Annotated in this window: 56 protein-coding genes and 1 tRNA gene (1 of these 57 cut by a window edge); 22 read left to right on the top strand and 35 right to left on the bottom strand. The window is 61.8% G+C overall.

From position 1 onward, the window contains the following. From NKG95_RS09790 to NKG95_RS09770, 5 genes are all read left to right on the top strand, one after another. Positions 1–176: the 3' portion of a quinone oxidoreductase family protein gene (locus tag NKG95_RS09790; protein ID WP_353040550.1), read on the top strand. The gene continues 802 nt to the left of window position 1, outside the view; only the last 176 of its 978 coding nucleotides appear in the window; its start codon lies off the left edge, out of view; its stop codon occupies positions 174–176. 179 nt (positions 177–355) lie between these two features. Continuing rightward, positions 356–1,921 carry an ABC transporter ATP-binding protein gene (locus NKG95_RS09785; protein ID WP_353040549.1) on the top strand — a complete coding sequence of 522 codons (1,566 nt, stop codon included), beginning with the start codon at positions 356–358 and terminating at the stop codon, positions 1,919–1,921. Beyond that, on the top strand, positions 1,918–3,030 hold the full coding sequence (locus NKG95_RS09780) for an ABC transporter permease (RefSeq protein ID WP_031193567.1): 1,113 nt from the start codon (positions 1,918–1,920) through the stop codon (positions 3,028–3,030). Before NKG95_RS09785 ends, NKG95_RS09780 begins: the two co-directional genes overlap by 4 nt. After that, entirely contained in the window at positions 3,030–3,950 is a 921-nt protein-coding gene (locus tag NKG95_RS09775) for an ABC transporter permease (protein WP_031193566.1), read from the top strand. The genes NKG95_RS09780 and NKG95_RS09775 overlap by 1 nt, the downstream gene beginning before the upstream one ends. 47 nt (positions 3,951–3,997) lie before the next feature. Continuing rightward, entirely contained in the window at positions 3,998–5,065 is a 1,068-nt protein-coding gene (locus NKG95_RS09770) for a BMP family ABC transporter substrate-binding protein (protein WP_023717597.1), read from the top strand. A 66-nt stretch (positions 5,066–5,131) separates the two neighbouring features. On the opposite strand, the gene rimO is transcribed toward NKG95_RS09770, so the two are convergent. From rimO to NKG95_RS09750, 4 genes are all read right to left on the bottom strand, one after another. Beyond that, positions 5,132–6,445 carry a 30S ribosomal protein S12 methylthiotransferase RimO gene (gene rimO / locus NKG95_RS09765; RefSeq protein WP_352482563.1) on the bottom strand — a complete coding sequence of 438 codons (1,314 nt, stop codon included), beginning with the start codon at positions 6,443–6,445 and terminating at the stop codon, positions 5,132–5,134. A 146-nt stretch (positions 6,446–6,591) separates the two neighbouring features. Then, positions 6,592–7,251, bottom strand: a complete 660-nt coding sequence (locus NKG95_RS09760; RefSeq protein WP_353040548.1) for a TerC family protein — start codon at positions 7,249–7,251, stop codon at positions 6,592–6,594. A gap of 193 nt (positions 7,252–7,444) precedes the next feature. Further along, positions 7,445–7,852 carry a DUF930 domain-containing protein gene (locus NKG95_RS09755; RefSeq protein WP_352482561.1) on the bottom strand — a complete coding sequence of 136 codons (408 nt, stop codon included), beginning with the start codon at positions 7,850–7,852 and terminating at the stop codon, positions 7,445–7,447. A 90-nt stretch (positions 7,853–7,942) separates the two neighbouring features. Further along, positions 7,943–8,032 (bottom strand) — tRNA-Ser (locus tag NKG95_RS09750). Between the two features lie 446 nt (positions 8,033–8,478). Between NKG95_RS09750 and NKG95_RS09745 the strand changes: the two genes are divergently transcribed. The 9 genes from NKG95_RS09745 (at position 8,479) to NKG95_RS09705 (ending at position 17,887) form a co-directional block, all read left to right on the top strand. Beyond that, positions 8,479–9,225 (top strand): hypothetical protein, encoded by a 747-nt coding sequence (locus NKG95_RS09745; RefSeq protein ID WP_245278523.1) that lies wholly within the window; start codon positions 8,479–8,481, stop codon positions 9,223–9,225. A gap of 275 nt (positions 9,226–9,500) precedes the next feature. After that, on the top strand, positions 9,501–10,718 hold the full coding sequence (locus NKG95_RS09740; protein ID WP_353040547.1) for a septal ring lytic transglycosylase RlpA family protein: 1,218 nt from the start codon (positions 9,501–9,503) through the stop codon (positions 10,716–10,718). 132 nt (positions 10,719–10,850) lie between these two features. Then, complete coding sequence (locus NKG95_RS09735) at positions 10,851–11,981, top strand: D-alanyl-D-alanine carboxypeptidase family protein (RefSeq protein WP_353040614.1); 1,131 nt, start codon at positions 10,851–10,853, stop codon at positions 11,979–11,981. Between the two features lie 64 nt (positions 11,982–12,045). Then, positions 12,046–12,720 carry a dTMP kinase gene (gene tmk, locus NKG95_RS09730; protein WP_352482558.1) on the top strand — a complete coding sequence of 225 codons (675 nt, stop codon included), beginning with the start codon at positions 12,046–12,048 and terminating at the stop codon, positions 12,718–12,720. Beyond that, positions 12,717–13,772, top strand: a complete 1,056-nt coding sequence (locus NKG95_RS09725; protein WP_353040546.1) for a DNA polymerase III subunit delta' — start codon at positions 12,717–12,719, stop codon at positions 13,770–13,772. Before tmk ends, NKG95_RS09725 begins: the two co-directional genes overlap by 4 nt. 120 nt (positions 13,773–13,892) lie before the next feature. Then, on the top strand, positions 13,893–15,479 hold the full coding sequence (gene metG / locus NKG95_RS09720; protein ID WP_353040613.1) for a methionine--tRNA ligase: 1,587 nt from the start codon (positions 13,893–13,895) through the stop codon (positions 15,477–15,479). Further along, a complete protein-coding gene (locus NKG95_RS09715; RefSeq protein WP_352494666.1) occupies positions 15,479–16,273 on the top strand; it encodes a TatD family hydrolase in 795 nt (264 codons plus the stop codon). Before metG ends, NKG95_RS09715 begins: the two co-directional genes overlap by 1 nt. 3 nt (positions 16,274–16,276) lie before the next feature. After that, a complete protein-coding gene (locus NKG95_RS09710; protein ID WP_023717587.1) occupies positions 16,277–17,095 on the top strand; it encodes an MBL fold metallo-hydrolase in 819 nt (272 codons plus the stop codon). Positions 17,096–17,302: 207 nt separating this feature from the next. Beyond that, complete coding sequence (locus NKG95_RS09705; protein WP_353040545.1) at positions 17,303–17,887, top strand: hypothetical protein; 585 nt, start codon at positions 17,303–17,305, stop codon at positions 17,885–17,887. Between the two features lie 90 nt (positions 17,888–17,977). Here the strand turns inward: NKG95_RS09705 and NKG95_RS09700 are convergent, their stop codons facing one another. Genes NKG95_RS09700 through NKG95_RS09685 form a run of 4 tightly spaced genes read right to left on the bottom strand, consistent with a single transcriptional unit; the run spans position 17,978 to position 20,602 of the window. Then, the gene (locus NKG95_RS09700) at positions 17,978–18,532 is read right to left on the bottom strand and encodes a DUF2076 domain-containing protein (RefSeq protein ID WP_352789979.1); all 555 of its coding nucleotides are present in this window, start codon (positions 18,530–18,532) and stop codon (positions 17,978–17,980) included. 31 nt (positions 18,533–18,563) lie between these two features. Next, on the bottom strand, positions 18,564–19,271 hold the full coding sequence (locus tag NKG95_RS09695; RefSeq protein ID WP_023717585.1) for a Bax inhibitor-1/YccA family protein: 708 nt from the start codon (positions 19,269–19,271) through the stop codon (positions 18,564–18,566). A 27-nt stretch (positions 19,272–19,298) separates the two neighbouring features. Next, entirely contained in the window at positions 19,299–20,072 is a 774-nt protein-coding gene (locus NKG95_RS09690; protein ID WP_023717584.1) for an anti-sigma factor family protein, read from the bottom strand. Beyond that, positions 20,069–20,602, bottom strand: coding sequence for a sigma-70 family RNA polymerase sigma factor (locus NKG95_RS09685; RefSeq protein WP_023717583.1), 534 nt, complete (start codon positions 20,600–20,602; stop codon positions 20,069–20,071). Before NKG95_RS09685 ends, NKG95_RS09690 begins: the two co-directional genes overlap by 4 nt. A 215-nt stretch (positions 20,603–20,817) precedes the next feature. Here NKG95_RS09685 and NKG95_RS09680 point away from each other — a divergent pair, with 215 nt between their 5' ends. Together NKG95_RS09680 and mazG are read left to right on the top strand one after the other, a co-directional pair. Continuing rightward, on the top strand, positions 20,818–22,002 hold the full coding sequence (locus NKG95_RS09680) for an amino acid aminotransferase (protein ID WP_352587530.1): 1,185 nt from the start codon (positions 20,818–20,820) through the stop codon (positions 22,000–22,002). 135 nt (positions 22,003–22,137) lie between these two features. Next, positions 22,138–22,962, top strand: coding sequence for a nucleoside triphosphate pyrophosphohydrolase (gene mazG / locus NKG95_RS09675; protein ID WP_352496547.1), 825 nt, complete (start codon positions 22,138–22,140; stop codon positions 22,960–22,962). A 5-nt stretch (positions 22,963–22,967) separates the two neighbouring features. On the opposite strand, the gene hflX is transcribed toward mazG, so the two are convergent. The 8 genes from hflX to dusB form a co-directional block, all read right to left on the bottom strand. After that, positions 22,968–24,359, bottom strand: a complete 1,392-nt coding sequence (gene hflX / locus NKG95_RS09670; protein WP_353006125.1) for a GTPase HflX — start codon at positions 24,357–24,359, stop codon at positions 22,968–22,970. Then, entirely contained in the window at positions 24,360–24,605 is a 246-nt protein-coding gene (gene hfq / locus NKG95_RS09665; RefSeq protein ID WP_006202172.1) for an RNA chaperone Hfq, read from the bottom strand. A gap of 145 nt (positions 24,606–24,750) precedes the next feature. Continuing rightward, positions 24,751–25,614 (bottom strand): D-amino-acid transaminase, encoded by an 864-nt coding sequence (locus NKG95_RS09660; protein ID WP_023717579.1) that lies wholly within the window; start codon positions 25,612–25,614, stop codon positions 24,751–24,753. Between the two features lie 188 nt (positions 25,615–25,802). Beyond that, positions 25,803–27,164: a nitrogen assimilation response regulator NtrX gene (ntrX, locus tag NKG95_RS09655; RefSeq protein ID WP_352482545.1), complete on the bottom strand. Its 1,362-nt coding sequence runs from the start codon at positions 27,162–27,164 to the stop codon at positions 25,803–25,805. Continuing rightward, a complete protein-coding gene (locus tag NKG95_RS09650) occupies positions 27,154–29,439 on the bottom strand; it encodes a sensor histidine kinase NtrY-like (protein WP_023717577.1) in 2,286 nt (761 codons plus the stop codon). The genes ntrX and NKG95_RS09650 overlap by 11 nt, the downstream gene beginning before the upstream one ends. Before the next feature lie 127 nt (positions 29,440–29,566). Further along, positions 29,567–31,027: a nitrogen regulation protein NR(I) gene (gene ntrC, locus NKG95_RS09645; RefSeq protein ID WP_023717576.1), complete on the bottom strand. Its 1,461-nt coding sequence runs from the start codon at positions 31,025–31,027 to the stop codon at positions 29,567–29,569. Next, positions 31,024–32,163, bottom strand: coding sequence for a two-component system sensor histidine kinase NtrB (locus NKG95_RS09640; RefSeq protein WP_352496544.1), 1,140 nt, complete (start codon positions 32,161–32,163; stop codon positions 31,024–31,026). Before NKG95_RS09640 ends, ntrC begins: the two co-directional genes overlap by 4 nt. Then, positions 32,160–33,185, bottom strand: a complete 1,026-nt coding sequence (dusB, locus tag NKG95_RS09635) for a tRNA dihydrouridine synthase DusB (protein ID WP_352894852.1) — start codon at positions 33,183–33,185, stop codon at positions 32,160–32,162. The genes NKG95_RS09640 and dusB overlap by 4 nt, the downstream gene beginning before the upstream one ends. A gap of 181 nt (positions 33,186–33,366) precedes the next feature. Between dusB and NKG95_RS09630 the strand changes: the two genes are divergently transcribed. Continuing rightward, complete coding sequence (locus NKG95_RS09630) at positions 33,367–34,587, top strand: bifunctional 2-C-methyl-D-erythritol 4-phosphate cytidylyltransferase/2-C-methyl-D-erythritol 2,4-cyclodiphosphate synthase (RefSeq protein WP_023717573.1); 1,221 nt, start codon at positions 33,367–33,369, stop codon at positions 34,585–34,587. Continuing rightward, positions 34,584–35,093, top strand: coding sequence for a CinA family protein (locus tag NKG95_RS09625; protein WP_023717572.1), 510 nt, complete (start codon positions 34,584–34,586; stop codon positions 35,091–35,093). Before NKG95_RS09630 ends, NKG95_RS09625 begins: the two co-directional genes overlap by 4 nt. Here the strand turns inward: NKG95_RS09625 and NKG95_RS09620 are convergent. From NKG95_RS09620 to eno, 11 genes are all read right to left on the bottom strand, one after another. Next, entirely contained in the window at positions 35,069–35,530 is a 462-nt protein-coding gene (locus NKG95_RS09620) for a type II toxin-antitoxin system RatA family toxin (protein WP_023717571.1), read from the bottom strand. The genes NKG95_RS09625 and NKG95_RS09620 overlap by 25 nt on opposite strands. Before the next feature lie 12 nt (positions 35,531–35,542). After that, a complete protein-coding gene (gene lipA, locus NKG95_RS09615; RefSeq protein WP_023717570.1) occupies positions 35,543–36,508 on the bottom strand; it encodes a lipoyl synthase in 966 nt (321 codons plus the stop codon). Between the two features lie 134 nt (positions 36,509–36,642). Next, on the bottom strand, positions 36,643–36,900 hold the full coding sequence (locus tag NKG95_RS09610) for a GlsB/YeaQ/YmgE family stress response membrane protein (RefSeq protein ID WP_023717568.1): 258 nt from the start codon (positions 36,898–36,900) through the stop codon (positions 36,643–36,645). 95 nt (positions 36,901–36,995) lie between these two features. Beyond that, entirely contained in the window at positions 36,996–38,441 is a 1,446-nt protein-coding gene (gene lpdA, locus NKG95_RS09605) for a dihydrolipoyl dehydrogenase (RefSeq protein WP_353040544.1), read from the bottom strand. Positions 38,442–38,453: 12 nt separating this feature from the next. Further along, positions 38,454–39,092, bottom strand: coding sequence for an SGNH/GDSL hydrolase family protein (locus tag NKG95_RS09600; RefSeq protein ID WP_352858553.1), 639 nt, complete (start codon positions 39,090–39,092; stop codon positions 38,454–38,456). Next, positions 39,089–39,508 carry a hypothetical protein gene (locus tag NKG95_RS09595; RefSeq protein ID WP_353040543.1) on the bottom strand — a complete coding sequence of 140 codons (420 nt, stop codon included), beginning with the start codon at positions 39,506–39,508 and terminating at the stop codon, positions 39,089–39,091. Before NKG95_RS09595 ends, NKG95_RS09600 begins: the two co-directional genes overlap by 4 nt. A gap of 17 nt (positions 39,509–39,525) precedes the next feature. Further along, entirely contained in the window at positions 39,526–40,902 is a 1,377-nt protein-coding gene (locus tag NKG95_RS09590) for a pyruvate dehydrogenase complex dihydrolipoamide acetyltransferase (RefSeq protein ID WP_353040542.1), read from the bottom strand. Between the two features lie 18 nt (positions 40,903–40,920). Beyond that, on the bottom strand, positions 40,921–42,342 hold the full coding sequence (locus tag NKG95_RS09585; RefSeq protein WP_352482537.1) for a pyruvate dehydrogenase complex E1 component subunit beta: 1,422 nt from the start codon (positions 42,340–42,342) through the stop codon (positions 40,921–40,923). A 15-nt stretch (positions 42,343–42,357) separates the two neighbouring features. After that, on the bottom strand, positions 42,358–43,398 hold the full coding sequence (pdhA, locus tag NKG95_RS09580; RefSeq protein ID WP_502895946.1) for a pyruvate dehydrogenase (acetyl-transferring) E1 component subunit alpha: 1,041 nt from the start codon (positions 43,396–43,398) through the stop codon (positions 42,358–42,360). A 171-nt stretch (positions 43,399–43,569) separates the two neighbouring features. Next, the gene (locus NKG95_RS09575) at positions 43,570–43,890 is read right to left on the bottom strand and encodes an FtsB family cell division protein (protein WP_023717561.1); all 321 of its coding nucleotides are present in this window, start codon (positions 43,888–43,890) and stop codon (positions 43,570–43,572) included. A 134-nt stretch (positions 43,891–44,024) separates the two neighbouring features. Next, positions 44,025–45,299 carry a phosphopyruvate hydratase gene (gene eno, locus NKG95_RS09570; protein ID WP_352718285.1) on the bottom strand — a complete coding sequence of 425 codons (1,275 nt, stop codon included), beginning with the start codon at positions 45,297–45,299 and terminating at the stop codon, positions 44,025–44,027. A 214-nt stretch (positions 45,300–45,513) separates the two neighbouring features. On the opposite strand from eno, the gene NKG95_RS09565 reads away from it, so the two are divergent. Continuing rightward, positions 45,514–45,636: a hypothetical protein gene (locus tag NKG95_RS09565; RefSeq protein WP_084642452.1), complete on the top strand. Its 123-nt coding sequence runs from the start codon at positions 45,514–45,516 to the stop codon at positions 45,634–45,636. Positions 45,637–45,698: 62 nt separating this feature from the next. On the opposite strand, the gene NKG95_RS09560 is transcribed toward NKG95_RS09565, so the two are convergent. The 5 genes from NKG95_RS09560 to NKG95_RS09540 all read right to left on the bottom strand — a co-directional run bounded on the left by NKG95_RS09560 (position 45,699) and on the right by NKG95_RS09540 (position 48,747). After that, on the bottom strand, positions 45,699–46,064 hold the full coding sequence (locus tag NKG95_RS09560) for a PRC-barrel domain-containing protein (protein ID WP_023717559.1): 366 nt from the start codon (positions 46,062–46,064) through the stop codon (positions 45,699–45,701). Between the two features lie 122 nt (positions 46,065–46,186). Next, complete coding sequence (gene kdsA, locus NKG95_RS09555; protein ID WP_031193559.1) at positions 46,187–47,038, bottom strand: 3-deoxy-8-phosphooctulonate synthase; 852 nt, start codon at positions 47,036–47,038, stop codon at positions 46,187–46,189. After that, positions 47,035–47,919 (bottom strand): VOC family protein, encoded by an 885-nt coding sequence (locus tag NKG95_RS09550; protein WP_023717557.1) that lies wholly within the window; start codon positions 47,917–47,919, stop codon positions 47,035–47,037. The genes kdsA and NKG95_RS09550 overlap by 4 nt, the downstream gene beginning before the upstream one ends. A gap of 303 nt (positions 47,920–48,222) precedes the next feature. Beyond that, positions 48,223–48,510 carry a Dabb family protein gene (locus NKG95_RS09545; protein WP_023717556.1) on the bottom strand — a complete coding sequence of 96 codons (288 nt, stop codon included), beginning with the start codon at positions 48,508–48,510 and terminating at the stop codon, positions 48,223–48,225. 102 nt (positions 48,511–48,612) lie between these two features. After that, on the bottom strand, positions 48,613–48,747 hold the full coding sequence (locus NKG95_RS09540; RefSeq protein ID WP_023675095.1) for a hypothetical protein: 135 nt from the start codon (positions 48,745–48,747) through the stop codon (positions 48,613–48,615). 186 nt (positions 48,748–48,933) lie between these two features. On the opposite strand from NKG95_RS09540, the gene NKG95_RS09535 reads away from it, so the two are divergent. Further along, entirely contained in the window at positions 48,934–49,923 is a 990-nt protein-coding gene (locus tag NKG95_RS09535; protein WP_353040541.1) for a glycerophosphodiester phosphodiesterase family protein, read from the top strand. Positions 49,924–50,010: 87 nt separating this feature from the next. On the opposite strand, the gene NKG95_RS09530 is transcribed toward NKG95_RS09535, so the two are convergent. Together NKG95_RS09530 and NKG95_RS09525 are read right to left on the bottom strand one after the other, a co-directional pair. Next, positions 50,011–51,990: a bifunctional 2',3'-cyclic-nucleotide 2'-phosphodiesterase/3'-nucleotidase gene (locus NKG95_RS09530; RefSeq protein ID WP_353040540.1), complete on the bottom strand. Its 1,980-nt coding sequence runs from the start codon at positions 51,988–51,990 to the stop codon at positions 50,011–50,013. Positions 51,991–52,120: 130 nt separating this feature from the next. Further along, positions 52,121–53,386 carry an NAD(P)/FAD-dependent oxidoreductase gene (locus NKG95_RS09525; protein WP_353040539.1) on the bottom strand — a complete coding sequence of 422 codons (1,266 nt, stop codon included), beginning with the start codon at positions 53,384–53,386 and terminating at the stop codon, positions 52,121–52,123. 180 nt (positions 53,387–53,566) lie between these two features. Here NKG95_RS09525 and NKG95_RS09520 point away from each other — a divergent pair, with 180 nt between their 5' ends. Then, positions 53,567–54,223: a 5-formyltetrahydrofolate cyclo-ligase gene (locus NKG95_RS09520; protein ID WP_023717552.1), complete on the top strand. Its 657-nt coding sequence runs from the start codon at positions 53,567–53,569 to the stop codon at positions 54,221–54,223. Positions 54,224–54,253: 30 nt separating this feature from the next. Here the strand turns inward: NKG95_RS09520 and NKG95_RS09515 are convergent, their stop codons facing one another. Next, on the bottom strand, positions 54,254–54,727 hold the full coding sequence (locus NKG95_RS09515; protein ID WP_023675099.1) for an Lrp/AsnC family transcriptional regulator: 474 nt from the start codon (positions 54,725–54,727) through the stop codon (positions 54,254–54,256). Positions 54,728–54,885: 158 nt separating this feature from the next. On the opposite strand from NKG95_RS09515, the gene ald reads away from it, so the two are divergent. Further along, entirely contained in the window at positions 54,886–56,001 is a 1,116-nt protein-coding gene (gene ald / locus NKG95_RS09510; RefSeq protein ID WP_353040538.1) for an alanine dehydrogenase, read from the top strand. Positions 56,002–56,305: the final 304 nt, after the last annotated feature.

Genomic DNA, 56,305 nt, shown 5'->3' with positions numbered 1-56,305 from the left:
TCTATAATGCCAAGCGCGAGGACCTCGAGGCTTCCGCCGCCGCCTTGTTCGATGTCGTGCTCAGCGGTGCCGTCAAGATCAAGATCAATCAGCGTTACGCGCTCAGCAATGCCGGCAAGGCGCATTCCGATCTCGAAGGGCGCAGGACGACCGGGACAACGATACTTATCCCTTGAGCGCCCGCAGTTTCGGCCCGCCGACGCCGCGGTTCTTGCGAACTGCGCTTTACCGCTTGAGTTTCCGCTGAAATTCTTGAAGCTCTTTCAAGTCGTGAGGCGCTTACCGTCGAGAGCAGGGCGCGCATACGATGCTTGCGGGAACACAGAACATATCTGGCAAACCAGATGGAGGCACCGTGAGTGCAGATCAAGACGGCGCAAACCTGCTGGAGGTTCGCGGCCTCACCAAGATATTCGGCACGCTGACGGCGTGCGACCATGTCGATCTCAACATCGCCAAGGGCGAGATCCATGCGTTGCTTGGCGAGAACGGCGCCGGCAAGTCGACGCTGGTGAAAATGTTGTTCGGATCGCTGGAACCGAATTCCGGCGAGATTTTCTGGAATGGCCAGGCAGTCCGGATCACCAGCCCCGGCACCGCAAAAAAGCTCGGCATCGGCATGGTTTTCCAGCATTTTTCGCTGTTCGAGGCGCTGACGGCGGCGGAGAACATCGCGCTGTCGCTGGATGACGGCTCGCCGATCAGCACGATCGCGGCCAAGGCGAGGGCGCTCTCCTACAGTTATGGCCTGCCTCTCGATCCGCTATCGCTGGTCGGTGATCTGTCGGTCGGCGAGCGTCAGCGTATCGAAATCATCCGCTGCCTGCTGCAGACGCCGCAACTCATCATCCTGGACGAGCCGACTTCGGTGCTGACGCCGCAGGAAGCCGATAAGCTGTTCGAGACGCTCGAGCGGCTGCGTTCGGAAGGAAAATCCATCCTCTACATTTCGCACCGGCTGGAAGAGGTCAAACGCATTTGCGACCGCGCCACCGTGCTGCGTCACGGCAAGGTGGTCGGCCATTGCAATCCGCGCCAGGAAACCGCGTCTTCGTTGGCGCGGATGATGGTGGGCAACGAGGTTCAGGCTGTGGTGCGGGCGCCGGCCGAAGATATCGAGACCGCGCCGGTGCTGCTTCAAATCCGCGAACTCACCCGCAAGCCGGCGACCCCGTTCTCGATCCCGCTCAGGAACATCAATCTCGAGGTCCGCGCCGGCGAGGTGATCGGCATTGCCGGCGTGGCCGGCAACGGCCAGGGCGAATTCTTCGAATCCGTTTCCGGCGAGGTGCTGCAGCAGGATGCCGGCTCGGTCCGCATCCGCGGCAAGGATGCCGGAGGCCTCACCATCACCGGCAGGCGCCTGATGGGCGCTGCCTTCGTCCCGGAAGAGCGGCTCGGCCATGGCGCAGCACCCCGCATGAAGCTTTCGGAGAACCTGCTCCTGTCGCGCCACGCCACCGACGGCAAGATGCTTGTCGGCGCCGGTGGAATGGTCAAGAGCGATGCAATCTATACCGCTGCCCAGCGCATCATAAAGGTGATGGACGTGCGCAAGAGCGCGCCGGATCCGGAAGCTGCGGCTCTTTCGGGCGGCAATCTGCAGAAATTCATCGTCGGCCGCGAACTCGACCGCCGGCCAAGCGTCCTGGTGGTCAATCAGCCGACCTGGGGGGTCGACGCGGGTGCGGCGGCCCATATCCGCCAGGCGCTGATCGAGCTAGCGCGCAGCGGCTCGGCGGTGCTGGTGATCAGCCAGGACCTCGACGAGCTGTTCGAGATTTCCGATGCGATCACGGTCATGCACAATGGCGAACTGTCGAAGCCGCTGCCGATAGCTGAAGCGACATTCGAGAAGATCGGACTGCTGATGGGCGGCGCCGAACCCGGGCATGCCGAACATACGTTGGAGACGGCTTGATGCGCCTCGAACTTGTAAAACGCCCGCAGCGCTCGATGCTGTTTTCAGCACTGTCGCCTTTCATCGCTTTCGTTTTGACGATCATTGCTGGCGCCATCATGTTCGCGCTGCTCGGCGTCAACCCGTTGACCGCGTTCCGCATCTACTTCATCGAACCGATCAGCCAAGTCTGGCAGCTGCATGAACTGGCGATCAAGGCCGCCCCCCTGATCCTGATCGCGGTCGGACTGTCGGTCTGCTACAAGGCCAACATCTGGAACATCGGCGCCGAAGGCCAGTTCATCCTGGGCGGCATTGTCGGCTCGATCTTCCCCGTGCTGTTTCCGCAGTTCGAAGGCCCATTGGTGCTGCCGTTGATGCTTCTTTTTGGCATGATCGGTGGGGCCGCCTATGCCGCAATCCCGGCACTGCTGAAGACGCGCTTCAACACCAACGAGATCCTGACCAGCCTGATGCTGGTCTATGTCGCCCAGCTCTTCCTCGATTGGCTGGTGCGCGGGCCGTGGCGCGATCCGCAGGGTCATGGTTTCCCGCAGACCATCCAGTTCAACGACTCGGCTATCCTTCCGGAACTCCTCCCGGAATCCGGCAGGGCGAACTGGGGATTTGTCTTCGCGCTGATCGCGGCAGTGCTGATCTGGATTCTGATGAGCCGTATGCTGAAAGGCTTCGAGGTCCGCGTACTCGGCTCGAGCCCGAGGGCAGGGCGCTTCGCCGGTTTTGGCCTCAGCCGCATGGTTTTCTTTGCCTTTCTGCTATCGGGCGCACTGGCCGGGCTTGCCGGCATTTCGGAGGTCTCTGGCGCCATCGGGCAGTTGCAGCCTGTGATCTCGCCCGGCTACGGATTTACCGCCATCATCGTGGCATTCCTCGGCCGGCTCAATCCGCTGGGCATCGTTGCCGCCGGCCTTGTGCTGGCGCTGACCTATCTCGGCGGCGAGGCGGTGCAAAGCGCGCTCGGCATCTCCGACAAGGTGGCGCGCGTGTTCCAGGGGATGCTTTTGTTCTTCGTGCTCGGCTGCGACACGCTCATTCACTATCGCATCCGCCTGACCGGCCTTTCCGCGCCGAAACTCGAGGCAGCACCGAAGCTGGAGGAAGCCCGCTGATGGACATCACCGTCAACATCCTCTTGACCATCGCCACGGCGGCGACGCCGCTGCTGATAGCGGCGATCGGCGAACTGGTGGTCGAACGTTCCGGCGTGCTCAATCTCGGCGTCGAAGGCATGATGATCATGGGCGCGGTCGGCGGTTTCGGCGCCGGCTATCTGACCGGCTCGCCGTGGATAGGGCTGTTGGCGGCAATTGCCATGGGGGCAGTGTTCTCGCTTCTGTTCGCGGTCATGACCCTGTCGCTGGCCACCAATCAGGTGGCCACCGGCCTGTCGCTGACGCTGCTTGGCCTCGGCCTTTCCGGCATGATGGGGACGAATTTTGTCGGCCAGCCCGGCGAGAGGTTGCCTAACCTCGATATTCCCGGCCTGACCGCAATCCCCATCGTCGGCAGGCTGCTGTTCGGTCAGGATCCGATCTTCTACATCTCGATCGCGCTGACCGCCGCCGTCATGTGGTTCCTGTTCAAGACCCGCACCGGGCTCACTCTGCGTTCGATCGGCGACAGCCATGCATCCGCCCATGCGCTTGGCATCCACGTCATCCGCTACCGCTATCTTTCGGTGATTTTCGGCGGCGCTTGTGCAGGCCTTGCCGGCGGCCACCTGTCGCTGGTCTATACACCGCAATGGGTGGAGAACATGACCGCCGGCCGCGGGTGGATCGCGCTGGCTCTGGTCGTCTTCGCCTCCTGGCGGCCATGGCGGGTGTTAGCCGGCGCCTATATTTTCGGCGCGGTCTGGATCGGCCAGCTTCATGCACAGGCATTTGGCATTCCGGTCCCCTCGCAACTGCTTTCTTCGCTGCCCTATCTGGCAACCGTCGTGGTTCTCGTTCTAATCTCGCGTAACAAGCGTCTGACGATGATGAACACGCCGGCTTCCCTGGGCCAGCCCTTCGTTCCGGATCGTTGACAACAAAAAGACGGAAGCTCCAAGGCTTAACTCAGAGAGGTAACACAATGAAAAAACTGCTTATTGCCCTGATGGCGACGACGGCCGCATTGTCACTGGCGGCGTCAGCCGAGGCGGCGGACAAGTTGAAGGCCTGCTGGGTCTATACCGGCCCGATAGGCGATTTCGGTTACTCCTACCAGCACGACCAAGGCCGCCTCGAGGTGGAAAAGGCACTCGGCGACAAGGTCGAGACCGCCTATCTCGAGAACGTCTCCGAAGGCCCCGACGCCGATCGCGCCTTCGAACGCCTGGCACGCGAAGGTTGCAAGATCATTTTCGGCACGTCCTTCGGTTTCATGGACCCGGAAGTGAAGATCGCCAAGAAATTCCCCAAGGTGATGTTCGAGCACGCCACCGGCTACAAGACGGCCGAAAATCTCGGCATCTACAATGCGCGTTTCTATGAAGGCCGCTACGTGCTTGGCCAGATCGCCGCCAAGCAATCGAAGTCGGGCGTCGCCGGCTACATCGTTTCCTTCCCGATCCCGGAAGTGGTGATGGGCATAAATTCCTTCATGCTCGGCGCGCAGTCGATCAACCCGAACTTCAAGGCGAAGATCGTCTGGGTGAACTCCTGGTTCGATCCGGGCAAGGAAGCCGACGCAGCCAAGGCATTGTTCGACCAAGGCGCCGACATCATCGTCCAGCACACCGACTCGACCGCTGCTTTGCAGGTGGCGGAGGAGCGCAAGCTGCACGGCTTCGGCCAGTCCTCCGACATGATCAAGTTCGCGCCGCACGCGCAGCTGACCTCGCTGACCGACGAGTGGGGCCCGTACTACATCAGCCGGGTCCAGGCGGCGCTCGACGGCACCTGGAAGCCCGACAATGTCTGGCTCGGCATCAAGGACGGCGCCGTCAAGCTGGCGCCGTTCACCAATATGCCCGACGACGTCAAGGTGATGGCCGAGGCCACCACCAAGAAGATAGCCGACGGCTGGAATCCCTTCACCGGGCCGATCGTCAAGCAGGACGGCACACCATGGCTGAAGGACGGCGAGGTCGCTGACGACGGCACGCTGCTTGGGATGAATTTCTACGTGAAGGGCGTCGACGACAAGCTGCCACAGTAAGCAACCGGAAACACATCGAATGAAAGGGCGCCACGCGGCGCCCTTTTTGTTTTGGATTGAACGATATCAGACCGCCGAGCCGTAGAGGTCGTAAGCGTCGGCACGATCGATCTTGACCGTGACGATGTCGCCGGCGCGCAACGGCCGCCGCGACTGGATATGGACCGAACCGTCGATTTCGGGCGCATCGTATTTGGTCCGGCCCTTGGCCGAATTGCCATGTGCTTCGTCGATCAGGACCGGCAGGCGCTTGCCGATTTTCTTGGTGAGTTGCGTTGCCGAGATCTTCTGCTGGCGCTGCATGAAGCGGTGCCAGCGGGCTTCCTTGACCTCCTGAGGCACTTGCTCGAGGCCGAGCTCGTTGGCACGGGCGCCTCTGACCGGCTCGTATTTGAAGCAGCCGGCACGATCGATCCTGGCCTCGTCCAGCCAGTCGAGCAGCATCTCGAAATCGTCGTCCGTCTCGCCGGGGAAACCGACGATGAAGGTGGAGCGGATGGCGAGATCCGGACAAACCTCGCGCCAGCCGCGAATGCGCTCGAGCGTCTTTTCGCCATGGGCGGGCCGGCGCATGTTCTTCAGCACCTGCGGCGAGGCGTGCTGGAACGGGATGTCGAGATAGGGAAGGATAGTGCCTTCGGCCATCAGCGGGATGACGTCGGCGACATGCGGATAGGGATAGACATAGTGCATGCGCACCCAGACACCGAGCTTACCCAGCTCTTCCGACAGATCGAGGAATTTCGCCCGCACTTCGCGATCGCCGAACATGCTGGTCTGGTATTTGATGTCGATGCCGTAGGCGCTGGTGTCCTGCGAGATGACGAGGATCTCCTTGACCCCGGCCTTGGCCAGCTTCTCGGCTTCGCGCAACACGTCGGCGGCCGGCCGCGATACGAGATCGCCGCGCAGCGCCGGGATGATGCAGAAGGTGCAGCGGTTGTTGCAGCCTTCCGAAATCTTGAGATAGGCATAGTGGCGCGGCGTGAGCTTGACGCCCTGCGGCGGCAAAAGGTCGATATAGGGATCGTGGCTCGGGGGAGCGGCCTCATGCACTGCCGCCATCACGCTTTCATAAGCTTGCGGGCCGGTGATGGCGAGGACGTTGGGATGTCTTTCACGGATGACGTCCGGTTCGGCGCCGAGGCAGCCGGTGACGATGACCTTGCCATTCTCCGAAAGTGCCGAGCCGATGGCGTTGAGCGATTCGTCGCGGGCCGAATCGAGGAAGCCACAGGTGTTGACGACGACCAGGTCGGCGCCGTCGTGCTTGCGGGCGATCTCGTAGCCTTCGGCGCGCAGGCGCGTGATGATGCGTTCCGAATCCACAAGGGCTTTCGGGCATCCAAGACTGACGAAGCTGACACGAGGGGCGGACATCAAAGCTTTTCCGGATTTTCAGGATTGGCGGCGCAGTACCACAGTTGTTGCCGCATTGGTATGGGCAGCGGCTGCAGCGAAACGCAAGCGCCCCCGAAGGCTGGCCGAAGTCGAAGTGCCGGCCGATGCGAATTCGAGTCGATGCGTCAGCTCACCGCACTGCTGACATGCGGCAAGACTTCCACCGCGCCTCGATAGATCATATCGAGTGCGACATAGAAGATGATCAAAAGGCCGATATAGGCGATCCAGCGATGGCGGTGCAGCAGCTTGGCGATGAAGCTCGCGGCAAGGCCCATCAGCGCGATCGACAGGACCAGGCCGATCACCAGCACCTGGAAGTGATCGCGCGCTGCGCCGGCGACTGCCAGCACGTTGTCGAGCGACATAGAGACGTCGGCGATGACGATCTGCAATGCAGCCTGACCCAGCGTCTTCTTACGCGCCTTCCCGGCCACCATATTATCGCTGTTGATATCGGAATTGGACAACGCCTCGGTCGCCTCCACTTCGTCGGCATGGGAGGTGCGCAGTTCGCGATACATCTTCCAGCACACCCACAGCAGCAGGATGCCGCCGGCCAGCAGCAGGCCGACAATCTGGAGCAGAGTGACAGTGATAGCTGCAAAACCGATGCGCAGCACCGTCGCCGCCACCACGCCGATAAGGATCGCTCTCTTGCGCTGCTCGACCGGCAGGCCGGCAGCGGCAAGGCCGATGACAATGGCGTTATCGCCTGCAAGCACGAGATCGATGGCGATGACCTGGAGCAGGGCAGAGAAGCCCGCGGCGGTGAAAATTTGCATCGACTGGGAGTTCCCTTGCTGGTTGGCCGGCCGTTCGCGTCGAATGCCTGGAGGCCCTAACGTGTATGGTTCCCGCGCGTCAAGGGACTGGTTGGAACAAGGTCGGCAAACCGCCCGTCACGGCGGCAACATACAGAGTTTGCGACGATCGGCCCGAAACACCGGCGAAAATGCGGCCAGAGGTCGCGAATGCCTAGTTGTAGAGATTGTATTTGGGCCAGTCGCTTTCGGGAATTTCGTCGCCGATCCGGTAGCGGAGCTGCAGGACCTCCATATGGTCCGGCGCTGTCTCGCATTTGAATTTCAGCCGGTACCATTGTCCCTTGCTGCGAAACGCAGCGCCCGGGCTCCTGATCGCATCGGCGCCCATTTCGGGCGTCGCAAAGGCGTAAGCGACGACGCGATCGGCTCTGTATTTGTGGTCGTCGCGGGTGATCCGGTCGAGAATTTCGGCGTCGCATCGCTGCTCCAGCCGGGTTTGCGGGTCGAGTTTAAGCAGGCCGGCGCGCAATGCGCTGTCCATCGCGGTGGCCGGCCAAGCCACTATCGTCCATGCGAAAACCGCAGAAAATAGTTTATTCATAGGCGGGAGAAGCATCATATTCGGACGGAGAAATCAACCCGATCGGGGGTCACTTCCCGGTCATCTCGACGCAAGCCCAGGAGATTGCTTTCGGGACAAGGCTTCAAATGGCGGAGGGAGTGGGATTCGAACCCACGGTGGGCTTGCACCCACGCCGGTTTTCAAGACCGGTGCCTTAAACCGCTCGGCCATCCCTCCAAGGTGATTTTTCAATCACTTAGGATATCGCGAGAGGGCGGGTTCGAGCAGTCGGTACCGGATTGGCACCAGGACGTTCCCCGACCGGTTCGCGCTTCATTCCTGTAAAGCCGCATTCAACACCAAGTCAACCATGGCGACCGCACCTTTGGGCGCGATTCAGGACGGTGAGCAGCCCGGCATGGCGACCTGTGTTTTGTGCTGAGTGTGGAAAATCGTTTTTAAAACCCGCACAGACTATTAATCGTTGTGCGCCGATATGTTGGCGCATTAAACACATGTAAGTAAATCGTATTCCGGAGTTGATTTTGGCCGTACTTGGCGCTCTCCCGCCCGGTCTTCGCTGTAGACCAATTCGAGAAACCGACTGGGAGGGAGTGGTCGACTGTCTGTGCAGGGGCTTTCCGGCGCGTAACCGGAGTTACTGGATACAGGCTCTGACCCGTTTGTCGCAGCGGCCCGCAGTTGCCGAGTTCCCACAATATGGCTTTGTTTTGGAGCATGCCGGTCGGATCGTCGGCGTTGTGCTCACCCTTTATGCTCGCTACCAGGGGTCGGAGGGCGACGAAATCCGCTGCAATCTTTCAAGCTGGTCAGTCGACGCAGAATTCCGTCCCTACGGCGCCATGTTGGTTGCGGCGGTTCTCAAGCGAAGGGATGTGACCTACACGAACATTTCGCCGGCACAAGCGACATTGAAAGCCAACCGGGCGCTCGGCTTTCGGCTCTTCTCCAGCGGACAATTTACCTTCGTGCCGGCATTAAGTTCGGCGCAGCGGTCATGTCGCGTGCTCGAAGCGCGTCCCGATCTTCCGGAATTGGCGATGCTGTCCGAGAGTGAGAGATACATACTCTCTGAACACTCCACGCTGGGCTGCCTGTCGTTGATCTGCATTTGCGACGGAGCAGCGTTTCCCTTGGTGTTGATGCCGCGCCGAATGTTGCACGGTCTTATCCGATGCCATCAGATCATCTATTGCCGCTCGCTCGCGGATTTAAGCCGGTGCGCCGGTGCCGTGGGGCGCTTTCTCTTGCGAAGGGGAATCCTGGTTTGCTTTGTCGACGCCAAGGAGCCGATTCCAGGTTTGTTGGGGTGGTACCGCGCCAACAAGGGGCTGAAATACTTCAAGGGCCCCAGACCACCCGCACTTGGAGATCTGACGTTCACCGAGCTTGTGATATTCGGTCCCTGAATCTGCGCTCGGAGACATGCCAACGCCGGGCAGCAAAGCGTGCGGGCACGAATGGCGCTGGTGATCGATACGCGATGATTTTCATGCCGATCGGCGAGACGGTCGTGCCACAATCTCGCCCGGTTCCGACCACAATCGGTTAATACGGTGATAAACAATTCCTGCGCACAAAAGGATTGGGGTTGGGAGTCGCCGGCGTTTCTGGAGTGGGTGCTTTGGCACCGCCAACGTTAAAGCTGCGGTGCCTTCGTCGAGACTGTAGGGGACAATCGAAAATGCAGACTACGGCGCGCCCGCGTCTTCGTCGCGCTTCCGCTTTCGCGCTGTTTGCCTTGTCGGCAGCCTTTCTTGCGGCATGTGCCGGGCCGCAGCAAAAGGCGATGGTCAACAAGAAACCACGCTCCAAGGAATATTTTTCCGAAGCCGAATACGGTGTGAAAGCCAGCCCGCGCGTGATGTTCAAGACGTCTCGCGGACGCGATCAGCTCGGCAGACCCTATCAGGTGCGCGGCAAGTGGTACTATCCGAAGGAAGACAAGCGTTACGCCAAGGTTGGCCTCGCATCCTGGTATGGTGAGGCCTTCCACGGCCGGTTGACCGCCAACGGCGAAGTCTACGACATGGCAGATCTGACGGCGGCGCATCCGACCATGCCGCTGCCGAGCTATGCGCGGGTAACCAACATGAAGACCGGCAGTTCGGTGATCGTGCGCGTCAACGATCGCGGACCCTATCATGATGGACGCATCATCGATGTGTCTAAGCGCGCTGCTGAAATGCTCGATTATGCCAATATCGGTACGGCGGAGGTGAAGGTCGAATATGTCGGCCGTGCGCCGCTCGAAGGCAATGACGGTCAATATCTGATGGCCTCGTACCATCCCGGCAACAGGGCACCGGATCCATCGGACGGTCTGCCCAGCGGTGTCATGGTCGCCATGAATGGGCCGTCGCCGAGCCTGCCGGTAAGCGCCGCGGTGGTGCCGTTCCCCGGTCAGCTGACGAATTCCGGGCAGGCATCGGAAGCTGTCGTTGCGACGCAGGCACCGGCCTCCGGCGATGTGACGCTGCCCGAATTTGGACCGATCGTGCCGGAGCGTCCGGAAATCAACCTGCCGGCGCAATCGCCATTCACTGTGGCGTCGCTGTCCTATGCCAATGAGCGCGTGCAGCGCGCCTCCAACGCCTTCGCCGCGCTGGATGGCGTCGGCATGTCGCCCGCCGAGATTCTTCAATCCTGGAAACGGCAAGCTCCTCCAGCCGGGTCGCCCACGGACTATGTCGCGGCGGGTTCGTTCGAGGATGCCGCCGAAGCCGAGCGGGTGGCGGCCAAACTTTCCAGCTTCGGCAAGACCGAGATCCAGCGCTCCGAACTCGACGGCAAAGGCTGGTACTCGGTCAACTTCTATGCCGACGGCCATGGCAGCCTGGACGAGATGCTGCAGGCCGCGTGGTCGCATGGTGCGCCGGATGCGCTTGCCGTACGCAACTGATGGCGGGTCGCCTGGCTTTCTCGTGCGCGATTGATCCGCCGTGGAAAAGCCTGCTAGCTTCGGCCAACTTGCAAAAGAGCGCCGGCTGACTGGTCGAACCCGATGAAATTTTTCCGTCCTTCCACCGGGCTCATGACGCTCGGCCTGCTGCTGCTCTCGCTTGTGCCGGTCTCAGCACAGCTTTTCGAGACCAAGGCCGCGCAGGCCTTCATGATCGACGCCGAAACCGGCACCGTGCTGTTTTCCAAGGATGCGGACAGGTTGATCCCGCCGGCCTCGCTGGCCAAGCTGATGACGATGGAAGTGGTCTTCGACGCCATCAAATCAGGGCGCATGACGCTCGACGACACTTTCGTGGTCAGCGAGAACGCCTGGCGCAAGGGCGGCGCTCCTTCGGGGACATCGACCATGTTCGCGAAACTCAAGTCGACGATCCGGCTGGAGGACCTGATCCAGGGCGTGACCGTGCAGGCGGCCAATGACGGCTGTATCGTCATCGCTGAAGGAATGGCCGGGTCCGAAGCGAATTTCGCGGCGCAGATGACCGAGCGCGCCCGCCAGATCGGCTTGCAGAAATCGACCTTCGTCAATTCCACCGGTCTGCCGGCCGACGGGCAGCAAACGAGCGTTCGCGAGCTTGCGCTTCTGGCCCTGCATATCTGGCGCAACTACCCGGATCTCTACCGCTTTTATGGCCAGAAGGATTTTAGCTGGAACAAGATTTCCCAGAGGAACCGCAACCCGTTGCTGGCCATGGATATAGGCGCCGACGGCCTTGCAGTCGGCGCCAGCGAGCAATCCGGATTCGGCATAGTCGGCTCGGTCAGCCACAATGGAACAAGGATGATTGCGGCAATGAGCGGACTGGCAAACGACCGCGAGCGCGCCGAGGAAGCGCGAAAGCTGCTCGACTGGGGCGTTCGCTCGTTCGAGAAGACGGAGATATTCGCCAAGGACGAAGTGGTTGGCGAAGCCCAGGTCTTTGGCGGCTCCAAATCCGGCGTCGCGTTAAAGGCTAATGGACCCGTGGAGATCTTCCTACCGATCGCCAACCGCGACAAGCTCACCGCCAGAATTGTCTATGACGGACCGGTGGCAGCGCCGGTGGAGGAGGGGCAGCCGGTGGGTACGCTGCGCGTCTGGATCGGCGATACGCTGAGCCAGGAGACGCCGCTTTTTGCCGCCGAGTCGATCGGTGTCGGTTCGTTGCCGCAACGCGCGCTCGATGCCGCCAAGGAACTGGCCGTCGGCTGGCTGCGTTAGCACCGTCGCGGTGGACCTTTTTTCCCGCCGGGACTATACGGTCCCCGAAGTATGGACAAAGGCTTTGGCGCGCGGATTTTTCATCACTTTTGAAGGCGGCGAAGGAGCAGGCAAGTCGACGCAGATCGGGCGGCTGGCAAAGAAGATGCGCGCCAAGAAATACGATGTACTGGTGACGCGTGAGCCGGGTGGCTCGCCCGGCGCGGAGGCGGTTAGGCATGTCCTGCTTTCAGGCGCAGCCGAGCCGTTCGGCCCCAAGATGGAAGCGCTGCTTTTCGCCGCCGCGCGTTCCGACCATGTCGAACAGGTCATCCGGCCGGCAGTCGAGCGCGGCTCGGTCGTGCTTTGCGACCGCTTCATGGATTCCTCTCGCGTCTACCAGGGCGTCACCGGAGGCCTCGACCCGGCATTCATGGACGCGTTGGAGAAGGTCGCCATCAACGGCATGGTGCCGGACATGACGCTGATCTTCGACATCGACCCCGCCGAGGGACTGAGGCGCGCTACCGCCCGACGGGGCAGCAGTGACGGCCCGGACCGCTTCGAGAAGGAAACATTGGCCATCCACCAGCGCCGCCGCGAGGCGTTTCTGACGATCGCCGCGGCTGAACCCGAACGCTGCGTCGTCGTCGATGCATCAGCCGACCCGGACACGGTGGAGGATGTCGTTACCGCCACCGTCTTCGCGGCTCTCGAGAAGATGATGCCGGCGCAAAGCAGACAGGCGGCGCCGGCATGATTTTCGAACGCATCGCACCCGAACAGCACGATACGCTGGACGGGGTGCCGGAGCCATCCGAGACGCCGCGTCTCGTCGGACATCTTCAGGCCGCCGATATGCTTGCCGCCGCCTATCGCTCGGGAAAGCTGCCGCACGCGCTGATCTTTGCCGGGCCGGTCGGCATCGGCAAGGCGACGCTGGCCTTTCACCTGGCGCATCACCTGTTGAAGCACCCGGCCTTCGGGCAGGCGCCGGAAGGCCTTGCCGTTCCCGATCCGGCATCGTCGCTGTTTCGTCAGATCGCCACCGGCGCGCATCCTTCGGTGCTGCATCTTACGCGCCCCGCAAACGACAAGACCAAGAGCTTCAAGACCGTGGTCACAGTCGACGAGATCCGCAAGGTCAGCCGCTTTCTGTCGCTGACCTCGCATGACGGCAGCTACCGGGTGGTTATCGTCGATCCCGCCGACGACATGAACACCAATGCTGCCAATGCCTTGCTGAAGAATCTTGAAGAACCACCGGCGCGCACCTTGTTCATCCTCATCGTCCATGCGCCGGGCAGCCTGCTGCCGACGATCCGGTCGCGCTGCCAGATGGTGCGGTTGGCGCCGCTCGATGCCGAGAGCTTGATGACGGTTCTGGAGGGCATCGAGCCACCGCCACCGGAGGATCCTGCGGCGCGCGCGGCGCTGGCGGAACGGGCAGGGGGCAGCGCCCGCAATGCGATCCTGCTGACGCAATATGGCGGGCTGGAAATCGCCGCCACCCTCGACGCCCTGGTGATGGCCAAAAAGACAGATGTCGCCGGCGCCTACCGTCTTGCCGATGCGGTCGCCGGCCGCGACCAGGCGATCCAGTTCGACATCTTCAATCGCCGTGCGCTCGACCTGCTGTCGGAGGGCGCCAGCCAAGCCGCGCTGGCCGGCGATCTGGCGCGGGCCAAAACGCTGTCGGATACTTGGCACGAGGCTTTGAACGCTATATCTGAAACCGAGACCTACAACCTCGACAAGAAGCAGCACGCCCTGACCATGATCGACCGCCTGAATTCTGCAATGCGAATGTGACGGCCGCTGGCATGGCTTTGAAGCCCCTGAGCATTGATCCCAATCAATCGCAGGAACTTCGAAGCCACCACATTGGCGTCGGATGGCAATTGCCGTTTCGATGCGATATCTCACCGCGACATCTTTCATTCAGACATTCATGACGGCTCATCCATGGCACGCGAAAAATACTACGTCACGACGCCGATTTTCTATCCGAACGGCAAGCCGCATATCGGCCATGCCTACAATGTCATCGCCAGCGACACGCTCGCCCGCTTCCAGCGGCTCGACGGCAAGGACGTCTTCTTCGTCTCGGGAACCGACGAGCACGGTTTGAAGATGCAGCAGACGGCGGACGCCGAAGGCCTAACGCCGAAAGCGCTTGCCGATCGCAACTCGGCGATCTTCCGCTCGATGCTCGAAGCGACCGGTTGCTCGAACGACGTTTTCATCCGCACCACCGAGGAGCGTCATTACAAGGCCTGCCAGGCGATCTGGACGCGCATGGCTGAGAATGGCGACATCTACCTCGACCGCTACAGCGGCTGGTATTCGGTGCGGCAGGAAGCCTATTTCGACGAGGCCGAAACCAAGGTCGGTGACGACGGCGTGCGCCGCGAACCACTCGGCTCGCCGGTCGAATGGACCGAGGAAGAGAGCTATTTCTTCCGCCTTTCCGCCTATCAGGACAGACTGCTCGCGCTCTACGAGAACAGCCCCGAATTCGTTGGACCGGCGGAGCGGCGCAACGAAATCATCAGCTTTGTCAAATCCGGCCTGAAGGATCTGTCGATCTCGCGCACCACATTCAAATGGGGCGTGCCGGTGCCCGGCGATGAGAAGCATGTGATGTATGTCTGGGTCGATGCACTAACCAACTACATCACCGCCGCCGGTTATCCGGATCCGGCCAATGAGAGATGGTCTTTCTGGCCGGCAAACGCCCACGTCATCGGCAAGGACATCATCCGCTTCCACGCGGTCTACTGGCCAGCATTCCTGATGTCGGCTGGCATCGAATTGCCGAAGCGCGTGTTCGCGCATGGTTTTCTGTTCAACCGTGGCGAGAAAATGTCGAAGTCGGTCGGCAATGTCGTCGATCCGTTCGCGATGATCGAGCACTACGGCCTTGACCAGGTGCGCTATTTCTTCATGCGCGAAGTGCCGTTTGGCCAGGACGGCAGCTACAGTCACGATGCCATCGTCAACCGCACCAATGCCGATCTTGCCAACGATCTCGGCAATCTGGCGCAGCGCTCGCTGTCGATGATCGCCAAGAACTGCGGCGGCGTGGTGCCTAAGCGCGGCGAATTGAGCAATGCCGACAAGGCGATCCTCGATCAGGCCAATGCCGCCCTTGTCACGGCGCGCAGGACGATGGCCGACCAGGGCATCCATCTGGCGCTGGCGGCGATCTTTGGCGTGGTGGCGGAAGCCAACCGCTATTTCGCCGGCCAGGAGCCATGGGCGCTGAAGAAGACCGATCCGGCACGCATGGAAACGGTGCTGTGGACGACGGCTGAAGTGATCCGGCGTGTCGGGCTGCTGTGCCAGCCCTTCATTCCGGAGTCGGCGGCAAAGCTGCTCGACCTTTTGGCGGTGCCGGCGGACAGCCGCGATTTCGCGAATGTCGCCGAGGCTCACGCGCTGGTATCCGGCACGGCACTGCCGGCACCGGAACCGGTATTTCCACGCTATGTCGAGCAAACGGATACAAGCGCCTGATGCTGGTCGACAGTCACTGCCATCTCGACTTTCCGGATTTCGCCGAGGAGCGGGCGGCCATCGTCGCCCGCGCCCTTGCGGCCGGTGTCGGCCGCATGGTGACGATCTCGACGCGGGTGAAGCGGTTTCAACAAGTGCTTGAGATTGCGGAGACTTTCGATGAGGTCTATTGCTCGGTCGGTACCCATCCGCACAATGCGGCCGAAGAGCTTGATGTGACTGTCGAGGATCTGGTGCGGCTGTCCGATCATCACAAGGTGGTGGCGATCGGCGAGGCCGGGCTCGATTATTTCTACGATCATGCGCCGCGCGATGCACAGGCGCAGGGCTTTCGCACCCACATCGCCGCGGCTCGTGAGACCGGTCTGCCGCTGGTCATCCATTCACGCGACGCCGACGACAACATGGCTGATATCCTCGAAGAAGAAACAGGGAAGGGCGCCTTCCCCTTCATCTTGCACTGTTTTTCATCGGGGCGCCGGCTGGCCGAGATCGGCGTGGCGCTCGGCGGCTACGTTTCGTTTTCCGGCATCCTGACTTTCAAGAACTCCGCCGAGCTGCGCGCCGTCGCCGCCGATGTGCCGCGCGACCGTCTGCTGGTCGAAACCGACGCGCCATACCTTGCGCCGATCCCGTTTCGCGGCAAGCGCAACGAGCCTGCCTATGTCGCGCATACAGCCAAGGTGCTGGCCGACACGATCGGCGTCAGCGAGGCCGAGATCGCTGCTATCACCACCGACAATTTCTTCCGGTTGTTCAGGAAAATGCCGCGCCCGAGCGCGCCGGGCGCCTGACGCATGAGCGATCGGTTGCGTCTTACCGTCCTCGGCTGCGGCTCATCGCCGGGCACGCCACGCATCACCGGCGACTGGGGCAATTGTGATCCGACCAACCCAAAGAACCGGCGCATGCGCACCGCAGCGCTCGTCGAGCGGATCGCGGCGAATGGCGCCAGGACCACGGTCGTCATCGACACCGGCCCGGATTTTCGCGAGCAGATGCTGCTGGCATCGGTCAGGCGCATCGATGCGGTCGTCTATACGCATCCGCATGCCGACCACATCCACGGCATCGACGATTTGCGCGGCTTCGTGCTCGAGCAGCGCCACCGGATCGACATCCATGCCGATCAGGTTACCATGCTGCGGCTGAGGGAAGCGTTCCGCTACTGTTTCGAAACACCGAAAGGCAGTTCGTATCCGCCGATCGTCAACGCCCATATCATCGACCACAACAGGCCGGTGGTGATCGAAGGCGAGGGCGGCGCCCTCACCATCGAACCGCTGCCGCAAATCCACGGCGACATCATCTCACTGGGTTTTCGTATCGGCAATCTCGCTTATTGCCCTGACATCAGCGACTTTCCGGGAGCGACAGCCGAGCGTATGCGCGGGCTGGACATGCTGGTCATCGACGCGCTGCAATACACCTTCCATCCGAGCCATCTGTCGCTTGGCCAGGCGCTCGGCTGGATCGAAAGACTGGCGCCGAAGAACGCGGTGCTGACGCATATGCATGTGCCGCTCGACTACGCCACGGTAATGGCCGAGACGCCGGCCAACGTCGAGCCTGCCTATGACGGCATGACGATCGAAATCCCTTACAAATCAGCGTAAAGGACCAAGGTTTTCATAGCTGGGTTACAGAGTTCGCTCCAAACCGCCCAGCGGCTCGCTTATGCTATCTTCGCCACGTCCTATCGGCCATGTCAGTTCCATAATCTATCTTATGCGACTGAAGCCTGTAGCGTCCACTGAAGCCTGTAGCGTCCGTTGGCAGCGAGACAGCATTTGTGGGGCAACGGCGTGCTAGGGTTGCGAATCATGAACACACTGCTTGCAAGTCTTGCCCTCACCCTCGCCTGCGCATTCACTGACGCGCGAGCGCAGGACTTTGATCGTGCGCCAGGCGAGAATGACCTGGCTTTCGCGAAACGCGTGGTTGGGTTCGCGGACAACGCTGATCCGCACACCACAGCCGTGACCTGGAACGGCCTCCAGACACTGTTCGTCGATTACCAGACCACTGAGGAATATCCGGAACGCCCACTCGTCGCACTACAGCAGCAACCCGACGGGTACCGTACAATCCAGGTCACGCTTGGCGAACACGAAGGCGGCACGCCAGAGATTACAGCGCTCGGCCTCGTCAACGCCGATCACGATCCGGCAAAGGAACTGACTGTCATACTTGCCTGGCCTGTTTCGCACTACGACGTTTCGGGGACGCTCTACGAAGTTCGCATCTTCGACGTCCCCAAACCGGGCCAGAAGGCGCTGACGCAATTGAAAGTGAGCCAAAAGTTCGACGCCACCTGCGACTGCGGATGGCGCGACGGCACGACGAAGCGTTTCCGTTTCAAGACGATCAGGGCGGTCAAGGCTGAATTGAAGCGCTTGGGCTATTAGCCGCCGGCGAGGGCTCGCTTGCCGGATGCTGCCCCCGCCTACCCGGTGACCGGCAATCGTCACGAGCGCCGGCACAGGCTGGGTCGCTCGTCAGAATTCCATATCCCCGAAGTCACCGCCATTATCGGAGCTGGCATCGTCTGCCTGGTCGGCTTCGTCCGGCTGCGGTGCCGGCCGTTCGGCTGCCTGCGCTTCGCTGCCGCCAAACATGCCGGCGATCGCATTGCCGAGCAGCACGCCGCCTGCCACCCCCATCGCGGTCTGCGCGGCGCCGGCAAGGAACCCGCCGCCGGCCCGCTGTGACTGGTCTTGTGGCTCCTCCGCGGCAGCAGAGGCGGTGCGCCCTACCCGCGGAACCGAGCCTGAGCGCCTGCCGCCGCTGCGGCCGAAGAAGCCACTGAGCGGTCCACCGCCGGCAGGCTGCCGCGCCTGCTCCTCCAGCTCTTCGATGCGCGCCTGCGCTGCGTTCAGGGCCCGCTCCTGCACCACGATCGTCTGTGCCATGTAGTATGGCGCCCCAGGCTGCTGGGTGATCTGGTCCTGGATCAAGCGTTCCGCTTCGGCATCGCGCGGCGGCGCCTGGCGCTCGACATTTGCGAGCTTCTCGAAGAGCTGTCCGATCGCCTGCTGGTCGTTTCTGTCCATGATGTACTATTCCGGTCTCGGTCCGACGCGGCTATTCGCGCTCGCCGGTGAAGTTCAGCAACAGCTGGAAGATGTTGACGAAGTTCAGATAGAGCGAGAATGCACCAAAAACGGCGAGCTTTTGCTGTGTTTCGGCGCCGAAGTTTTCGGCGTACTGCTCCTTGATCGTCTGCGTGTCCCAGGCCGTGAGCCCGACGAAGACGGCGATGCCGATCACCGAGATCGCAAACTGCAGCGCTGTCGAACCCAGGAAGATATTGACGATGCTGGCGATCACCACGCCGATCAGGCCCATGATCAGGAAGGACGAGAACTGCGTCAGGTCGCGACTGGTCGTATAGCCATAAAGGCTGGTGGCGCCGAACATGGTGGCGGCGATGAAGAAGGTGCGGGCGATGCTGGTGCCGGTAAAGACCAGGAACACGGAAGCCAGCGACAGACCCATGACCGCGCAGAACGCCCAGAACATTGCCTGGGCCCCGGCCGCCGACATCGTCTGCATACGGAACGAGAACAGCAGCACAAAGGCCAGCGGCGCCAGCATCACCACCCATTTCAGCGGGGTGGAGAAGATCGGCACGTAAAGGGCGGGCGTGGAGGCCACCACGAGGGCGATCACGCCCGTAACGACGAGGCCAAGGCCCATGTAGTTATAGACGCGCAGCATGTGCCGGCGCAGGCCTTCGTCGTAGACGGCTCCGGCTCGGGCTCTGGTCCCAATGTATCCCAGATTGTTCATTTGGTTCTCCTTCTTAGAGGTAGTCGATCAGTAGAGTGTTTTGGCGAGCGCTTCGGCCGTGCGATCGAGGCCGCGGACATCGCTACGTGCGACGACTGCGTAGGCGACCTCGCCGATCTGGAAATAGGCCGAGGAAACCTCGCCCGACGGAACGACAGTCGGCTTGACGACGTCGAATGTTCCGGGCCGGATGGCGAACAGCGAGAGCAGCCCCATCTCTTTTGTCTCGACAGCCATCTCGACGCTCGGGCCGAACTGCGATGGGTAGATCTGCACGTCACGGACCGTCCAGTCCGTTGGCAGCGATGGCATGACGATCGCCGTGGCGGCGCGGATTTCGTCGGCATTGTAGCCGGGCGCCTCGAGTTGTGACGACATCGCCTCGCGCACGAGCGTCGTCCGATGCGCCCGGACTGCGTCCTCCACATAGGCGGGCGGATGGGTCGAAGCGACGACTTCCGTCACCGATATCGGTCCGATGAGCCCGTTCGCAAGCCAGCCGGCGGCGACGAAAACAGCGACAGCCGCCGCGCGCTGCAAAGCACCAAGGACACGGCCGCGCGCTAACCCCCGCTCCAGCCGCCGTGCCGCATCAGCCGTCGCCGGCCGCGCCATGCCTTTCGATCCGGCAAGCGCCACGCGCAGCTCGTCACGCGTCCTCAGATCAGTCATCACCCGCGCGGCCGCTTCCGGGCGAGCCGAAAGGAACGCCTCGACCTCGATGCGACGAGCAACGTCCAGCTGATCGTCGACATAGGCGTCGAGATCGGTGTCGGTGACGGGATCGCGCAGTTGGTTCATGATCCACCTCCGACGATCTTCAGATGGCTTTTCGTGCGTGCCGGTGCCGCGTCCTCCATCTCGCGGAGTGCCGCACGCGCCCTGCCGATGCGCGACATCAGCGTGCCAAGCGGCACGCCGCTAACCTCGGCCGCCTCGCTGTAGCTAAGCCCCTCGATGGCGACGAGATGCAGCGCGCAACGTTGCTCTTCCGGCAATGTGAAAAAAGCGTCGCGCACCTGTGCCAGCCGGACGGAATGTTCCTGCGGAGCCTGGACGCTGGCCTCGGTGAGATGGCCGGCCTGTTCGATGCGCACCGCTTCGGATTTGCGGGATCGCAAGCCGTCGATGAACGCATTGTGGACGATTGACAGCAGCCATACGCGAAGATTTCCGCCTGAGCGGAAGCTGCCGCGTCGCTCATAGGCACGCACCAGCGCATCATGCACCAGATCCTCTGCATCGGCGCTGTCGCGCGTCAGCGAGCGTGCGTAGCGGCGCAGCGAACCGAGCTGTCCCAGAATATCGAAGCGTGGCATCGGCCGTTTCATGTCCTGTTTACGGAGCAGGTCGGGGTTTTAATCCCGCTCTCCCCGAATTTTTTCGGCTCGCCGCGCTCTCGTCCTGGGAGATCTCGGGCCTGCCCTCGCCCGGCAGATAGTATCGGCCGCCCTCGAGGCAAACCGGCGCCGAGTTGGCGCATATGAAACCGCTGGCAAAGCACGGCCGGTTTGCGTATCACTCCGCCGCCAACGGAACCTTATCGATGTTCGAAAATCTCCAGCCCGCGCCCGCCGACAAGATCCTTGCCTTGATCGGGCTCTATCGCGCCGACCCGCGTCCCGACAAGGTCGATCTTGGGGTCGGCGTCTATAAGGATCGCGACGGCAAGACGCCGGTGATGCGCGCGGTGCGCGAAGCCGAAAAGCGGCTGCTGCGAGGCCAGGACACCAAGACCTATCTCGGCCTTGCCGGCGATACCGCCTTCAACGCGGCAATGGCTAGGTTGGTGTTCGGCCCAACCGCCGACATGACGCGCATTCGTGCGGCACAGGCGCCCGGCGGCTCCGGCGCGCTGCGGCTGGTGGCAGAGCTGCTGAAAAGGACCCGCGCCGACGCGACGGTCTGGCTATCGGATCCGACATGGCCGAACCACATGCCGGTGATGCGCGCCGCTGGCCTGCAGATACGCGAGTACCCCTATTTCGACGTTGCTTCTGGTGCGGTTCGCTTCGACGACATGCTGGATGCGTTGAGAACCGCGAATCCCGGCGACGTCGTGCTGTTGCATGGCTGTTGCCATAACCCGACGGGCGCCAATCTAGACATCTCGCAATGGGCTGCCGTTGCCGATCTCGTCGTTGAGCGTGGTCTGCTGCCCTTTGTCGACATCGCCTATCAAGGCTTTGGCGAGGGGCTTGATGCGGATGCCGCCGGCTTGCGCCTGCTGGCGGCGAAAGTTCCGGAAATGGTCGTTGCCTCGAGCTGCTCGAAGAACTTTGCCGTCTATCGCGACCGCGTTGGTGCAGCGCTGATCATGGCGAAAGACGGTGCGCAGGCGGATATGGCGATGGGCCAGATGCTGTCGGCGGCGCGCGCCATGTATTCGATGCCGCCGGACCATGGCGCGGCTGCGGTGCGCATGGTGCTCGAGGACGCTACGTTGCGGGCCGACTGGGAAGCAGAGCTTGAAGAGATGCGCCTGCGCATGCTGCGGCTGCGCGTCCAGTTCGCCGAAGCGCTGCGGCGGCAGTCCAACTCCGACCGTTTCGATTTCGTCGCCAGCCATCGCGGCATGTTTTCCCGGCTTGGCCTGTCGGAAGCGCAAGTCGAGCGGCTGCGCGCCGAGCATGGCATCTACATGGTCGGCGACAGCCGCATCAACGTTGCCGGCCTGCCCGAGGACGGCATGGACGCGCTCGCCAAGGCGATTGTCTCCGTGCTCGACTGATACTTTTTGCTTGACCATGATCTTTTCCGAAAACCGGCTTCCACGATCATGGTCTGGCCGCCGATCTGTGGACAAGGCGCCCTCACCGGCTGAAGCCGTTGGCCGCACAGCCGTGTACAGGATAGCGTTTCCCAGATGAAACCCTCGAAAGACATTTCCCGGCTGATCGAGATCATGGCAGCGCTGCGGGCGCCGGAAACCGGCTGCCCGTGGGATATCGAGCAGGACTTTTCGACAATCGCGCCATACACGGTAGAGGAAGCCTACGAAGTGGCGGACGCCATCGCGCGGGGCGACCTGGACGATCTGCGCGATGAACTCGGCGATCTCCTGTTGCAAGTGGTCTACCACGCGCAAATGGCCGAGGAGGCCGGCGAATTCTCATTCGGCGATGTGGTCGAGGCCATCACCACAAAAATGATCCGCCGCCACCCGCATGTTTTCGGCGACGAAAAGGCGCGCAGCGCCGGCATGGCGAAGGGCATGTGGGAAAAGATCAAAGCGGAGGAAAAAGCGGAGAAGCGCAGCGCCCGCCTCGTCCGAGGGCTCGACCCCGAGGACCATGGCAAGGGCTTTCTCGACAGCGTGCCGGTCGCCCTGCCCGCGCTGACCCGGGCCCTCAAACTGCAGGAAAAGGCCGCCCGCGTCGGCTTCGACTGGAGCGAGGCGGCACCGATCCTCGAAAAGATCGAGGAGGAGATCGGCGAATTACGCGAAGCGCTGGCCAAAGGCGACAGCGCACCGATCAAGGACGAGTTCGGCGACATGCTGTTTGCGATCGTCAATCTCGGCCGGCACCTCAAAATCGATTCCGAAGCGGCACTCAGCGGCACCAACGAAAAATTCCGGTCGCGCTTCCACCATGTCGAGCAGGCGCTGCAAGCGTCGGGAAACAGCCTCGAAGAGGCGACGCTGGACGAGATGGAAGCGCTCTGGCAGCAGGCAAAAAGCGCGAAATAAACGCCCTACCCATTGTTTTGACGTCGCAATCGGCTTTCTATCTCTTGTCGAGCACTGTGTGTGGCCTTGAGCGCGATGGTCACGCTGCCATCCTCATTGTCATCACGCGAGACGATGTCGCCGTTGCGGTAAAGCCAGTCGACGACGCCGAGTTGGTCGGCCTTGAGCGTGACGGTGAACGTCTCCAGTTCGCCCGACATCATCGTCTCGATGATCGCCTTCAGCGCATCGATGCCTTCGCCGGTAACCGCCGATATGGCGATAGGCGGCGCCTTCCTGCCGTCAGCACCATCGGCAAGCAGCCGCGCGCGGTTGCCCTCGTCGAGCCGGTCGATCTTGTTCCACACTTCGATGACGCGCTTGCTATCGCGGGCATCAACGCCGAGATCGGCAAGGATGCGCTCGACATCTTCGGCCTGTGCGGCCGTATCGGGGTCGGAGATATCGCGCAGATGAATGACGAGGTCTGCCTCGACCACTTCCTCCAGTGTCGCCCTGAAGGCCGCGACCAGATGCGTTGGCAGGTCGGAAATGAAGCCGACCGTATCGGAAAGGATGACCGGCGTTCCGTGCGGCAGGCGCACGCGGCGCAGCGTCGGGTCGAGCGTGGCAAACAGCATGTCTTCCGCCAGCACCCCTGCTCCGGTCAGCCGGTTGAACAGCGTCGACTTGCCGGCATTGGTGTAGCCGACGATCGCCACCACCGGAAACGGCACCTTCTTGCGCTTGGCGCGGTGCAGGTCGCGGGTGCGGCGCACCGTTTCGAGCTCATGCTTCAGCTTGGTGATCTTGTCCTGCAACACACGCCGATCCGACTCGATCTGCGTCTCGCCAGGGCCGCCGAGAAAGCCGGCGCCGCCGCGCTGGCGCTCAAGGTGGGTCCAGCTCCGCACAAGGCGGCCCTTCTGGTAGTTGAGATGGGCAAGGTCGACCTGCAGCGTGCCTTCCTTGGTGCGGGCGCGCTCGCCGAAAATCTCCAGGATCAGCCCGGTGCGGTCGAGCACCTTGGCGTTCAACTCTTTTTCGAGATTGCGCTGCTGTACCGGTGTCAGCGGATGATCGACAATGACCACTTCCGCGTGCCCCTCTTTGACGATCTCGGCGAACTCCGCGACCTTGCCGCTGCCGAGCAAGGTCGCCGGGCGTGGATCGTTGACGGTCACCACTGCCGTGTGGACCAGGTCAAGGTCGATGGCGCTGGCGAGGCCGACCGCCTCGTCGCGACGGGCCTCGGCGGAACGGGTCAGGCGCGGGCGATTGGTGTCGTCGTTGCCACGCGGCTGCCGGGTAAGCACCGGCACGATGACCACCGCCCGGGTCGGACCGTTGGCCTCTGTCCCGGTCTGATGTGCTGGTTTTCCGCGAACGCTGCGGTCCGCGTCTTTCTCACGTGCCAATCAGGCGCCCTGGCTTTCCTCACCATCGAACATCTGAACCGGCTGGCTCGGCATGATCGTGGAAATGGCGTGCTTGTAGACGAGCTGGGAATGGCCGTCGCGACGCAGCAGAACGCAGAAATTGTCGAACGAAGTGACCACGCCGGTCAGCTTCACGCCGTTGATGAGAAAGATGGTGAGTGGGTTTTTGCTCTTGCGAACTGAATTCAGGAACAGGTCCTGAAGATTTTGCGATCGTTCCGCCATTGTTCTTGTCTTTCGCCGATCCCCTTCGGTTTGCAAGCCAATGCGCCAAATTAGCTGGCACATGTCAAGCACGCAAACACCATCTTGCCGTCAGTAACGACAAGCAGAACGAGATATATTGATGTTCATTCCATCTGTGCGGTTATCAGGCTGGACTTTTTTCCGCAACGTCAAAAAAGGCCCGCCGTAGTGAAACTGTTATCGAGCCCGGGTGGCCGTTGGCGACGGGAGCGCCATCGATTGCCACCACCGGCATGGCGATCGTGGTCGCGGAGCTGATGAAAACCTCGCGCGCGGCCTTGGCCTCGGCAACCGAAAAGCCGCGCTCCTCGATCTTCAGGCCGAGCTTGGCGGCGACATCGAACAGTGTCGTGCGGGTGATACCGCGCAGGATGCCATGCTCGGCCGGCCGCGTCACCAGCACGCCGTCCCTGGTGATGATCCAGGCGTTCGACGATCCACCTTCCTTGACGGTGCCGTCAACATCGACGAACCACGCCTCCTGGGCGCCTGCTTCCTTGGCTTTCTGTTTGGCCAGCACGTTCGGCAACAGGCCGACCGACTTGATATCGACCCGATCCCACCGGTTCTCCGGCACCGTGATAACCCGGATCCCGCTCTCGGCCCGCTTCGCGGCAGCTGCAGGATCGGCTTTTTTGGCGGTCACCACCAGCGACGGCTTCGTGCCCGCCGGCGGGAAGAAAAACTCACGGCTGGCGACACCGCGTGTCACCTGGACATAGACCAGGCCGTCGACGACATGGTTGCGGCGCACCACCTCGCCCATGACGAGCGGCAGCACGCCGCGCGTGATCGGCCAGTCGATCGAGAGTTCGGTGAGCGAGCGGTTCAATCGGGCGAGATGGCGCGGCATGTCGACGATGAAGCCCCGCGCCACCTCGCAGACCTCGTAGACGCCGTCGGCGAATTGATAGCCACGGTCCTCGATGTGCACGGAAGCTTCGGCGTGAGCGACATAGCGTCCGTTCACATAGGCAATGCGCGGCATGGATAACCCCTGGAGAAGTCAGCGCATGAGCCCGAAAATCGGAATCGATTTCGGAAAGGATCATGCGCAAAAATCAAAATGCTACAGCCTCCTTTGTGCGTCCCAAAGACGCGCGGCGCTGCAGTGCTCTTATGCGATTCCACGACCGCCGTAACCGGTAATTGCGTGGGCCACGGCTGGTTTGGCTCTCAGACGCCCAGCGACTTCAGCTTGCGGTGCAGTGCAGAGCGTTCCATGCCGATAAACTCTGCCGTCTTCGAGATGTTGCCGCCAAAACGGTTGATCTGGGCGATCAGATAGTCCTTCTCGAATTGTTCGCGTGCTTCACGCAGCGGCAGTGCCATTATGTGCTGATCGGACTTGGTTGGAGTGCGCGGCATGACGTCGCCGATCTCGGCTGGCAGGAGGTCGGCGGTGATCGGCGCATCGACATCGTCGCCGCGCGCCAGGATCATCAGGCGCTCGACATTGTTGCGCAACTGCCGAACGTTGCCCGGCCAGTTGTGCGCCTGCAGCACCGCCAGCGCGTCGTCGCCGATGCGGCGCGGCTTGATGCCGGCCTGGCGAGCGATCTGCTTCATGAAATTGTCGACCAGATAAGGAATGTCCTCGCGACGCTCGGCCAGTCCCGGCACCATGACCGGAACCACGGCCAGGCGATGATAAAGGTCCTCACGGAAACGGCCGTCGGCGATCATGGCTTCCAGGTTCTGCGAGGTCGACGAGATGATGCGTACGTCGACCTTGACCCGCTTGGTGCCCCCTACCCGCTCGAACTGCTGTTCGACCAGCACGCGCAGGATCTTGTTTTGCGTCTCACGCGGCATGTCGGCCACTTCATCGATGTAGAGAATGCCGCGATGGGCCTCCTCCAGCGCACCGACCTTGCGTTCGACGCCGTTCGATTCGGTGCCGAACAACTCGATCTCCATACGCTCAGGCGTGATGTTGGCGGCACTCAGCGTCACAAACGGTGCACTCTTGCGCGCCGACAGTGCGTGGATGGCGCGCGCCGCCAGTTCCTTGCCCGAGCCGGAGGGGCCGATAATCATGACGCGGCTGTTGGTCGGCGCGACGCGCTCGATGGTCTGGCGCAATTGGCTCATTGCCGACGACATGCCGATGAGGTCGAAAGTCTCGCCGCTGCGCAGCTTGAGATCCGAAACCTCGCGTCTCAATTTGGACGTTTCAAGCGCCCGTTCGGCAATAAGGATCAGCCTGTCGGCCTTGAACGGCTTTTCGATAAAATCATAGGCGCCGCGGCGGATGGCCGAGACTGCCGTTTCGATATTGCCGTGGCCCGAGATCATCACCACCGGCAGGTTCGGGTGCATCGTCTTGATCTCGTCTAGCAAAGCGAGGCCATCGAGCCGCGAACCCTGCAGCCAGATGTCGAGGAAGATCAGCCTGGGTGCCCGGTCGGCAACCACCGCCAGCGCGCTGTCGGCGTCAAACGCCGTGCGGGTTTCGTGACCTTCGTCGCTCAGGATACCGGCGACGAGTTCGCGGATGTCTTCCTCGTCGTCGACGATGAGAATATCAGACGCCATTACCGACCTTTTCAGTTTCTTTTTCGTGTTCCGTCTTGCTTTCGCCGCGTATCGGAACGGTGGCGGCAACCGGCAGGATGATGCTGATCATCGCACCCCGCCCATCGTGGAATTCCGCTGGTGCATCGTGCAATTCGAGTCGCCCGCCATGGTCCTCCACGATCTTCTTGACGATAGCGAGGCCAAGCCCGGTGCCTTTCTCGCGTGTCGTCATGTAAGGCTCGAGCAAGCGCTGCCGGTTTTCGCGCGGCAAGCCCCTGCCGTTGTCGATGACGTCGATTCGAATCGCGCCATTCTGACGCCCGGCTTGAATCCGGATTATGCCGTGCGGACGATCCTCTGCATCAAGTCCGTCGATAGCTTCGGCAGCATTCTTGATGACGTTGCCGAAAGCCTGCGCCATCAGGCGGCTGTCGAACGTGCCTTTGAGCGGCTCATTGCCGAAGACGCGCTCGAAGGTGATGTCGGCGCGGCTCACTTCGACCAGGAACGAGGCCTCGCGCAACGAATCGCGCAGATCGATGGCCTTCATTTCTGGTTTCGGCATGCGGGCGAACGCTGAGAACTCGTCGACCATGCGGCCGATGTCCTCCACTTGCCGGATGATGGTGTCGGTGCATTGATCGAAAACCTCACGGTCCTCGGTGATGACCTTGCCGTAACGGCGCTTGATACGCTCGGCCGAAAGCTGGATCGGCGTCAGCGGGTTCTTGATCTCGTGGGCGATGCGCCGCGCCACGTCGGCCCATGCAGAGGAACGCTGTGCCTGGACCAGATCGGTAATGTCGTCGACTGTCACGACGTAGGATTTATCCTCCGAACCGTCGTCGCCGGCTTCAATCGTGATCTGCACGTTGAAGGTCCGTTCGGTGCCGGCACGATAGAAGGTGACCTGTTCGCGATAGACCGGCTTGCCCGACTTGCGGCCGATCTCGAAGACGCGGCCGACATGCGGTAGCACGGCGGAAAGGTTCTGCCCAAGCGCCGCGGTGGCGGATATGGCCAGCATCGTTTCGGCCGAACGATTGACGATGGTGACGATGCCATATGGATCGACGCCGATGACCCCGGCGGTGACGCCGGCAAGCACAGCCTCCGAAAAGCGCCGCCGCTCGTCGATCAGATCCTTGGCCGACAGGATCTCGTTGCGCTGCGATTTCAGCTCCATCAGCATCTTGTTGAAGGTGTCGCCGAGCGAGGCGACGTCGCCATCGGAGGGGCGGACTGGCACGGCCACATCGAGATTGCCGGTAGCGACCTCGTCGGCCGCGCCGATGAGCTGACGAATCGGCCGCACCAGGCGGTCGGCCACCGCAATGCCGGTCCAGATGGCGGACAGGATGATGATCAGCGTCAGCGACAGATAGGGAAGCGCGAAAGCCACTTGCGAGGTGCGGCGATTGTCTTCGAGACCGCGATATTCTGCGGTGTTGGATTTGACGATCTGCCGTGCCTTGATCACCTCGGGATCGACGAGGCGAATGGTGTAGAGATAGAGCCCGTCGATCTCGCGCAGCTTGACGATGGCCCCCATGATGTTACGGGTGCGCGGCTCGATCAGCACCGGCTTGCCGTTGGCCGCGCTTGCCACAGCGCCCTCCGGCGGCTCCGGCATGGCAAAGTCCGCGTCGGTCTTGGCGCTCATGACGAAGGAACCATCGGGCTTGATGAGTGCTGCGTGTGCCAGGGAGCGTCCAACCGCCTCCTTGTTCATGAGGTCAAGGAAGCCGGTCCGATCGAGGCCGTAAAGCGTGCGCGAAGCGTCGAGGTCGTAAGCCATCGACAACGTCGTGCCCTGAAGATTTCGTGCGTTTTCCTGCACATAGGCGTCGGCGATCGACAACGACGAATTGACGATCGTCTTGGTGCGGATCTCGAACCAGCGGTCGAGGCCGATGTCGAGCGTGATCGACGCGATGATCGCCACCATGATCGCGGGGATGGCGGCGACCAGCGCAAACATCGCCACGATGCGCACATGCAGGCGCGACGCAGCCTTGCCGTGCCGGCGTGCCATCAGGATGCGATGCACTTCGCGGCCGACCAGCAAGATCAGAAACAGGACGAACGCGGCGTTAAGCGCGATCAGCGCCAGCGTCGTCCGCGCGTCGGGCGTGATCGGCGTGGCGCCAACCAGAATGGCGAAGGAGATCGCCGCCGTCACCAGCGCACCGGCAATGGCGACCACGCCGGGCAGCGCAAGCAGCCGGCGACCGTCTCGCGCGCCGGTAGTGCTGAAATGCGGTTTGCTCAGTGTCGGTGCGTGCAGAGCCATGTCGCCGTCTAGAGCCAGTGATTGCGTCGGATGTATGCAACGCATTGTGGCGATTATGCAACAAGTGTGGCCGAGACGGAAATCTTTCGGCGATCGATCCCCTGGAAAGCGCTCGTAAGGGGTTCGTCTAGACCTGCCTGGAGGACTTGTAGACGTTGACGCCGAGTTCGCGAATCTTCTTGCGCAGCGTGTTGCGGTTGAGTCCTAGCAATTCGGCGGCCTTGATCTGGTTACCGCGCGTTGCGGTCATCGAGGCGAGGACCAGTGGATACTCGACCTCGGAGAGGATTCGCTGATAGAGGCCGGCCGGCGGCAAGTCGCCGGCAAACGAGGCAAAATAGCGCTGCAGGAAATGCTCCACCGCCTGGCCGATGGAAAGGTCGTCGGGAATGAGGTTGCCGCCACCTGGAACGACAGGCCTTTCGCCAGTCTTCAACTCCGCCTCGATGATCTCGGCGGATATCTCGTCCTGCGAATACAGTGCAGCCAGCCTGCGGATGAGGTTTTCGAGTTCGCGCACGTTGCCAGGCCATGGGTAGCGCTTCATCAGCTCGATGCCGCCGGTGGAAATGCGCTTGGTCTGCAGGCCTTCACTGGCGCCGAGCTTGAAGAAGTGCCGGACGAGGTCCGGAATGTCCTCCGATCGCTCGCGCAGCGCCGGCAGCCTGAGCGGCACAACGTTCAAGCGGTAGAACAGGTCCTCGCGGAAAAGCCCCTGATTGATCAGCGTGCGCAGGTCCTTGTTGGTGGCAGCGACGATGCGCACGTCGGTCTTGATCGGCGTGCGGCCGCCGACCGTGGTGTATTCGCCCTGCTGCAACACACGCAGAAGCCGCGTCTGCGCTTCCATCGGCATATCGCCGATCTCGTCGAGGAACAGCGTGCCGCCTTCGGCCTGCTCGAAACGGCCAGTGGAGCGGCTCTGTGCGCCGGTAAAGGCGCCCTTCTCGTGCCCGAATAGTTCCGATTCGATCAGGTCGCGCGGGATCGCCGCCATGTTGATCGCGACGAAGGGGCCACCACGACGACGGCCATATTCATGCAGCGCGCGCGCCACCAGTTCCTTGCCGGTACCCGATTCGCCTGAGATCATCACCGTCAGGTCGGTCTGCATCATCCGCGCCAGCATGCGGTAGATGTCCTGCATGGCCGCCGAGCGGCCGACCAGCGGCATCGTTTCAGGCGGCTCGTCGGCACGCGTATCGATCTTGGGCCGCCGCGGCTCGGAAAGCGCCCGATTGACGATGTTGAGCAGCTCCGTCAGGTCGAACGGTTTTGGCAGATATTCATAGGCTCCGGTTTCGGAGGCCCGGATCGCCGTCATGAACGTGTTCTGCGCACTCATGACGATGACCGGCAGTTCCGGTCGCGCCTTCTTGATGCGCGGTAGCATGTCGAAGGCGTTCTCGTCAGGCATGACAACGTCGGTGATGACCAGATCCCCCTCGCCCGCGGCCACCCAGCGCCACAGCGTCGAGGCATTGGAGGTGACGCGCACGTCGTGACCGACGCGCGAAAGCGCCTGGTTGAGGACAGTGCGGATGGCCGCATCGTCGTCGGCGACGAGAATATTGCCGCGAATGGTCATTTGCGGTCTCCTTCACCGTCGTCGTCGGCAAACTGGGTTTCTTTCCACGCCGGCATCAGGATGCGGAAGGTGGTCCCGCGCGGCGTCGATTCGCATTCAATGATGCCGCCATGCTCGCCGACGATCTTTGCGACCAGCGCCAGACCGAGACCGGAGCCGTTCGGCTTGGTGGTGATGAAGGGATCGAACAGGATCGGCAGGATATCCTCGGAGACACCCGAACCGTTGTCGCGCACGCAGAATTCCAATGGCAGCGACACCCGGTCCTGCGTTCCGGGCACGGAAACACGGATGCCCGGGCGGAAGGCAGTCGACAGCATGATCTCGCCCTGCGGATCGCTGCCGATCGCCTCGGCGGCATTTTTTACCAGATTGAGGAACACCTGGATGAGCTGGTCGCGATTGGCAAAAACCGGAGGCAATGATGGATCATAGTCCTCTAATATCTTGATCCGCTTGGCAAAACCGTTCTTGGCGATTGCTTTGACATGGTCGAGCACGACATGGATGTTGACGGGGTAGCGGTCGATCGGCCGCTCGTCCGAAAACACCTCCATGCGGTCGACCAGCGAGACAATGCGGTCGGTCTCGTCGGTGATCAAACGCGTCAGCGCGCGATCCTCATCGGACGCCGACAGTTCTAGCAGCTGCGCGGCGCCACGAATGCCGGACAGCGGGTTCTTGATCTCATGGGCAAGCATCGCGGCAAGGCCGGTGACCGAGCGCGCCGCACCGCGATGCGTCATCTGCCGGTCGATCTTGTCGGCCATTGAGCGTTCCTGGAACATCACCACGACGGAGCCTGGAAATTCCGTCACCGGCGCGACGTAGAGATCGACCACCTTCTCGATGCCGAGACGCGGCGACGACACGTCCACCCGGTATTCGTTCACCGGCGCACGGCGCTCGCGCACCTGGTCGACAAGCGTCAGCAGCGGACTGCCGAAAGGAATGAGCTTGTGCAGCGTGTTGCGGGCGAGCATCGTGGCGCTCGAGCGGAAAAAATCCTCGGCATCGGCATTGGCGAAGGTGATGAAGCCTTGCGGATCGACCATGATCACCGGCCGACGAATTGTGTTGAGCACAATATGCGCGGCGTCCGCCATGTCCGTGCTCTGTGTGACGGTGGCGTTCATGCCGCACTCCGCAGATTCGGCGCTTCGGGAGCGCTTGAAAACATGTCGCGCAGCAAGGCAATGACCCGCCCAGGCTCGAAAGACGTGAGGATGGCCTTGCGCCAGTCATCGCTTGTGACGGCATGGCGGTCGAGATACCAGCCGAGATGCTTGCGCGCCTGGCGCAATCCGCTTTCGACGCCATAGAGCGTCAGCATGTCTTCGTAATGGGCAATGACGTAGTCGGTCAGCGCTTGCGGGCTGTCCGGCATGCCGGATACTGGCTCGGCCAGCGCGGCCGCTACAATGCTGCCGGCAGTCCACGGCGCGCCATAGTGCGCACGGCCGATCATCACCGCGTCGGCGCCGGACTGGTCGAGGATCAAGGCTGCCTCTGCCGGCGAGCCGACATCGCCATTGGCAACCACAGGGATGGAGACGGCCTGCTTGACGCGTGCGATGGCACGCCAGTCGGCCGTGCCCTGATAGAACTGGCAACGTGTGCGGCCGTGCACCGTCACCATCCTGACGCCGGCCTGCTCGGCGCGTCGCGCCAGCATCGGCGCGTTGAGCGCGCTCTCGTCCCAGCCAAGCCGCATCTTAACCGTGACCGGCACGTCGACCGCGCCGACTACCGCTTCGATCAGCGACAGCGCGTGGTCGAGGTCTCGCATCAGTGCCGAACCGGCATAGCCGCCCGTCACCTTCTTGGCCGGACAGCCCATGTTGATGTCGATGATGTCGGCGCCTTCGCCGGCTGCGATTCGTGCGCCCTCGGCCATGTGCACCGCCTCGCGGCCGGCAAGCTGGACCATGTGGACAGGCAGCCCGGAATGACGGATGCGCAGGCCCGAGCCAGCCCTGCCCTTTGCAAGCTCACCGCTCGCCACCATTTCCGATACAACCAGCCCGGCGCCATGCGCATGGGCGCGCTGCCGGAACGGTTCGTCGGTAATGCCCGACATCGGCGCGAGAAACACGCGGTTGCGGATTCTCACGCCACCCACCTCCAGCGGCGAAGCCAATTTGGTCACATCAGGCATGCACAAAAACCAAGCACCTTCGATTGCTGCACATTCTCTAGCCAGAACGACGGCAATGTGCAACGCGCAATGTCGTGACATTAAGGCGCATTTGGGAAAAATATGGATCGCCGGACGGCATCAATCCTAGGTCTTGTGAAAGCGATACCACTTTTCAGGATCATGCGCTAAGCGTCTCGGCATGAGACATGTCAGCGAAAAGCCAGCTGCCGACGACAAGGTCGCCGTGGTCATCGTTGCTGCCGGGCGCGGCGCGCGCGCGGGGCAGGCCAATGGGCCGAAGCAGTACCAGCAGATTGGCGGCGGCGCCGTTATCGCACGCACGCTCGACGCCTTTCTGACGCATCCGAAAATTGGACCTGTCGTCGTTGCTATCCATGCCGAAGACGGCGCGCTTTTCCGCCGCGCCGCCGGCGCGAACGCCGACCGTGTCGTCGCTGTGATCGGCGGTACGTCACGGCAGGAGTCCGTCCGGCTTGGACTGCTGGCGTTGAGAAGCCATGCGCCGGGCCGGGTCCTGATCCATGATGCGGCTCGGCCGTTTGTCGATGCGGAACTGATAGATCGCACGATCGCCGCCATTGAAGAGCGCCAGGGAGCGCTGCCTGCTTTGCCCGTTGCCGATACGCTGAAGCGCGAAACGGCCGAAGGCATGAGCGGCGAAACAGTGTCCAGGGCCGGGCTCCATGCCGCACAGACACCACAAGGCTTTCCGTTCTGGCCGATCCTGGCCGCGCACGAAAAGGCTCATCAATTGGGCAAGGCGGATTTCACCGACGATGCGGCAATCGCCGAATGGGCGCATATTCCGGTGAAGATCGTTCCCGGCTCGCCGGACAATGTCAAACTGACCTGGGCACGGGATATTGCGATGGCGGATCAGCGGCTTTCCAGCGCCTCACGTTTTCCGGACATCCGAACCGGCAACGGCTACGACGTCCATGCCTTCGAGCCCGGCGACCATGTCACCCTGTGCGGTGTCGCTATTCCGCACGACAGGAAATTGTCCGGCCATTCGGATGCCGATGTCGGCCTGCATGCGTTGACCGACGCGCTGCTCGCCACCTGCGGCGCCGGTGACATCGGCACGCATTTCCCGCCCTCCGACCCGCAGTGGAAAGGGGCCGCTTCACGCATCTTCGTCGAACACGCAGCGAAGCTGGTGCGCGAGCGCGGCGGGCGCATCGCCAACGCCGACATCACATTGGTTTGCGAGGCGCCGCGCGTCGGCCCGCATCGCGAGGCCATGACCGAAACGCTTTCCGCAATGTTGCGAATTTCGCGCGACCGCATCTCGATCAAGGCGACAACCAATGAGAAGCTCGGCTTCGTCGGCCGTGAGGAAGGCATAGCGGCCATCGCGACCGCCAGCGTTGTGTTTCCAGGGGATGTCCCCGAATGAGCAATAGCGATCTCGCAGATGCCCTGCTTCAGGCCTGCCAGCAGCGCGGCATCATGCTGGCGACGGCCGAGAGCTGCACCGGCGGCATGATCATCGCCACGCTGACCGACATTGCCGGCTCTTCCACTGTGGTCGATCGCGGCTTCATTACCTATTCCAACCAGGCCAAGACCGAGATGCTCGGCGTCTCGGCCGCTACACTCGAGGCGAACGGGGCGGTCTCGCGCGAGACTGCGGTGGAGATGGCGGCCGGCGCCTTGGCCCATTCGCGCGCCGGGCTTGCGCTCGCGGTGACCGGCATCGCCGGTCCGGGCGGTGGCTCAGCGGAAAAACCTGTCGGCCTGGTCTGGTTCGGCGTTGCCGTGGCTGGCCGGCCGGTGGTCAGCGAATGCCAGCTGTTCGGCGACAAGGGCCGTGATTTCATCCGCCGGGAGACGGTCCGGCATGCGCTTGAACTGGGTCTGCGCGCGCTCGCTGCGGATCAGGCCGCCGATGGCGTGCCGTAGATGATTTCGGCGCGTTTCTCGAACGCCTCGGAGAACATGCGGAAGGCGCGGTCGAACATGGTTCCCATGAGCGCACCCAAAATGCGGCTCTTGAACTCATAGTCGATAAAGAAGCAGACGTTGCAACCACCGCCGTCCGCCGGGTCGAAGCGCCAGACATTGCTCAGATATTTGAACGGGCCGTCGATATATTTGACGTCGATGGCGTTCTCGTCAGGCTTCAGCAGCACCTGCGTGGTGAAAGTCTCGCGGATCGCCTTGTAGCCAATGCTCATGTCGGCGATGAGCAGCGTGCGTCCGTCGCGTTCCTTGCGCGAACGAACCGTAAGTGCCTCGCAAAGCGGCAGGAATTGCGGATAGGATTCGATATCCGCGACCAGAGCGAACATCTGTTCAGGCGTATGCGCGACGCGGCGATGGGCTTCGAATTGTGGCATGAAACCAGTTTGTTAGGCGGACTTCCTGAGAAACGCTTCGCGCGCCGCGCGCAACCTGGCGAAATCGTCGCCGGCATGGTGCGACGAGCGCGTCAGCGGGCTCGACGCCACCAGCAGGAAGCCCTTGGTCCGGCCGATCGTCTCGAAGGACTTGAACTCCTCCGGTGTGACAAAGCGGATCACCGGATGGTGCTTCTTCGACGGCTGAAGATATTGGCCGATGGTCATGAAGTCGACATTGGCCGAACGCAGATCGTCCATCAGTTGCAGGATTTCGTTCCGCTCCTCGCCAAGGCCAACCATGATGCCGGACTTGGTGAAGATCGAGGGGTCGAGTTCCTTGACTCGCTGCAAGAGCCTGATCGAGTGGAAATAGCGCGCACCCGGCCGAACCGTCAGATAGTTCGACGGCACGGTCTCGAGATTATGGTTGAAAACGTCGGGCTTGGCCGCCACGACGATCTCCAGTGCACCGTCCTTGCGCAGGAAGTCGGGCGTCAGGATTTCGATCGTCGTCAGAGGCGTTGCCGCCCGGATGGCGCGGATGACCTCGGCAAAGTGCTGAGCTCCGCCATCGGCGAGATCGTCGCGGTCGACTGAGGTGATGACGACATGGCTTAGGCCCATTTGCTTGACGGCGTGTGCGACGCGCGCCGGCTCGTCGGGATCGAGTGCGGTCGGTATACCGGTAGCCACGTTGCAGAAGGCGCAGGCGCGCGTGCAGATCTCGCCCATGATCATGAAGGTGGCGTGCTTCTTTTCCCAGCACTCGCCGATATTGGGGCAACCGGCCTCTTCGCACACCGTCACCAGCTTATGCGACTTCACGATCTCGCGCGTCTCGGCATAGCCTTTCGACATCGGCGCCTTGACGCGGATCCAGTCGGGCTTGCGCAGCACATCCTGGTCGGGCTTGTGCGCCTTTTCGGGATGCCGCAGGCGCGGCGCATTGGCGATCGTGTCAAGGACGGTGACCATATGAAATCCGGTTCATTCGCGATCGCCTGTCCGACGTTCGCTTTCCCAAGTCATCTAGGACTTTTCGCTGCAAAGAAAAAGGCCGCGGCGGCGCATGCCGCCACCGCCGTTTTCGCATGGCAAGAGTTCAGCAACTAACGGCGCACCATGCGTCCTACCCAGATCAGCAGGCAGGCACCAATGAACCCGGTGATCAGATAGGCGATCCAGCCGGCGCCGAAGGCGCCGATGTTGAGCGCCTGCAGGATGGCATTCAGCACGATCGCGCCGACGATGCCAAGAATGATGTTCATCAAGATGCCGGTGTTGCTCTTCATGAACATCTCGGCAAACCAGCCTGCCAAACCGCCGATGATGATGGCTGCTACCCAGCCCACGCCGTTCACGTCCATATGCCCTCTCCTGTGGTGATGAATGCATCCGGAAACGAATTACCTTGCAGTCGAGTTCCTTGACATACATGTGTGAGTCTCGCGCAGCCAATTTATCATGCGTTCAGCGCACGGCCATAGGCGTCGAGAACACTCTCCTTCATCATCTCCGACAGCGTCGGGTGCGGGAAGATTGTGTGCATCAGCTCTTCCTCGGTGGTTTCCAGGTTCATAGCCACGACGAAGCCCTGGATCAGTTCGGTTACTTCTGCGCCAACCATGTGGGCACCCAGCAACTGGCCGGTCTTCTTGTCGAAAATGGTCTTGACGAAGCCTTGGTCTTCGCCCAGCGCAATCGCCTTGCCGTTTGCGGCGAACTGGAAGCGGCCGACGCGGATGTCCTTGCCATCGGCTTTCGCTTTGGCTTCCGTCAGTCCGACCGAGGCAACTTGCGGATTGCAATAGGTGCAGCCCGGGATCTTCAGCTTGTCGATGGCATGCACGCCGGCGAAATTGGCAATCTTTTCCACACACACCACGCCCTCATGCTCGGCCTTGTGGGCGAGCATCGGCGGTCCGGCGACATCGCCGATGGCATAGATGCCGGGCACGTTGGTCTTGCCGTAGCCGTCGACGACGATGCAACCGCGTTCGGTCTTCACGCCGAGCGCCTCGAGGCCGAGATTTTCGATATTGCCCTGTACCCCGACGGCTGAAATCATGCGGTCGGCGGTGATCTTCTCGACCTTGCCGTCCTTCATCTCGACATGCGCGGTGACCGAATTGGCGCCCTTCTCGACCTTGGTCACCTTGGCATCGAGGATGATCCTCATGCCCTGCTTCTCGAACTGCTTTTGCGCAAACTTCGACACTTCGGCGTCCTCGACCGGCATCACAGCCGGCAGCAATTCAACCACCGTCACCTCTGCGCCCATAGTGCGGTAAAACGAGGCGAACTCGATGCCGATGGCGCCCGAGCCCATCACCAGCAGCGACTTCGGCATCTCTTTCGGCACCATCGCCTCGAAATAGGTCCAGATCAACTTGCCGTCCGGCTCGATGCCGGGCAATGCGCGCGGCCTGGCTCCGGTCGCCAGGATGATGTGCTTGGCGGTGTAGGTGCCCTCGCCTTTGACGCCCTTGGGCGCCGGCGGCTGCGGCTCCATCGGCTTCTTCGACGATTTCGACACGACGATCTCGCCGGGTTTCGTCAGTTTGGCTTCGCCCCAGATGACGTCGACCTTGTTCTTCTTCATCAGGAAGCCGACGCCGCCGTTGAGCCGCAGCGAGACCTTTCGCGAGCGATCGACGACGGCGGCGGTGTCGACGCTGACCTTGCCGTCGATCTTCAGGCCGTAATCCTTCAGATGATCCGAATAGTGCATGATCTCGGCCGAGCGCAGCAGCGCTTTGGTCGGAATGCAGCCCCAGTTGAGGCAGATGCCGCCCAAGTGCTCGCGCTCGACAATCGCCGTCTTGAAGCCAAGCTGCGCCGAACGCACTGCAGTGACATAGCCGCCGGGGCCGGAGCCGATGATGATGACGTCGTAGTTCTCAGCCACGGCTTTTCTCCTTCACAATTCCAGCATGACGCGCACGAGCGGCGCCAGCGCTTGCCCGATGCTCCGCGTGTTTTCCGCGTCAAGGTGGACGCCGTCCAGCGGCGTCGTTTCGGCCACCGTGCCCGCATTGAAGAAGCCGCAGCCGGCCTCGTCGGCAAGGGCGGAATATTGCGGCGCCAGCCGCTTTGACGCGTCATCTCCGCCGGCGAACATTTCCTTGAACTCGGCGTTTTCCGTGCGGCTGACTACGGGCGGCGCGACGATCAGGATCTGCGGCGCCGGCCAATCGAACGGGTAATCATGACCGCGCACAATATCGATCAGGCGTTGCACGCCTTGTTTGGCCGCGACCGGATTGCCGTGAATCCACGGCTTCATATCGTTGGCGCCGAGCATGATGACGATCAAATCGATCGGCGCATGAGTCGTCAGGATCGTTGGCAACAGCCTTGCGCCATTGCGGTCCGCTCCGGCCAAGTGATCGTCGAAGGCGGTGGTTCGGCCATTCAGGCCTTCGGCGATGACCTCGACGCCGCTGCCCAATGCCGCCTGCAGCACGCTCGGCCAGCGATCTTCCAGCGGATGTCGGCCGAGGTTTGCCGCGTCATAGCCCCAAGTAAGCGAATCGCCGTAGCAGAGGACCGTCTTCATGTGCCTGCCCCGCCGAAACCTGGTTGCGAGCGCGCCAATCGCCAGCGCACGAAAAGCCACTGGACCAGCACCGTAGCGATGCCCGGCAGGACGAGACCCGCGACTATGGGAAGATCGCCCGACCATTGGCTCTTGCCTGGGGGCTGGGAGAAAGTCCAGCCGATCAGGGAAACTCCAACGAGCACAAAAAACGCTACCCCTATGGTCGCCGTCAGCTTTGTTGCCCCTCGTGGGTCCGACATGAATTGTGCGATGAAGAACGCGACCGTCACGAGGACGGTGACGAGAGCCGAAATCATGAACACAAGGATGTACTCTACGTCGGCATTGGTTGCGACGGCGAGCCACTGCGCCACCAATCCGCCGGCCAAACCGGAAAGAAAGAAGGCAAAAAGGCTGGTGAAGAATTTCCGCACCGCCCTGTTCCCTTCTCTTAGACCAGCATGCCCATCGGGGTTTCGACCATGCGTTTGAAGGCGACGAGCAGCTCGGCGCCGAGCGCACCGTCGACGGCGCGGTGATCGGTCGACAACGTCACCGACATGATCGTGGCGATCTTGATCTCGCCGTTCTTGACCACCGCACGTTGCTCTCCGGCGCCGACCGCCAGGATCGTCGCATGCGGCGGGTTGATGACGGCAGAAAAATCCTTGATGCCGAACATGCCGAGATTGGACACTGCCGTGGTGCCGCCCTGATATTCTTCCGGCTTCAGCTTGCGGCTGCGGGCGCGGCCGGCAAGATCCTTCATCTCGTTGGAGATAACGGACAGCGTCTTTTCGTCGGCACGCCGGATGATTGGCGTGATCAAGCCGCCGGGGATCGACACTGCAACACCGACATCGGCATGCTTGTGCTTGACCATGGCGTTTTCTGTCCACGACGCATTGGCATCCGGCACCGCCATCAGCGCCATGGCCAGAGCCTTGATGACCATGTCATTGACGGAAAGCTTATAGGCCGGCGTTTCCCCCTTCTCGGTCTTCTTCACCGGGGCGGCCGCATTGATCTGCGTGCGCAGGGCCAGAAGTGCGTCGAGCTCGCAGTCGAGCGTCAGATAGAAATGCGGGATGGTGGTCTTGGCCTCGACCAGCCGCCGCGCAATTGTCTTGCGCATATTGTCGTGGGGGACCAGCTCGTAGGAGCCTTCGGCAAACAGTTTGAGCACCTGCTCGTCGGACATTGGCTTGGGTGCTGCTGCCGCAGGTGCCGGAGCACCGGCGGGCGCTGCTTTTGCTGCTGGTGCCGCCTTGGCGCCGCCACTGGAAATTGCGGCCTCGACATCGGCCCTGACCACGCGACCATGCGGGCCGGAGCCCGTCACCGCCGACACATCGACACCGGCTTCCTTGGCGATGCGGCGGGCCAGCGGCGAGGCGAAGATGCGCTCACCGTTTGCATGGCCGTTGGCGGCCGCCGCCGGTTCCGCTTTAGGTGCAGGTGCGGCAGGCTCCTGCTTCGGCGCTTCGGGATTTGGTGTTTCAGCTTTGGAGGCGTCCGCTTTCGGAGCCTCAGCCTTTGCCGGCGCAGCGCCATCACCGCTTTTGGCGGCAGAAGCAGCATCCTCGCCCTCGGCCGCCAGCACCGCGATCAGCGCATTGACCTTGACGCCTTCAGTGCCGGCCGGAACCACCAGCTTGGCAACCGTGCCTTCGTCGACGGCTTCGACTTCCATCGTTGCCTTGTCGGTCTCGATTTCGGCAATCACGTCGCCCGGCGAAACCTTGTCGCCTTCCTTGACCAACCACTTGGAAAGATTGCCCTCTTCCATCGTGGGCGACAGCGCCGGCATGGTGATGTTGATCGGCATTTTGTCCTCCCGCCCTGCTCAGCGATACGTGACGGCTTTGACCGCCTCGACGACCTCGCCGACATTGGGCAGCGCCAGCTTTTCGAGGTTCGCCGCATAGGGCATCGGCACGTCCTTGCCGGCAATGGTAATGACCGGTGCGTCGAGGAAATCGAAGGCGCGCTGTGAGACCTGATTGGCGATATGGTCGCCGACCGAGTTCTGCGGAAAGCCTTCCTCGACCACCACCAGGCGATTGGTCTTTTTGACCGAGGCGATGATCGTGTCGAAGTCGAGCGGGCGGATAGTGCGCAAGTCGATGATCTCGGCATCGATGCCCATGCCGCGCAACTCCGCCTCCGCCTTGATCGCGTAGGTCATGCCGATGCCGAACGAGACGATGGTCACGTCCTTGCCGGATTTGTGAATGCGCGCCTTGCCGATCGGCAACACGAAATCGTCCATCTTCGGCACGTCGAAGGAGTGGCCGTAAAGGATTTCGTTTTCGAGGAAGATGACCGGGTTCGGATCGCGGATCGCCGCCTTGAGCAGACCCTTGGCGTCGGCGGCGGTATAAGGCATCACCACCTTCAATCCAGGAATATGGCTGTACCAGGCGGCATAGCACTGCGAATGCTGCGCGGCGACGCGGGCAGCAGCGCCGTTCGGGCCGCGAAAGACGATCGGGGCGCCCATCTGGCCGCCGGACATGTAGAGCGTCTTGGCGGCTGAATTGATGATCTGGTCGATCGCCTGCATGGCGAAGTTGAAGGTCATGAATTCGACGATCGGCTTCAGGCCGGCCATCGCCGCGCCAACACCAACGCCGGCAAAGCCGTGCTCGGTGATCGGCGTGTCGACCACGCGTCTCGGACCGAATTCCTGCAACAGGCCTTGTGTGATCTTGTAGGCGCCCTGGTACTCGGCGACTTCCTCGCCCATGACGAAGACGTCGCCGTCGCGGCGCATTTCCTCCGCCATTGCGTCGCGCAACGCTTCACGCACCGTGGTCGAGACCATTTCGGTGCCGGCCGGGATGTCCGGATCGGCGGCAATTTCCAGCTTGGGCGCGGCGGCAACAGGTGTTGCCGCTTCGCTCTTGGCCGGAGCAGCAGCGGGGGCCGGAGCAGCCGCGGGGGCCGGAGCAGCCGCGGGCGCTGCCGCTTGCGACTCGACAGCCTCCTCGCCAATGCCTTCGCCCGCCTCGTCGATGTCTTCGCCATCGAGGGCCAGCACAGCGATCAGCGTGTTGACCTTGACGCCTTCGGTGCCGGCAGGAACCACGATCTTGGCAAGTGTGCCTTCATCGACGGCTTCGACTTCCATCGTTGCCTTGTCGGTTTCGATCTCGGCAATGGCGTCACCGGCTGCGACTTTGTCGCCTTCTTTCTTCAACCACTTGGAAACATTACCCTCTTCCATGGTCGGCGAGAGGGCGGGCATGAGAATTTCGATCGGCATGTCCTTGCCCTCTCGTTAAAGTACGATATCGGTCCAGAGCTCGGACGGATCCGGCTCCGCGTCGTTCTGGGCAAATTCTGCAGCGTCGGCGACAACGTCGCGGACTTCCTTGTCGATGGCCTTGAGCTCGTCCTCGCTTGCCCATTTCTTGTCGAGCAACCGTGCCTTGACCTGTTCGATCGGGTCACGTTCGGAGCGCATTTTCTGCACTTCTTCCTTGGAGCGGTATTTTGCTGGATCCGACATCGAATGGCCGCGGTAGCGGTAGGTCTGCATTTCGAGAATGAGCGGCCCGTTGCCGGCGCGGCACCATTCGGCGGCGAGGTCGCCGGCGGCCTTGACGGCGCGCACATCCATGCCGTCGACCTGGATGCCTGGAATCTTGAAGGAGGCGCCGCGATGCGAAAAATCCGTCTCGGCCGACGAGCGCGAGACCGAGGTGCCCATGGCGTAGCGGTTGTTCTCGATGATGTAGACCACCGGAAGCTTCCATAGCGAGGCCATATTGAAGCTTTCGTAGACCTGGCCCTGATTCGCGGCGCCATCGCCGAAATAGGTCAGCGTCATATTGTTGTTGCCGCGATAGCGGTTGGCGAAGGCAATGCCGGTGCCGAGCGACACTTGCGCGCCGACGATGCCGTGGCCGCCGTAAAAATGCTTCTCCTTGGAGAACATGTGCATGGAGCCGCCCTTGCCTCTCGACAGGCCGCTACGGCGCCCGGTCAGTTCGGCCATGACGCCGCGCGGCGACAACTCCATGGCCAGCATATGGCCATGGTCGCGATAGGCGGTGATCATCTGGTCGCCATCGATCAGCGCCATCTTCATGCCGGTAACGACCGCCTCCTGGCCGATGTAGAGATGGCAGAAACCGCCGATGAAGCCCATGCCGTAAAGCTGGCCGGCCTTTTCCTCGAAGCGGCGGATGAGCAGCATGTGCCGGTAGGCGGCAAGCTCCTGGTCTTTGGTGAATTCAACAGGCTTTGGGGTGGAAAGGCCCATCGTTTTGCCGTCGGATTTGGATTTGGCAGGCGCTTTTCTGGCGGCGGTGGCCATGCATCACTCCCTGTTGGCGTCTCTTGGCGGACAGCGAGGGAGATCAGTTCTCCCACCGATTTGAGGCAGGCTAACATGCAGGGAAGGCTTTCGCCATGCCGAAAACGCATGGCTGTCATGCATCTAAGCGCCTAAAATCATTGCAAATATCGCCGATTAACTGAAATTGCGTTATCTTGCGACCGGCAGCATGATGGTGATCTCGTCGGCATGGGACAGATTGAGCGCCTTGCGCGCCTGCTCGTCCAGCATGTCCTTCTCGAGCGTGCCCTCATGCATCAGCTGGACGCGGCGCTCCAGGTCGATCCGGCGTGCCTTGACGGCATCAAGCCTGCCCTGCAATTCGACAGTCTCGGCTTCGAGCCGATACTTGGAATAGATGCCGAACTCGCCATGATAGGCATGGAAGCCGAAATAGGTCAGGAACACCACGCAGAGCGAGGGGATGATCAGCCGGCCGGTGTTTCTTTGCTTGTGCTGGCGTGTCCACATGGTCCGAATCCTCTGCGCCGCCTTTGTCGCCCGATTGTGCTTAATGGACGGTTACGGATTGCTGGATTCGGAGCCCTGAAAGCAAAAGGGCGGGAATGTCCCCGCCCTCGCTCGCTCGGATTTTCTGTCGAAAATCAGCTTTTAACGATCGACTTGCCGGCATACCGCGCCTGCTTGCCGAGCTCCTCTTCGATGCGGATGAGCTGGTTGTACTTGGCCATGCGGTCCGAGCGTGACAGCGAGCCAGTCTTGATCTGCCCGCAATTGGTGGCAACGGCGAGGTCGGCGATGGTCGAATCCTCGGTCTCGCCCGAGCGGTGCGACATCACCGCGGTATAGCCGGCCTTGTGCGCGGTCTCGACGGCGTCGAGCGTTTCGGTAAGCGAGCCGATCTGGTTGACCTTGACCAGGATCGAATTGGCGACACCCATGCGGATGCCGTCGCGCAACCGCGCCGTGTTGGTGACGAACAGATCGTCGCCAACCAGCTGCGTTTGCTTGCCGATGAGGTCGGTCAGCATTTTCCAGCCGTCCCAGTCGTCCTCGGCCAGGCCGTCCTCGATGGTGATGATCGGGTAGTCGGCAGCGAGCTTGGCCAGATATTTGGCTTGCGCCTTCGGGTCGCGGGTCTTCTTCTCGCCTTCATAGACGTAGTTGCCGTCCTTGAAGAACTCGGTCGCCGCGCAGTCGAGTCCGAGTGCGACCTCCTCGCCTGGCCTGAAGCCGGCCTTCTCGATCGATTCCATGATGAAGTCGAGCGCGGCCGGCGCGCTTTTCAGGTTGGGGGCAAAGCCGCCCTCGTCGCCGACATTGGTGTTATGGCCGGCATCCTTCAGCCTCTTCCGCAGCGTGTGGAATATCTCCGAGCCCCAGCGCACGCCATCGCGCAGCGTCGGCGCGCCGATCGGCAGAATCATGAATTCCTGGAAATCGATCGGGTTGTCGGCATGCGCACCGCCGTTGATGATGTTCATCATCGGCACCGGCAGCACATGCGCCTTGGTGCCGCCGACATAACGGTAGAGCGGCAGGCCGGCCGCTTCGGCCGCGGCCTTGGCCACGGCCAGCGACACACCGAGAATGGCATTGGCGCCGAGCCGGCTCTTGTTGGGCGTACCATCGAGCTCGATCATGGTTAGGTCGATGTGGATCTGATTCTCGGCCTCCATGCCGCCGATCGCCTCGAACAGCTCGCCGTTCACTGCCTCAACCGCCCTGAGCACGCCCTTGCCGAGATAGCGGGGGCCGCCGTCGCGCAGTTCGACCGCCTCATGCGCGCCGGTCGATGCGCCGGACGGCACCGCGGCGCGGCCCATTGAGCCGTCTTCGAGCACGACGTCGACCTCGACGGTCGGATTTCCGCGGCTGTCCAGGATTTCACGCCCGACAATGTCGATGATGGCCGTCATTGCGATGTCCCCGATTGATCGATTGAAGCGTCGCGCACCTCTTAGCCAAAGCGCTGCAAAACGCAATCGGGGCACTTGCAAATATTGCCCGTGCGCCCATTGCCGCTCTTGGGATTCACGAAGCACAAAGCGCTGTCATCATTTGTCATGCGCGGCATGCCGGTTTCTGGTTTATGGCTGTTGTCGCGCGGGGCGAAACAGGAGGAGTTTCGCCATGTCCCAGTTGAGCGGTATTGTGAGTTTGTTCCTGATTGCGGCTGCGTTCCTGACGTCGTGCGACAATCAGCAACCCCCGCAGGGATCGTCGCCTTTGCCGGCCCTGCAAATTGCGCAGTAGCATCCCGCCACATCGAAAGGCCCCCGATTTCCCGGGGGCCTTTTTGATTCCAGGAGACTTAGTCAGTGCCAGTAAGGCTCGACCTTGTAGTAGTTGTATGAGGCGTCACGTGCAGCCTCGCCGTCGGCGCCGGTCAGCTCGTTGATCGAGTAGGAAGGAGCGGCCATCAGCTGGTCTTTGGTGAACGGCACGACATAGCCACCCCTGTTCTCATCATAATCAAGGCTCGCCCACGGAATGGCGTGGTATTTCTCGCCAATGCCGAGAAATCCGCCAAAACCGATCACGGCGAACATGATTCCGTTCGACAATTTGTCGAGCATGACGTCCTCGATGTCGCCGATATGAGTGCCTTCCGTGTTGTAGACCGATGTGCCGATAACCCGCGAAGCGGCAATGGCTTCGGTGTGTCCCGTCTGGGTCGTCATGGTGTGCTCCTCGTCGTCGTTGACATTAGATTTTGACAATGAGGGCCGCGGGCTAAGGTTCCAGACAGGTTCGAAATTCTTCAAAGTTTTCTTGGCGACGCTGCTGTGGCGCAACTGCTGGTTCAACCCACGCTCTTGGCGATGCGATCGAACGCCATCAGCCGTTCAAGCAATGCGGGAAGATCCTTTAGCGGCACCATGTTGGGGCCGTCGGAAGGCGCGTTGTCGGGGTCCTGGTGCGTCTCGATGAAGACGCCGGCGACGCCAACCGCGACAGCCGCGCGCGCCAGCGTCTCGACAAAGCGCCGGTCGCCCCCAGACGAACCGCCCTGCCCGCCCGGCTGCTGCACCGAATGAGTGGCATCGAAAATGACCGGCGCGCCGATCTCGGCCATGATCGGCAGCGCCCTCATGTCGGACACCAAGGTGTTGTAACCAAAGGATGCGCCGCGCTCGGTCACCAAGACATTGGCGTTGCCGGAGCCGGTGATCTTGGCGACGACGTTCTTCATGTCCCATGGCGCGAGGAATTGGCCCTTCTTTACATTGACCACCTTGCCGGTTCTTGCCGCAGCAATCAGCAAATCGGTCTGCCGGCTGAGGAAGGCAGGAATCTGCAGAATGTCGACATGCGGCGCGACGATCGCGCATTGTTCCTCAGTGTGGACGTCGGTCAGGATCGGCAGCGAAAAATTCTTGCGCAAATCGTCGAAGATCGGCATTGCCGCTTCAAGTCCCGCACCGCGCGTGCCGCCAAGCGAGGTGCGATTGGCCTTGTCGTAGCTGGTCTTGTAGACGAGCCCGATGCCGAGCCGTTCGGTCAATTCCTTCAGCGCACCGGCCATGTCGAAAGCGTGCTGCCGCGATTCCAGCTGGCATGGACCGGCGATCAGCGATAGGGGCGCGCTGTTGCCGAAAATGACCTTTCCGATCGCAACGGAAGAATTTGGCATCAGAGGATTGAGCTTGTTCATGCGATCTCCCGGAAAATGAAGGCCGCGCCCTGCCCTGGCGCCGGCGACACGATGATATCACCGCCGCGTATGTCGTGTTCGACGGAATTGGCTGCAAGCAGCTTTGCGACGGTGTCGCAGTGCCTAATCGAAAAGACGATCCCAGCAAAGCGGAGTTCAGACGGCGCACCGGCGGGAATGCCGAAGCGTGCCGCAAAGGCTGCAGGATCCAGAACGGTCACAGCGGCATTCGGCAGCTTATAGACAGTGCCGCTCTGCGCCTCCATCCCGGCTGCGATCGAAATCACATGGCCTTGTTCGGAAGGTTCGCGGCTGACTGCCACGACTTCGACAATGCCGGTTGCGCCATTAGCGTGGGCCTGCAAAGCGGTGCGGTCGACCTTCGGCGCATTGATCCGTTCGCAGGCGAAGAGAAAAGCGTCCGTTGCCTTGCCTAGAGCCGCGAAGGCAAGCTTGAATGATGCGGTGTCGCTCTTTCCTGTCGCATCAGCGAAGGCGCGCGAAAAGCTGAGCATGTCTCCCGCCGACAGTCCGGCTTCGATGAAGCGCGCGTGGTCCGCGGCGGCGCTTTCGGTGCCCAGCACCACGGCAGAAAATCCTTCATCACCGTTTCTTTCGCGATAGGTGTGATCCCGCGCGACAAAGACATTGCGGTTCGCGATCGCCGTTGCCACGGCCTGTCGGTCGGCGACCGCGAGCGGCTCGAGATAGGTACCGTCGGTGAGGAAGACACAACAGTTTTCCGTTCCGAAGGGATGGATACCCGTCGGCGCAACGGTAAAGCCGAGCAAGGTCAAGCGCGCCCGCGCAACATCGAGGCTCGCGGTCGGCAACACCAGGTGATCGAGCGGATGAGGGCTTGCGGGGGTGTTCTCGGTCATGTCCCGCGCGGTGTGCCTCATTCCTGAAAATGGTTCAAGGGCTTAGCCGGCACCTCGGCGGCGATCGCAGTGCCCGGCCGCGAGGAGCCGACTTGCCGCCGTCAAAAATCATCCTAGCTCATTGCCAGGGAAGAGACCTTTTCATTGCCCTGGCCGTTATTGCGATAGCAGTTATCGCCGTGCTGATCTGGAACGCGCCAAAGCGGCCGGGCGTCGATCCGACCGAGACCTCCGCGGCTCAGACGGAATGAATCGGGCTGCGGCGCGGCCCCGCTCCGCGACGTGAAATCTGCCTTAGGGCGGTCAACTTGCCACTATATCGGCCGAATAACGCAATTCGCGCAGCGGTTTTACCCGGCTGGTGGTCTCTGCATAGAGCGGATGCGCCTTGTAGGCGGCGAGCGCTGCCTCGTCTTCGAACTCGGCGTAGACGACCACATCGATTTCATCCGAGAGCGGGTCGACCTTGGTGTTGAGCGTCACCTCGAAACGGCGCGAGTGGGGTATCTTGCCGAGCGCCAGCAGACCCGTACGCACTGCCTCGACGTCCACTTTACGACGCGCGCTGAAGAAAACGATATGCCGGATCAACCCAGCCTCCTCGACCGTTGGACCGGCGTTCTTTTGTGTCAGCGGGAGCGTGCCGTCAATCGGCAGGATGTCGCGTCGGCGAACCGTGGCGAAGAAGAGAAACTACACCATACTGGTTACATAGTGCACGACGCGGGTCACCTCCCTGATGGTCCTGTCGAGGTAGCGGCCTTGGTTGTAAATGCCGTCCCAGATCAGGAAGAAGGTGACGGTCGTGATGATGATGACATAACGCATGGCTAAAACTAGCGCATATGGGTGGTTGCAACCATAGTGATTCCGGCCCTGCTGGGACCCTCCCCGAATTTTAACGGTCTTTGGTCTGTCTGCTGCGATGCTTGCTGGCCAAACTGGCGCTACCGCTGCAGGCGGCTTGGAAAGATAACCCCGCTCGGCTTCGACGACCGCTTCAGGAATCATACCATGCGAAAACGGACGATCTCCCTCATTGCAGTTCTTGTCGCTGCAGGCGGCATCTGGCTCAACAACACTTCGCTGCTGTCGAGCCGGCCGGCCGTCACCCCTTCGGTGCTTGCCCATCGCGGCCTGGCTCAGGATTTCGACCGTACGAACCTCGGATCGGAAACATGCACGGCCGATCGCATGCTGACGCCGCGCCATTCCTTCCTCGAAAACACGATACCCTCGATGGAAGCCGCCTTCGCGCTCGGTGCGGACGCGCTCGAACTCGATGTCCATCCCACTACGGACGGCAAGTTCGCCGTCTTCCACGATTGGACGCTGGATTGTCGCACCAACGGCAAGGGAGAAACGCGCCGCCATGCGATGTCCGAATTGAAGACGCTCGATATCGGTTATGGCTACACTGCCGATGGCGGCAAGACCTTTCCGTTTCGCGGCAAGGGTGTCGGCATGATGCCGTCGCTGGATGAAGTCTTGCAGCGCTTCCCGAACCGGCGTTTTAATATCAACATCAAAAGCAACGATCCCAAGGAAGGCGAGATGCTGGCCGCCTGGCTCGCCACATTGACGCCGGCCGAGCGCGCCAATCTGACGGTCTATGGCGGCGACAGGCCTATAGAAGCAGTGAAGGCAGCGTTGCCGGACATGCACACACAGAGCCGCGCGTCCCTGACGCGCTGCATTCTTCGCTATGCTGCGCTCGGCTGGAGTGGCTACGTTCCGGATGCCTGCCGCCAGGGCATCTTGCTCATCCCCGTCAATGTCGCAAAGTGGATGTGGGGCTGGCCCGCCCGTTTTCTCGACCGTATGGACAGCGTCGGCAGCCGCGTCTACCTGCTCGGTCCCTATTCCGGCGGCGGCTTTTCACAAGGCCTCGACGACCCCGCCTCGATCGACCAACTGCCGGACGATTATTCCGGTGGGATTTCGACGGATGCGCTGGATCTGGTCATGCCTGCCGTCAAGCGGCGTTTCGCACCACCTGCCTGAAGAGGCTGCCTGCCTCAAACGGATCAGCCGTATCGGGACAGTATCTTAACGCTGAGACAGTTTCGAGCCGACGCTCAAATCCTCGCCTCAAAGAGTGATGCGGTATTTGGAAAACCCCGCTTCGCCCTCGCCCGCCGGCTCGATCTTCAGCGACTTCACTTGCGCAATAAATTCTCTCGCCTTGGCGCCGGTCTCGAACACGACGCTGGTTTCCGGCAGCGGCGCAAACGACCAGTTGGCATCCGCCGACGGGTTGATGGTGCCTTTGCTGACGATATAGCGCACGATCACGTCGCGGTTGGTGTCGGGCGCTTCGTAGATGATCTTCGAGGCATTGATCTCCGGGAAATTGCCGCCGCCGCCGGCCCGGTAGTTGTTGGTTGCGACGACGAATTTCCGCATGGGATCAATTGGTTTGCCGTCGAACATCAAGTCAATGATGCGGTTCGAGCCGGCGTTCACCAGCCCGCCCTTCGAATCATATTTCGGTGGCTGCGACAGGTCGATCCGGTAGGTGACGCCGTCGATCACGTCGAAATTATAAGACGGGAAGTCGGTGTTGATGAGCGCCTGGTCAGCTTTGCCCGGCTCGATCCGGTTGAAGATGCCGGCCGACATTTCCAGCCATTCCTTCACCTCTGCCCCCGTGATTTCGACGGCGCGCACCGTGTTTGGATAGAGATAGAGGTCGGCGACGTTCTTTATGGCGATATCGCCCACCGGAACGTCGGTGTAATAGTCTGCGCCGTTGCGCCCGCCCGCCTTGAACGGTGCCGCCGCTGACAGCAGCGGCATATCCTTCCACTCGGTGTTCTTCAGGATGTCCTTCAAGTACCAGGTCTGCGCCTGGCTGACGATCTGCACCGATGGATCGTCGGCGACCAGCGCAAAATAGGAATAGAGCGGCGCCGAGGTTTTGCCGACCGGCCGACGCACATAGGCAAGCGTCGCCTCGTGGTCCTGTTTGAGCGCGTCGACGATGCGCTGGTCGTCAGCGACGATCGGCTTGTTCGTCTTGTCGACCCGCTCAAAGATAGGCCTGGCCTCAGAGGTCGCCGAGACGATTTTCCATGTCGATCCGTCGCGCTCCAGCAACAGATCGATCAGCCCCATATGCGAGCCCCAGAAGCCGGCCATGACGGCGGGCTTACCTTGCAACGTGCCTTTCGCCGTATCGACGGCTTCCAGCGACTGAAAGTCCTTCTTGCCAGGGAAGACCAGATGCTGGTGGCCGGTGAACACAGCATCGATACCTTCGACGCCGGCAACGAAGAAGGAGGCATTCTCCATCATGTCGCCTTGCTTCACGTCGATGCCAGAATGGGAGAGCGCAATGATGATGTCGGCGCCTTCTTCCTTCATCTGCGGCACCCACGCCTTGGCCGCCTCGACGATGTCGCGCGTCTTGACGCTGCCCTCGAGATTTTTCAGATCCCAGACCATGATCTGCGGCGGCACGAAGCCGATGATGCCGATCCTGATCGGCTGCTCGGCGCCCGACCCGTCTTTGATCTTCCTGTCGAGGATGACGTAGGGTTTGAGATAAAGCTTGTCGTCGCGCGGGTTCGCGGCAAGCTCCGTGCCGCGGATCAAATTCGCGCAGACGAACGGGAAATTGGCACCGGCCAGCACCTTGTCCATGAACGACAGGCCGTAGTTGAATTCGTGATTGCCGAGCGTCGAGCATTCGTAGCCGAGCAGGTTCATGCCCTTCATCACCGGATGCAGATCGCCGTCCTTCATGCCCCTCTCGTAGGCGATGTAGTCGCCCATCGGGTTGCCTTGCAGAAGGTCGCCATTATCGATCAGCATCGCGTTGGTTGCTTCCTTGCGCACGGCTTCAATCAATGATGCCGTTCGCGACAGCCCCATCGTGTTGTTAGGTATGTCGGCGTAGTAATCGTAAGGCAGCACATTCACGTGGATGTCGGTCGTCTCCATAATCCTCAGATGCGCCTGATTGGCTTGAGCCCGGGCGGAGAACGGGTGCAGCATGATCATCGCTCCGCCGGCGGCGACGCCGGCGAGGAAATCGCGGCGTGAGACGAGGTGGCGCAATTGGGACATTCGTTTCTCTTTCTTCCACGACGTGACAAGTCCTGCCCGAAGCAAAGCTTCGCGCCGAAATCCAGCCGAGTCCAGAAGTCGATTCCATCAAGAGGAGGTGACGCGCTGATGAATGTCCGGCAGCGAACAATCAGCCCTTGTCGTCGTCGCCCTGGGTGATCAGCCGAGCGCTGCGCTGACCGGTGAAGTAGATCCATAGCCAGCTCAGGGAAACCGCAAGCCGGTTACGGAAGCCGATCAGGAAGTAGATATGCGCCAAGCCCCATAGCCACCAGGCAAGCCGGCCGGTGAGCTTGATCCAGCCGAAATCGATGGCCGCGGCGCGCTTGCCGATCGTCGCCAAATCGCCGTCATGCCTGTAGTGGAACGGACGTACCGTTGTGTCGCCGGCGAGCCTGGCCTTGATCGTCGCGGCGACGTGCCGTCCCTGCTGCTTGGCTGCGGGCGCGACGCCCGGCACCAGCCGGCCATCCGGCCGCAGGACGTGTGCTGCGTCACCGATGACGAAAATCTCCGGGTTTCCCGGCACAGTGAGGTCGGGCTCGACAAGCACCCTGCCCGCGCGGTCCGCTGCCGCGCCGAGCCATTCGGCGGCCGGCGAAGCGGCGACGCCCGCCGCCCAAAGAATTGTCCTGGCCGGCAAATGCCTGTCGCCGAAGACGACACCCTCAGCATCGCAGCGCGTAACCGCCCGGCCGAGTTCGACGGTCACGCCGAGTCGTTCGAGCGCCTTCATTGCATAATCGGAGAGCTCCGGCGCGAAATTGGCAAGAACGCGGTCGCCGGCCTCAATCAACACCACACGCGTCTCGCGCGTGTCGATGTTGCGGAACTCGCCGCGCATCGTGTCATGCGCCAGTTCGGCAATCGTGCCGGCCAATTCCACGCCGGTCGGCCCGCCGCCGACGATCGCCAGCGTCAGCAGTGCCTGGCGCTTGGCGGGATCGGTTTCCCGCTCGGCCTGCTCGAAAGCCAAAAGAATACGCCGTCGGATGGTGGTGGCGTCCTCCAGCGTCTTCAGGCCCGGCGCGAACGGCTCCCATTCGTCATGGCCGAAATAGGCGTGCCGCGCACCGGTGGCCAGCAGCAGCGTGTCGTAGGCGACCGCTCCGCCATCCTGCAGCAGCACGCGCTTGCCGGTGCGGTCGATGCCAGTCACGGTCGCAAGCAGCGTCGTCACGTCCTTGCGTTTGCGCAGGAGATGGCGGATCGGCCAGGCGACTTCGGAGGTTGCCAGCGCCGTCGTCGCCACTTGGTAGAGTAGCGGCTGAAAGAGGTGATGATTGCGCCTATCGATCATGGTGATGCGCACCGGCGCGCCGGTAAGTGCGCGGGTGAATTCGAGGCCGCCGAATCCGGCGCCTACGACGACGACGTGATGGTTGGCTGTGTTCATCTCACTCATCCCTCTCGCCAAGGCTGATGTAAGTATCCTTGTGCAGTGCAGCAATGCCTGCGCTGCACCTGCCTGGGACTCGTCGCCTGATGTCGTGAATACGCATGCTGCAGACTCATTCCCGGATATAGCCTACGTCCCGGATAGGACTTGGTCGGAACAGTATATTGCAGGTGAATCATGGCTAAGGATGAAGATGAAGGCTCGGGGCAGTACGCCTCGCCGCCTTGTTTTATGCACGAGCTCGATCCGGAGTTCCAAGCGCCGCTGTCCGAATGGACCGATGTCAGGCGCTGGCGCAGGGCCGAGCGCGAGCGGTTGATCGCATCCCGCCTTGCCGTTTCCGCCGACATGCGCACAGCCATGTCGCAGCGCATTGCCGATGGTCTCGATGCGGTGATCGGCGACATCGCCGGGCGCATGGTCAGCCTCTACTGGCCGTTTCGCGGCGAGCCGGACCTGCGCCCGTGGATGGAAACCGTTAACGCGCGAGGTGGCCGCACGGCGCTGCCCGTTGTCGTGGAGAAAGACCGGCCGCTTATCTTTCGCGCCTATACCCACGGAGACCGGCTGGAGAAGGGCGTCTGGAATATCCCGATACCGGCCGAGGGCGATCCGGTACTGCCCGACATCGTCATTTCGCCGATCGTCGGCATCGATCCCGGACATTTTCGCCTGGGCTATGGCGGCGGCTTCTTCGATCGCACGCTTGCCGCGATGCCGTTCAAGCCGCTGGTCGTCGGCGTCGGCTACGAGTTGCAGCGCATCGTGACCATCTACCCGCAGCCGCACGATATTCCGATGGACCGTGTGGTGACCGAGTCATTCAACGTTTAGGCGAGTTTGGGGCCTAGGCGAGTTCGGGGCCTAGGCTAGCTCAGGCTTCATTCCAACGGCCGTGCGATCGACGATTTCGCGCAAGGCAAAGGACGAATTGATCTTCGTCACATGCGGCATTGCCGAAAGCCACTCCTTGTGGATGCGTTCGTAGTCGACGAGATCCTTCGCCGCGATGCGCAAGATGTAATCATACTCGCCCGACATCAGATGGCAGGACAGGACGTTCGGGCAGCGCTTTATCGCCGCTTCGAAATCCGACAACGTTTTCTCGAACTGCCCGGACAGCGATATATGCACGATCGCCGTCATCTGGTGCCCAAGTGCAGCGTTGGACAGCCGGGCGTGATAGCCGCGGATGGTTCCGGATTTCTCCAGATTGTCCAGCCGCCGCGAACAGGCCGACTGCGACAGGCCGACCTTTTCGGCGAGCGCTGCATTGGGTATCCGCCCATCCTTCTGCAATGTCTCGAGAATGGCGATATCAATCCTGTCGAGCGGCATTTTTGCGGGTTCCTGCGATAATTCTACTGTTTCGCGCAACGATTATCGAACAGTAGTCTCGTAGGCAAGCGCATTCGCAAACACTTACCGAACGATTCGTGGTTCACTATCTCTAGACAGGGAACAGGCCCTAAAAGGGCCGGATCAGGAGAAAAAAGATGCGCGTCGGTTGCCCCCGGGAAATCAAGAACCATGAATACCGCGTCGGCCTGACACCGGGCTCGGTCCGCGAATATGTCGCGCATGGCCATGAAGTGCTGATCGAGACCGGCGCCGGCGCCGGCATCGGAGCCGACGACAACGCGTACCGCGCCGCCGGCGCCACGATCGCCAAGACGGCCGCCGACGTGTTTGCCAAGTCGGACATGATCGTGAAGGTCAAGGAGCCGCAGCCCAACGAATGGGTTCAGCTCCGCGACGGCCAGATCCTCTACACCTATCTGCATCTCGCCCCGGATCCGGAGCAGACCAAGGGCCTGCTGGCCTCCGGCGTCACCGCAATAGCTTACGAGACCGTCACCGACGAGCGCGGCGGCCTGCCGCTCTTGGCACCGATGTCGGAAGTTGCCGGCCGCCTGTCGATCCAGGCGGGGGCCACGGCGCTGCAAAAGGCCAATGGCGGCCGCGGTGTGCTGCTTGGCGGCGTGCCCGGCGTGCTGCCCGGCAAGGTCACTGTGCTCGGTGGCGGCGTCGTCGGCCTGCATGCTGCACGGATGGCTGCCGGGCTTGGCGCCGACGTCACCATCATCGACCGCTCGATCCCGCGCCTGCGTCAGCTCGACGATATCTTTGGCGGCCGCGTCCACACCCGCTACTCGACCGTCGAGGCGCTGGAGGAAGAATGTTTTTCGGCTGACATCGTCGTCGGCGCCGTGCTGATCCCGGGGGCAGCCGCGCCCAAGCTGGTGACGCGCGAAATGCTCTCGGGCATGAAGAAAGGCGCCGTGCTGGTCGACGTCGCCATCGACCAGGGCGGCTGCTTCGAGACCTCGCACGCCACCACCCATGCCGAGCCGACCTATGCGGTCGACGGCGTCATCCACTATTGCGTCGCCAACATGCCGGGTGCGGTGCCGGTCACATCGGCCCACGCGCTCAACAATGCGACGCTGCACTATGGCCTGCAGCTCGCCGACAAGGGCCTCAAGGCGCTGGTAGACGACCACCATCTGCGCAACGGGCTGAACGTCCACAAGGGCAAGATCACGAATCGCGCAGTGGCCGAAGCACTCGGTTACGAGCTGGTCGAATCAAAGGCCGTTCTCGCGGCCTGATTTCCAACCGTTTTTTCCGGATGAGTCGCCGATGCCGTCGGCGGCTTGCTTGTTCACAGGCAATTTTCACGGTCTACAGCGGATTTTTCCCGCATCTGGTGCCCGTTTGATGCAATGTGCTCTTTCTGTGGCTCTTTTGTTACAGCCGCCACAATGAGCCGATGCTACGTAGATGCAGGGTTCACTAGAGGCAGGGCAATGATCAGCAGAAAATTTACGAAATCTCTTCTTCTCGGCGCAGTTTCCGTTCTGGCGCTTGGGTCGGTTGCTCATGCCGCCGACGTGGTCGAACCAGTCGTCGAGA

Origin of the sequence: Mesorhizobium sp. M1423 (assembly GCF_040317575.1) — a bacterium.
In the GTDB taxonomy this organism is placed as follows: domain Bacteria; phylum Pseudomonadota; class Alphaproteobacteria; order Rhizobiales; family Rhizobiaceae; genus Mesorhizobium.
This window is presented reverse-complemented; position numbering and strand designations above follow the sequence as displayed.

Bases quoted from the DNA above. Each gene is read 5' to 3' on its own strand.
- NKG95_RS09775 (WP_031193566.1), top strand. From the start codon at position 3,030: ATGGACATCACCGTCAACATCCTCTTGACCATCGCCACGGCGGCGACG.
- NKG95_RS09770 (WP_023717597.1), top strand. From the start codon at position 3,998: ATGAAAAAACTGCTTATTGCCCTGATGGCGACGACGGCCGCATTGTCA.
- rimO (WP_352482563.1), bottom strand. From the start codon at position 6,445: ATGTCCGCCCCTCGTGTCAGCTTCGTCAGTCTTGGATGCCCGAAAGCC.
- NKG95_RS09760 (WP_353040548.1), bottom strand. From the start codon at position 7,251: ATGCAAATTTTCACCGCCGCGGGCTTCTCTGCCCTGCTCCAGGTCATC.
- NKG95_RS09755 (WP_352482561.1), bottom strand. From the start codon at position 7,852: ATGATGCTTCTCCCGCCTATGAATAAACTATTTTCTGCGGTTTTCGCA.
- NKG95_RS09740 (WP_353040547.1), top strand. From the start codon at position 9,501: ATGCAGACTACGGCGCGCCCGCGTCTTCGTCGCGCTTCCGCTTTCGCG.
- NKG95_RS09735 (WP_353040614.1), top strand. From the start codon at position 10,851: ATGACGCTCGGCCTGCTGCTGCTCTCGCTTGTGCCGGTCTCAGCACAG.
- NKG95_RS09725 (WP_353040546.1), top strand. From the start codon at position 12,717: ATGATTTTCGAACGCATCGCACCCGAACAGCACGATACGCTGGACGGG.
- NKG95_RS09715 (WP_352494666.1), top strand. From the start codon at position 15,479: ATGCTGGTCGACAGTCACTGCCATCTCGACTTTCCGGATTTCGCCGAG.
- NKG95_RS09710 (WP_023717587.1), top strand. From the start codon at position 16,277: ATGAGCGATCGGTTGCGTCTTACCGTCCTCGGCTGCGGCTCATCGCCG.
- NKG95_RS09705 (WP_353040545.1), top strand. From the start codon at position 17,303: ATGAACACACTGCTTGCAAGTCTTGCCCTCACCCTCGCCTGCGCATTC.
- NKG95_RS09700 (WP_352789979.1), bottom strand. From the start codon at position 18,532: ATGGACAGAAACGACCAGCAGGCGATCGGACAGCTCTTCGAGAAGCTC.
- NKG95_RS09695 (WP_023717585.1), bottom strand. From the start codon at position 19,271: ATGAACAATCTGGGATACATTGGGACCAGAGCCCGAGCCGGAGCCGTC.
- NKG95_RS09690 (WP_023717584.1), bottom strand. From the start codon at position 20,072: ATGAACCAACTGCGCGATCCCGTCACCGACACCGATCTCGACGCCTAT.
- NKG95_RS09685 (WP_023717583.1), bottom strand. From the start codon at position 20,602: ATGAAACGGCCGATGCCACGCTTCGATATTCTGGGACAGCTCGGTTCG.
- NKG95_RS09680 (WP_352587530.1), top strand. From the start codon at position 20,818: ATGTTCGAAAATCTCCAGCCCGCGCCCGCCGACAAGATCCTTGCCTTG.
- mazG (WP_352496547.1), top strand. From the start codon at position 22,138: ATGAAACCCTCGAAAGACATTTCCCGGCTGATCGAGATCATGGCAGCG.
- hfq (WP_006202172.1), bottom strand. From the start codon at position 24,605: ATGGCGGAACGATCGCAAAATCTTCAGGACCTGTTCCTGAATTCAGTT.
- NKG95_RS09660 (WP_023717579.1), bottom strand. From the start codon at position 25,614: ATGCCGCGCATTGCCTATGTGAACGGACGCTATGTCGCTCACGCCGAA.
- ntrX (WP_352482545.1), bottom strand. From the start codon at position 27,164: ATGGCGTCTGATATTCTCATCGTCGACGACGAGGAAGACATCCGCGAA.
- NKG95_RS09650 (WP_023717577.1), bottom strand. From the start codon at position 29,439: ATGGCTCTGCACGCACCGACACTGAGCAAACCGCATTTCAGCACTACC.
- ntrC (WP_023717576.1), bottom strand. From the start codon at position 31,027: ATGACCATTCGCGGCAATATTCTCGTCGCCGACGACGATGCGGCCATC.
- NKG95_RS09640 (WP_352496544.1), bottom strand. From the start codon at position 32,163: ATGAACGCCACCGTCACACAGAGCACGGACATGGCGGACGCCGCGCAT.
- dusB (WP_352894852.1), bottom strand. From the start codon at position 33,185: ATGCCTGATGTGACCAAATTGGCTTCGCCGCTGGAGGTGGGTGGCGTG.
- NKG95_RS09630 (WP_023717573.1), top strand. From the start codon at position 33,367: ATGAGACATGTCAGCGAAAAGCCAGCTGCCGACGACAAGGTCGCCGTG.
- NKG95_RS09625 (WP_023717572.1), top strand. From the start codon at position 34,584: ATGAGCAATAGCGATCTCGCAGATGCCCTGCTTCAGGCCTGCCAGCAG.
- NKG95_RS09620 (WP_023717571.1), bottom strand. From the start codon at position 35,530: ATGCCACAATTCGAAGCCCATCGCCGCGTCGCGCATACGCCTGAACAG.
- lipA (WP_023717570.1), bottom strand. From the start codon at position 36,508: ATGGTCACCGTCCTTGACACGATCGCCAATGCGCCGCGCCTGCGGCAT.
- NKG95_RS09610 (WP_023717568.1), bottom strand. From the start codon at position 36,900: ATGGACGTGAACGGCGTGGGCTGGGTAGCAGCCATCATCATCGGCGGT.
- NKG95_RS09600 (WP_352858553.1), bottom strand. From the start codon at position 39,092: ATGAAGACGGTCCTCTGCTACGGCGATTCGCTTACTTGGGGCTATGAC.
- NKG95_RS09590 (WP_353040542.1), bottom strand. From the start codon at position 40,902: ATGCCGATCAACATCACCATGCCGGCGCTGTCGCCCACGATGGAAGAG.
- NKG95_RS09585 (WP_352482537.1), bottom strand. From the start codon at position 42,342: ATGCCGATCGAAATTCTCATGCCCGCCCTCTCGCCGACCATGGAAGAG.
- pdhA (WP_502895946.1), bottom strand. From the start codon at position 43,398: ATGGCCACCGCCGCCAGAAAAGCGCCTGCCAAATCCAAATCCGACGGC.
- NKG95_RS09575 (WP_023717561.1), bottom strand. From the start codon at position 43,890: ATGTGGACACGCCAGCACAAGCAAAGAAACACCGGCCGGCTGATCATC.
- eno (WP_352718285.1), bottom strand. From the start codon at position 45,299: ATGACGGCCATCATCGACATTGTCGGGCGTGAAATCCTGGACAGCCGC.
- NKG95_RS09565 (WP_084642452.1), top strand. From the start codon at position 45,514: ATGTCCCAGTTGAGCGGTATTGTGAGTTTGTTCCTGATTGCGGCTGCG.
- NKG95_RS09560 (WP_023717559.1), bottom strand. From the start codon at position 46,064: ATGACGACCCAGACGGGACACACCGAAGCCATTGCCGCTTCGCGGGTT.
- kdsA (WP_031193559.1), bottom strand. From the start codon at position 47,038: ATGAACAAGCTCAATCCTCTGATGCCAAATTCTTCCGTTGCGATCGGA.
- NKG95_RS09550 (WP_023717557.1), bottom strand. From the start codon at position 47,919: ATGACCGAGAACACCCCCGCAAGCCCTCATCCGCTCGATCACCTGGTG.
- NKG95_RS09540 (WP_023675095.1), bottom strand. From the start codon at position 48,747: ATGCGTTATGTCATCATCATCACGACCGTCACCTTCTTCCTGATCTGG.
- NKG95_RS09535 (WP_353040541.1), top strand. From the start codon at position 48,934: ATGCGAAAACGGACGATCTCCCTCATTGCAGTTCTTGTCGCTGCAGGC.
- NKG95_RS09530 (WP_353040540.1), bottom strand. From the start codon at position 51,990: ATGTCCCAATTGCGCCACCTCGTCTCACGCCGCGATTTCCTCGCCGGC.
- NKG95_RS09525 (WP_353040539.1), bottom strand. From the start codon at position 53,386: ATGAACACAGCCAACCATCACGTCGTCGTCGTAGGCGCCGGATTCGGC.
- NKG95_RS09520 (WP_023717552.1), top strand. From the start codon at position 53,567: ATGGCTAAGGATGAAGATGAAGGCTCGGGGCAGTACGCCTCGCCGCCT.
- NKG95_RS09515 (WP_023675099.1), bottom strand. From the start codon at position 54,727: ATGCCGCTCGACAGGATTGATATCGCCATTCTCGAGACATTGCAGAAG.
- ald (WP_353040538.1), top strand. From the start codon at position 54,886: ATGCGCGTCGGTTGCCCCCGGGAAATCAAGAACCATGAATACCGCGTC.